Origin of the sequence: Vibrio sp. 10N.261.51.F12 (assembly GCF_041471725.1) — a bacterium.
Classification (GTDB): domain Bacteria; phylum Pseudomonadota; class Gammaproteobacteria; order Enterobacterales; family Vibrionaceae; genus Vibrio.
Genome location: NZ_JBFROV010000016.1, coordinates 271,490 through 329,160, shown reverse-complemented (window position 1 = coordinate 329,160; position 57,671 = coordinate 271,490). Strand labels below are relative to the sequence as shown.

Here is a 57,671-nt window from a genome sequence, read left to right as displayed (position 1 = left end):
AGATTAATTGACCCTGAGTGACGTGTTGAATTTTTAGCCTCAAGATAAAGTAGCGCTCATTGAGTACACCTAGACATTTAAACGACCTCGTGAGGAACGAATATGAAAAATCATGCGCTTTTAGAAGAATCTGTAAAGCAACTGAGCACTATTTTAGAGACGCAGCAGCAGCTTCTAGCCGAACACAAAGCGAACCAAAACTACGCTGAGCGCCTTGAGAATATTCTTACTCCAACTGACGAGCTCACAACGGAAGGCGACGATCTGTTGATCGGCGGCTGCAAAGCATCGGACCTTATCGAGCAATACGGTAGCCCACTATTTGTATTGAGCGAAGATACACTGCGTAACAACCTTCGCCGTGTTAAAAGTGCATTCGGCAACTACTGGCCTAAGCCGGTCAACGTAATGTTTGCTATCAAATCAAACACTAACTTTGCGGTTCGTGCCATTTGTAACGAAGAAGGCGTTGGCGGTGACTGTTTCGGTCCTGGTGAAGTTGAAGCGACGCATTATGCGGGCGCTGACCCAAAAACCATCGCGCTTAACGGCACGGTTAAACCTGAGCTTGCTATTCGTAAAGCGATTGAATACGGCTACGCGGTTCACTTAGATTCTTATGAAGAAATTGAAATCGTTGAGCGCATCGCTCGTGAAGTGAAGCCAACGGAAAAAGTACGCATCGCGGTTCGTCTAAAAGTCATCCCAGAAGATTTCTTTAACGATTTCGAACCTGACGCTTACCCATTCCCTAACTTCATTGGCGCGATGAAGTGGATCAAATTTGGTCTTCTAAAAGAAGAAGCAAAGAAAATCATTAACCGCGTAAAAGAAATTGATGTGTTTGAGTTCTACGGTTTCCACACTCACCTAGGTCGTTTCTCTAAACAGCCTGAAGGTTGGGATGCGCTTTACCGCGAATACGCACGTAATGTTATCGAGATCTCTCGTGAATGTGGTGTTCAACCTTTCCAAGTTGACCTAGGCGGCGGTTGGCCACGTGAGCGTGAGCCAGAATGTCGTAGCAAAGAGCACATGATGAACTCCAACACTATCGAAGACTACGCGAAAATCGTCTGTAACGGTATGCTTGAAGAATTCAACAAAGAAGGTTTCGAAGTCCCACAATTGTGGTTAGAACCAGGTCGCTACATTGCGGGTAACATCGGTACACTTCTAACATCAGTATACGTTGTTAAAGATGACCAAGAGATGGACTACAGCTACACCATGGTTGATGCATCGACTTACCTAGCAACGCTTGTTGAGTCTCAAGAATCCAAGAACCCAGTACTTCCTGCTAACAAGATGACACAACCACTTGTGGCTCGTAAAACTGAGGTTTCAGGCCCAATCTGTATCCCATCAATCTGGGAAAGTGGTGCGGTTATGCCGAAGCTGGTACCAAACGATGTATTGGCCATCATGGATGTGGGTCACTACGCTGAGTCTCAGGCAAGCCAGTTTAACTCACTACCACGCCCAGCAACCGTATTGGTTAAAGATGGCGAAGCTGAGCTAATCAAACGCGCTGAAACAGTTGAAGATGTATTTGCTACGCAAATTCTTCCAGAGCGTTTCAAAAAAGCAAAAGCGGAAATTGAAAAGAAAACAGCAAAGCCAGCTGCAAAAAAAGCAGCTACTAAGCGCCGTGTTGCAAAGACACCGAGCTACGTGAAAGCAGCGAAGTCTGTGAAAGCTAAAGCAACAAAAGCGACGAAGTAAGTCAGCAACCGTTGCTAATATGAGTAATCAAAAGCGCCCATTGGGCGCTTTTTTGCGTGTATCAACTAAAAAGACAGCACGATGGTTTAGCTTGAGGTTTTACAATACACAAGATCGCCACCAGCCAAACCGACATCGTTGCCGCTATGATCACTCGTACGTGAGTAAAGCGGCTTATCTCTGCTAACTATTTTTATCTCTTTCTAACAAAAGCTCTTTGAATCTGCTCCTTCATGAATTGATAATTTTCCTGAACAGATAGTCCCAACTTATCCGATGTGTCAATCTCTACAATGGGAATATCAAACCATGTAAAAATCTTCTTGTATGCAGTATATACGCAATGTTTTTGGGTTAACTCATCACCATACCACTGCAGCTCACCACCTCTACCGTCTATCCTACGATTTATAGTTTCAGCATCAGCCTTAACAAAGACAATAAGATCAGGAAGTAAAATTTCATTTCCAATGTTGACTGCATCAAACATAGCCTTAACTCTGTCTTCACCAAGCATGATTGTCTGGTAAGCCAACGTTGAGAATATATATCTATCCAAAATAAAATGTTCGGACTCAAGCACTGCCGACGCTTCTTCACTTTTCAAAAAATTGTTTAACAAAAAAAACAACAGTGCGCTCTCTTTGGATTCTTTAGAATCAATAATCTTTCTTAGATCCTGAGCCTCGCTAACTATTGCCGAATGTACTACAGAATTATTCTCTTTTGCGTAGAGCGAGCTTAACGTTGTTTTCCCACTAGCATCTAGCCCTTCATATACAATAAATTTATTCATTTGATTCCCATACTCATTAATTTCCTTTCTAAACATAATTAGGTCTTTTTTAACTAATACTGGCTGACCCAATGATCAAACTCTGCATGGCTGAAACAATAATATGGACCTGCATTACAGCGATTTCGCAAGACCAATATTCGATACTTGTGATTTACTCGGTAGCTCAACCATTTTTTCTTCCGTCTAAGGAGCTTTGGCCGCATCCCCCTCGTAATATCTTTCTCCACCAACTTAACAATTAGTCTCTTAGCTTTATTCACAATTCGAACAGGAGCTTTTGCTATCATTACTTCAATATTAACGCCATTTCTTGTAGCTACTTTTTGACAGTTCATTTCACATACTCCCCTTTAATAACGAAGAGCGAATTTACTAGGATCGAAACCTGTCTCTCTTAACGCAACATCTATTGGCGTAGTAAGTAAGGGACGGCTCTTAAAGTAGCCTTGATCTTTATTCCCGTTCTGAAAAAAAGAACCATCAGGGCTAAGCATCAAATAAGAATTCGTCATTGAGTCATTATTCTCGACTGACATTAAATGCGACACCGATTGGTGACGCTCAACAAAGCGCTCAAACTGCTGATTACTAATAGTTTGGATTGAATCAAATACAGGTAGAACACGTAACACTTTCCACTTGCTTGGTTTAAGCTCACTCATTAACTCAGTGAAGTTTTCGTCGGTGTTATATTGATTCACAACAGTGTTTATTTTCAACTGCGTCATTGGAGCGTGTTCCTTAACCTGTTGGAACATCGTTTTTAAGCACCTTTCAGACAGCACCTTTCCAGAAGAGGTGATTCTTCCTATTTGCTGCTGCTTATCAAAATAGCCAGAGTCATAACTAATGCCCAATAAATGAAGTTTATGGCTATGTTCGACGATAAACTGTTCAGTGATTAAATGACCATTAGTTATGAGCGAGGTCGTAAACCCAAGCTCAATAGCATAGTCTATCGCTTCAATAAATCTTTGCTTAAGAAGCAACGGTTCTCCGCCGGCAAAGTTTAACCTGACACTTTGGTAGCCAAGCTGTTTTTGAATAGGATTAGGGGACAAAAAATACTTCGCTAGTTTGTCTAGAACTCGCTTCATTTCATCAACATTGCGATGAAGTTCATTGGGTTTCGCCCATTTGGCATAACAGTAATGGCAATCGTAATTGCACTTTTCAGTGATGTGGTAATTGATGACTAATTGATTAACTGAATTCATAACACTACTCCTTTGATTGATAGGAGTAGTGTTAATTTGTGCACTGCACAAAAAAGCTTTTTTAGTCAGGTAGGCAATTTAATAAGGCATTAAAACTTTGCGCTTCTTGCAACTCTTTGCTGGCCCTGAAAATAATGTCCTTTAACATCGCATCATTTTCCACTAGCACTAAATCGACGTGTTCCGAGAGCCTAACAGCAGTCGACAAATCCTGCTCTAACCAACTGAGTATGATCTCCTCTTTCAGTGACAATGAAAGACGTTGTGACCGGAGCATCTCATAAAGTAAGCCTGTATTTAGTAACTCCATATCCATTTGCGGCAAACGATGGGAAGTGAAAGGACAGACTAAACGGGCCTTCTGCAAATCAAATGACTCATCTTTCAATTGATTAAGAAATTGATGAGCTACTTCCGATAGATGGGTAATCGACGTTACGGACTGGGCATTCAATAATACTTCTTCACACAAAGCGACATTCACCGCTCTGGTTGTTTTGCTTTCAAAGATGGCTTTAACCAATTTAGGATCATCAAAAAAAGCGTCCAAAACTAACGCGTTAAATAAACAAGTAACCGCATTAGATTTGAGTAGCTTTTTCCCACGTTTACCCATACTGTCATCGCTAAATCCTTCAGTGACGACTGAGTTTTTAGGGATCACACCATTGCGCAAATAACTATTTGCTTTAGAGCGTAAAGGCTCACTACCCTCAACCCCAAACAAGTCTTTTACTGCCTGATTCGTGGTAACTAACGGCATACTACTCTATCCAGTAACTTTGCCTCAGAGTAGGCTCGAGCATTACTCACAGACGCAATTCGTTCCGCGGACCAATATACTGAGGTCGAATAACCACAAATGTTACTAGCATTCATGATAGCTCCAAGGCAGTAACCAGCACGAAAGCTCTCTTCTTTGGATGTGGTAACAAAAGCACCAAAACGAGGTTCATCTTTTTTCTTGTACAATTCCGTATATTCATGGCAAGCAGAAATAAGAAACTCTGTACTACCAGGCTTCGCATCCGAATGGGTTAGTGCATAGGCCTGCTGAGTGAACAGTAAAAGAATACTTGCTAAACAATAAATCCGTTTCATTCTGTTACTCCTTCAACGCAGACTGTCTCCATATTGCTTTTGTGCTGGGTAGCAAGTGTTCTAACTCTGTAAAAGCTATACCCTAATGTTGCAGCCATCAAAAAATACCCGAACAAGTTAAGCAAGGGCATTCGATCTAAGTCAATCCACTCCAAATTAAATAACTTCATACTCGCCAAGGTTAGTAAAAACGAGATTAATAACAGGTGGGCTTGATGAACCCATGGTGTTATAACTTTACGCACTAAAGGCGCATCGATTTGACGACAAAGCTTTATATATTGATATATAAAAACCAACAAGAACACGCAAAATAGAGTTTCTATTATATCTAGTTCAGATAGTGAAAATGAGTATTCAAAGATTCCAAATGGCATCGCGACAAAACTAGTAATACCTAACAGAAACATCGTTATTAACCAGAACCACTTAAAGAAAACTTTTACCCCACTCCAAACCTTCGAGGCGACTTTTGATTTTTGCTGTATATTTTTAGCCAACTTAAACATTCCATTTATTTATGATTGTCCAAGTTGGAAATTACTACACAACTAGTTGCACTTACAAGCAATTAGTTACAATTATTAGAGCTTACGGTTGAAATGACGATATTGCTGTTTACTAAGGCATTTCTTAAATTTTGACTTTATATAAACGCCTATAACAATACACAACATCACCACCAGCCCAACAAGCTATACGCAACTTAAAGTATTCGGTAATAAAGAGAGAGGCTAGAACTTAAAAACATCGGCTATCCCATTCTTTGGTACTCAAACTTAGAAGAGGCTGAGTCGCATACCAAGCAGCATGGAGGGAAAGCGATTATGTTTGGTACACAAACCGTGATCGCGCCTAACGCGGATTAAGTGGCATCTTTTAATGATGATTGTTGGTCCCATTCACCAACCAAAAAACCACTGCTGTTGGCGTAGACGTTAATCAAAAAGGCTCCATCTTGCGATGGAGCTTAATAAGTCATAATCGTGAATGATGGCCGAAATGGGTGGATGGCCTTTGGCATTAAGGTTTTCGACTCATCGGCTACCGTCGACAATCTGATCGCCTCAACATTAATCACTCACGATGGATTCAAGAAAGCGATTACGTCTAAATATGTCTCTCGCATCCGCTTCATTCGTTACGGCTAAATACGCTAACGTAAGCGCCTCCATTTCAGCGTAGGATAAGTAACGAATCACCGACTTAAAGCGAGCCCCACTCGATTCATTGATATAAAACCCTCGAATTCCCATACCTACGGCAAGTACAATTAATCGCTTATCTACCTGGCTCGTTATTTTAGCGCTTACCGATTTTCCGCTCTTAATCATCGACTGGACGCATTGATAGAATGTTTGTAGGGATGAAAACTCCCAGTCAAGTAGCTTGTCCATTCCCTCGAGTACGACAAAGTCGACAGTGGGGAGAACAGACGGATCAAATGGCAATGTTTTTGCGTTAACTTGCACACCAACCGATAAATCCTCGGCTCTATTAAAGGTATCCAAATCGCTACAACGTAGGGGTGAAATCGACTTAACTTGTTCGAGATTAAGTATCCCCCTCACCTGACGAACATTAGTTTGGGATTTCAAAAGCGAGGCGGCAACTCTCAATTCTTCAGCAATCTCCATTGGCTCTAACTCTGCTTCGCGGTAATCGATATCGAGACGAATGGCCTTCATATCAATATTATCAAGCGCGCTCAGAGCCTGTTTATCATTAAGGTTAAGTTTCGAACTGCTGATGAGTATGTTCGCAGGAACCATAGATCTTTGCTTGTTTTCCAGTGAAAAGACCAAATCGATTTCAATGTTATCCGTCGTTCGAGCATCTAGGCCGCGATAGTATTCTGCCAATATAGTACTGTTGTTGACTCGTTCTAGTAATTGGGTGACGTCTAGTGTTGAGCTATCCCCAGCGTCACTATTACTGTCTCGGTGTTGTGGGCTGAACTCAGAGCCAAGCAACCTCTTGAGCAGGTCTTTCCTCATACTTTCGAATCGCAACGCCTCGTTTGAATAATCGGCGACGTTGAGCTGCTGTATAACATCAACGAAGGAATGTACGAGTTCATCGACAACGGTGTCAGCACTGTAAACATTGCGTCTGATATTCTCCTTGATAGCCGCTTGATTCTCGGGTTTTAAAAGCGCTGTAGCGTGTCGCTCAAACACTTTAGCTAACTCAGGCTTTGCCTCATACTGAGCCTCACTTCCAAGCAATCCCATTTTCTGAAATAGTGTCCCCATGGCGACGTCATATTTATCAATTTCATCTTTGTAATGGGATTTGATGTGCGTACTCGTGTGCTTCTTGATTGCTTTCGCCAACGCGATGGGGGTAACTATTACGTTCATTGGTTGATCTCCCTGATGAGCCACCTTAATGATGTATCTGTACAATTATTCAGTTACTCGATAATCCGTTCGAGATATAATGTTGAAAGGACATAACTCATTGTTACTGGCATCACGCCCACTCAAGATACACGAACTTATTAATGGTTAATCTTGTGTTATAAAGGTCCTAATTAGAATTTTGGGGTGTTACATGAAAGCAAGCCAACGTGCTTATGAATCCATACTTAATATGATTCAAACGAATGAAATCAAAGATGCTGTCGTCGAAAACGACCTTACTGAGTTATTGGACACCAGTCGTACTCCTGTAAGGGAAGCCATAGCACGATTAATTGTTGAAGGCTGGGTAGAAGTCCTAGAAAACGGCGGTAAGGTTGTTTGTAAAATAACCGTTGATCAAGCACGTGAAATCTTTCAAGTCCGCATGAGCCTCGAGTCATTGTTACTAGAACTCGCTTGGTCTGAAATTGATCGAGAAAAAATCGCTCAGATAAAAGAGCAGTGTGAGCACGTTACCTCAAACGGTGATTATGAGCACATGCCTCAAATAATGAATGACTTCTATCAAGAGCTAAATTCGAAATCAAATAACAAACTCCTGGCTGAACACATTAACGTCTTACATAACAAAGCCAATCTCATTAAAGTTGAGCTTATTGACCAAGTTAAGAAAAAATCAGTCGAAGAAGTGATCGCCCTTCTCGAAGATATTTGCAACGAAGACCAAGAAAAAGCAGCTCACCACCTAAAATTCCATTTGGCAGCATGTTACTACCGACTATTTGGCGAGCTATAAGCGTGAGTCCATACCTGTAATCTGTAATCTGTAATCAATAGTGCACAATCTCCATAACGGGAGGTTGTGCACTCATACTTACTTAAAGTTGCTACTAATCGACTTCACAATTTCACTTACGGCGACATCTTCATCTGCCCCGTCGGCCCAGATTGTTACTTTCCCTCCCCCTTTTACACCCAGCTTCATCAACGCCATAATTGACTTCGCGTTCGCCTTTTTGTTGTCATATTCAAGGAAAACGTCGGCATCGAATTTTTTTGCAGACTTAACCAATAGCGACGCTGGTCTCGCATGCAAACCGGCGACATCTTTCACGATAACTTCGTCAGTCTTCATACACTAACCCCTCCGAAAGTACCTGATACATCTCATCAACGTCGGCGCTCCTTGTTAACGCCTCTAACGCCTCTCGTGATTGCGCATAACCCATGATGGTTTGTAGTGTCTCTATCTGTGCATCATTCGAAGACATCGCTAGCATAAATATGACACTCACCAGGCACACCTCATCTTCTGATCCCATCATTACAAATTCAACGGGGTGAGATAAAACCGCCACCGCAATGGCATCCGTAATCGTGTGTTCACGGTCGGTATGAGGGATAGCTAATCCCCCTAGCCCTGTCGGAAAAATACCTTCTCTAGCGACAATGGCATCCGAGAACGACGCTTTTACGTACCCATGCTCAGTAAGAACGTTGGCTAATTGTCGAAGTGCTTCTTCACTGGTAGAGGCATTTAAAGAAGACACCAACAATTCCTTTTTAAACAAGTTGTTATTGTTCATCTATTGCCCCATCACCATGACATCGAATTTCCGGGTCCGTTCTCTGTTTTGATCGAAGTCGACAAAATAAACGTACCCGACACTCCCTAGGTTCAGCTCATTCCCTTTTAAGATGAATGTCTTACTAGGCCCAAAAAAACTTGCTCGTATATGCGCATCACCGTTTAAAATCGTGCCTGGATCCGCAGGATAGTTCGGATCATCAAGCGACATTAAGAAATCTAAGTGCTTGTCTCCAGGGTAACGATAATTTGTGTTCTCTGTTAATTCTCGAGGTACCACCTTGTCGAGGATCTTATTCAGATCTACCTGCAAAAACTCGTCTCCGTTAAAATCGGTATCATGGACATATTCTTCGAATATCACTGAGCAGGTGGTGTGCGCCGTTTGAATAACACAAATGCCATCAGCGATACCGCTTTCTCGAACAATGCTTTTCACTTCATTCGTGACATTGTGATAAGAAACCCGACCCACAACGGTGTCTAAAGAAACGGTTCTATTGTAGAAATTCATGAGACTAAACTCCTTCCTTTGGCCACAGCTTCGATCATCGAGACCATCGTCTGCATTGGATCTTCGGAAGCAAAAATACCACTTGTTGCGCCAGTACCATGTGCTCCGTTTTTGATGACATATTCCACATCTTGCGGTGAAGATATCCCAGCGGCTTGTAGCCCCAGTGTTTTGGGTGATATCTCTGCGATCGCCCCCTGAGTGGAAAGAATGTACTCTTTGCTCGCCGTTTGTCCCGTTCCAATAAGCTCAGTCGGCTCACACACCATGATATCTGGGTGAAGCATCGCGATTGCTTGTGCATCTTCTAGCGAGTCGGCACAAACGATAGAGAACAGACCTAATTCCTTAGTACGCTTTATGGTTGCGACAAGCTCAGCAAGCGTTAAAGGCCTTTCTGCATGATTCAAAAAGACAGCGCCAACACCCGCGTCGAGTAAAGCATTAGGAAGTATGTGTCCCATCCCTCGACCAACCGCGATAGGATCCATATGTTGAGCGGTGACAATAAGACGGGACGTATTCTCTTTGATCATTCGCAAGTCAACATGTTGAGCTGTAAAAAAAATATCCAGATCGTATTGAATCGCAAGTTCGTCGGCCTTCTTCGCCATAGTAAGAAGTTTGTCACCGTATAAATACGATTTAGGGTTTACCGTAAAAAATGGTGCTCTTATTTCAGTCATGTGTCTTCGTCCCATATACCGAGTAATAATGAGAGAGTGTTTCTCCAACACGCTCGTTAATCGCTCTCTTCATCGACAAATAATCGGGGTAATGTTCTTCATTGGCAGCATTTTGCGCCGCGATGACAAAGTCGGTAAAAATATTGATTTTCGATATACCAAGAGACGCGCAAGTAGAGAGGTTTTCATCACCTGTAGAAGAGCCACCATGCAGCACGAGAGGAATACCTACCGAACCTCGTATTTCCTTTAATCGTTCGAAACTTATTTTCGGTGTACCCGAATAGGTGCCATGAGCGGTCCCAATAGAAATCGCTAACGAATCAGCACCAGTGAGATCAGCGAAACTCACCGCTTCTCGAACATCAGTATAAACTGAGTCGTTGTGTTCATGATCTTCAAAATTCTCTCCCGCGCCCACATGGCCAATTTCTGCCTCTACGGGTACGTTGTGCTGATGCGCGTATTCCACGACTTGCTTTGTCAGCGCCACATTACGGTCAAATTTCTCATCGGATGCGTCGACCATGACGGATGTGAATCCGCATTCGATGGCCTTTTTTATCACATCAAAGTTCATTCCATGATCGAGGTGAAGTGCTATATCGACGCTTGCTTTTGATGCAAGGAATGTTGCGATATTCGCGGCTTCTTCTAATGAGAGGAGGTCCATGTGACACTCAGCAAAAGAAAGAATTAACGGCATCTGTTTCTGTTCAGCAATTTCTACAAATGTTTTGGCCATTTCATAGTCAATGAAGTTTGTGGAGGGGACGGCATAGCCCCCTTCACGTGCATCCATCAACATTTTATTTGTTGATACAAGCATGGTTTTAACTCCTTATCATCTGTTCCAGTTTGCCGTAAAACTCTTCAACACCCATACCTTGCAATAAAGGTAAGCTCATCAAACACCGATCATTGAAGCGGTCGGGTACCGCGGTCGTACTGATGATGATGTCAAATTCTTCGAGTCTGCCGATTTCATCTGCAATTTTGCCCTGATACATATTGACCTGATTAGAAAGATTATTGTCCGACAGCCATTCTTTTACGGTTGTCGTCACTAGAGTTGAAGTCGCGATTCCGGTACCGCACATAACCATTAAATTCTTACTCATGCTTTACTCTCCTTAACAGACGGCGTCTTTCCAGACTTTCCTTTAACTTTATTTACATAAAACAGACCGGCTAAACACACACCACCAATCGCGATGATGCCAGTCCAATTTAGGAGCTTAGTGACTAACACATAAAGGCCAGTAGTCCATAAGCCGCCTTCAGCTAATGCTGTTATGGTCGTATTGCCTTGTAGGTCAAAATTCGATGCGATGGCGGCCTCTGTCACCAATGGAGCAACCCAAGTGGTGATGCACAGAATCGTCGCCATATAGAATGTGCCTGCGATAATGGTTCTAATAATATTGCCATTGAACACAGCGGCCATCAGACATACGACAAAGGGGATGGTTGCCAAATCACCAAACGGTAATGTGTTGTTGAAAGGCAGAACAACCGCCAGTGCAATGGTGATTGGAACCAAGATAAGTGACGATGACAACACCGCTGGGTCACCAACACTCAAGGCTGCATCCATTCCGATATAAAGCTCTCTATCTGGGAATTTTTTCTTAATGAATGCATTGGCTGCTTGAGAAATAGGGGTTAACCCTTCCATCAACAGCGCCACCATTCTTGGCATCAGCATCATTACCGCGCCCGTCGTCACGCTCAACTGAAGCAATTCTTTTATTTCATATTGTGCCAACAGACCAATTCCAAGACCGATTAATACGCCCATGACCGTACTGTCACCAAAAATACCGAGTTTTTCTTGAATCGTTTCAGGGTCTCCTTTCCAATCTTTAACCACTGGAATTCGGTCAAAGAGCCAATTAAATGGCAACGCAAATATATACCCAGGAATAGCGGTACCATGAGGAAAGGTAATATTTGGAAACTTATAGTAGCGATTAATCGTGCCACCGAGTATGTCACCAAACAGAAGTATCATTAATACATAGGAAACGGTTGCCGCAATACTAATAGCAAAGTCACCGGTAATGATATAAACCAAGGAGGAAATAAACGCGGCATGCCATATATTCCACAAATCGACGTTCATCGTTCTCGTTAAACCAAAGAAGATGAGTACGATGTTTATTCCAATGGCGATGGGGATTGATAAGCCCCCGAGAGCAGTACCATAACTAATGGCAGCTGCAGCAGGCCAGCCTACGTCGATGATGTTCAAGTTGAGGCCTAAATGCTCAACCATTTGCTGAGCGGCAGGGCCTAAACTGCTTCCTAATAGTCCGATAACCAAATTCAGACCAATAAAACCGATACCCACGGTTAAGCCTGATTTTATGGCCTTTGATATAGGCGTACCAAGGGCTACGGCAAAGACAAATATAAGTATGGGTAGAACAACAATGGATCCTAAGTCCAAAAAACTTTGTATGAGATCTAGCATAAGATAACGTCCTGATGTTAGTTAATCGTAATCATGCTAAACAACAGTCCCTCTATGTTTTTGCGTTGTATACATGATGTATACATAGTATGACCATCATAAATCCAATGTGGTGATTTACGTCACATTGGATTTATTTCGCAAGGGATAATAAATAACAACTTTGAAGTTAAACAGCTTTAATCTAATTAAAACGAATACCGACGAAATAAAAATACGCTATTTAATTACAACACTAAACAGCGCGCATTATATCAACCTCGGTCTCTTTATAAGATAATAATATAACTATCAGTTTGGTAATTACTGTTCATCATAGGGGCAAGTCACCTCAACAGCTGTAGCTTGTAACTTTTGCTAGTTTGCAGTATCTGATTATTTAACGTGAAGCGGAGTTTAAGAATAAGTGAGTAAGCCGCCAACGATTTAAATTACCGTGATTAGGAGTAGTTAATCATTGAGGCCAAGAACGCAAATTATCGTGCTTCAAACATGCATCTCAAGAACCACGTTGAGGTAGATGAGTGTATTGAGCTCATCGTAAGGTGGCAAAGTAAACTGACTGATCCACTATGAACAACCAGTTATAACAATGAACGATTGAAACCCACTTCCATTTATTTCTATTTCAACACAGAATCAATCACTCTTGCGTTCCAAGTATTGATTTAGCGATAGACAACAACTCTCTATAAATATACAGTATGACATGCTAAATATTTGGTCATTGGCTTAAAATAAGGATTTCAAATGTTCACACAAGGTGACTTATGCCCTCACTGCGGGCTAATTATCATGATGCCAACCGATCTTGACCCTAATTGCTTAGGCTGTGGGAATCGAATAAATGATGATGAAGAAGAAGAGTAAGCATCCATATCTGATGACATCTTGATAGCGATGAATGCCCATTACTCGCATACTCGCACTTTCTCTAAGTAAGGTTTTCCATTCTCATCATGCCCTCGCACGGACACGGTTTTACATTTTGCGGTTGTTTTAGGAACCGTTGTTGTCGTCTTATCATGCCACTTACCTATTTGTGTTGGATGGCAAGTGGTTCGATAAGACTCTCCCAAGTCTACCGTCTTACATTTGGTCCCTGCGTGCACAAGTGGGGTCATCAAAAGCCCAACCATAACGAGCTTATGCCGTTTGTTTTTCATTATGTTTTTTTACATCCAAACTCTCGAACCACAATCTAACTAGCACATTCTTCAGGTGACATGGTTGCAGCCTGTCGATACGTCATGACAGGTAACCTTTCTGTTGCCTTTGCATAAAGCCCTCCCTCATATTCAACCACCTCTTTTGCTACTAAAATCGTTTTCTGATTAAACTCTTTAATGGCTCTTGGTGAGGCATTAACATCTTCAGCATGACAAACGACCAAGATAATACGTTGAGACCCATCAAAGCCTCCCACTTGAAGATCTCGCTCTTTTTGTCCTAAACGATCAGGCTCATCATTTGAGTCCCACACCTGCTCGTTGCCTTCTTCATCCGTCCAACGCAACTTTCCGCTAATGAAATAGCAATGCTTGTTGCCCCCTATTTCTCTGCGCTCATCCGCCCATACTCGTAGAACAATGTCCTTGTTAAAAGGGTTAACCGCGCCCCAAGACCAACGACTGTTATGAAGAGGGGCATTCAAGAAATTAAAGAGTTCGGTCATCGTCATTACTGTTTTTCTCCATCGTGACGTACATTTCATTCGTTATCAGTAAGCAATCCAATCATTAATGATCGACTAACGCGATTAAAATCTAATGGTATGCCGTACTGTATTTGAGTGTATTTTGCACAATAAATCGTTATGGTGCAACGATTATTGGCTCAACGACAACGAGAGAATTGGAAACATTACTGTTAAGGCACTATTTAGTTAGAACGCGTTATCTATTTATCGATGAGCGACGCAGTTCTTCGTTTGGATATTATGGCTAATCCAACGTAAATGCCCATCACTATGCTCACCACCGTCGCTATTCCGGCTGCAGACAATGCCGGTAGCGCCACTAACAACTGCGTATCATTTCCACCGCCAGCCATCACGGCACCAACTCCCATTAAGATCCCTGCGATAAAATGTTTCGATAGCCGCTTTGGCGTTACAAATTTTAGCTCAAATGACTTGGTTACCACCGCAGCTATTACCATTCCTAGCACAAGGAACAAAAACAGATAAAAACGCTCTACTCGCGGCCAACTTGCCTCATGACCGTTCCATACCGATAGTCCCATGGATTTTAATAGCCCGCTGGGGGTCCAGTGCGGCTCATAAATAAACACCAACCCGGCCATCACCCCAATGCCCAGCATCGACAACCACAACTTGCGTATTTTGGCTTCACTCTTAAACGCCACAGCAAGCAGAATGACAGAAAGGCTGAATAGCACTCCCATGTGCAGAGTAAATGAAAGGGTATATTGTTCGCCAACATCACCGCTAAACCACTCGGCGAACAGCAACCATGACACCATCCACCCAATCATGGTGGCAATCATCATTATTTGCCCACGAGCAAAGCGGCTTATTGTTGATACGCCACACCCGCCATTAAAAGCTGCGCCTAAGCCAAAAATAAGTCCTCCAACCGCGGACAGCAAAGTAGGAAAATAACTGTCTAACCGAACAGGCTGCCCAAGTAAGTACGCCGCACCTATTGCCAGCCAAACAAAGGACCCACTCAAGAGGATTGAAATTAAGAATATTGGCTTACCGTTTGTGGCTTCTTTAACGCCTCGCACCATGCAAAGCCCTGTGGTTTGGGCTAAAAAGCCTACAACAGCAATGAACAAAAGCGAGAGAAGGAGCATGATAGAGTCCCTAGCGATATTGAAACACGATATCAATAACTATAGTCAAGACTCGAAAAACTAATGTTCTCGCAGACAAACTTCAGCACACCAAATTAGAAAGGAAGATATGTTTGGTATACGTAAAAAGTTATTGCCATTCGTTGATAAGTAGACGGCTTTTAACTCCGCGAATCTGTAGCCCCATAGCCTCAAAGACTTCCTCAAAATCAAGGCATTGAAGCGGGATATTTGGCAAAGACAGAGAGGCTTCAGTAAAGAAGCGTTGCTTCTCGTGTTCTTGCGCACCCCATGCAAGTTCCCACCAGTTAACGATACGTTGTTTAGATTGCTTCAAGCGCATTTTGCTGGGTAATTTATCGCTTTTATTTAGGTTCTCATTTTTTGTCGTCGGTAAAAGATTCCACATGTCATTATTGGGCCAATAGGTGAATGGCAAGCAATGATCGACATGAAAGGTCTTGTCTAACTGACGAGTACTCCAAACACTAGTCAGGCGCTGTCCATTCATTTGCAGTTGTTTCACTCGCTTTCTCACTTGGGATGTATCGTGATCTTTCTCGAGCCAAATAAGGCAATCGTGATATGTTTGTAGTGAAATGTTATTGGCCTGGTTGAGATCAAAGCTTTGCATAAGCCTCACCCACTGGTTAACAACCAACGGCTCTATCCAGGAGTTGTAGATCCGAAAACACTCCCACAAACTCTCATTTAATACAAAGGAACCAAAGCTGTTGAAGAAATCAGTATCAAGATAGATGCTATCGCTGTTGTGGCGACGCTTCTTTGCAGGAAGAGTTGAAAACTCATGAACTTTTTTAGCCGTCGAGCCTGTATAAATATGCTTTATGGGCCCTGTTTTCATTGTAGTGATTGTTGCTTGGAGCGTTTTCTGTATTGCTAACGCTTCACTTCCAGTAAACCAACTTCCCACCGATAAGTCATCAGCTGAGATATGCTTGATGAGCTGCCAACCGTCATCACTGACAAAGCCCAGTCCCGTGTTGCTATTGGTGTTTTGTTGCAAATGTCCATAATCTAACAACCGCTTGTACGCCTTAACCCAATATAACGCCACCAAACCAAGCGGGATTTCCACTTCACCACCCGATTTATCAGAGACACATCCTGGGTGTGCATCGGCGATTCGCAATAATACTCTGAGTAAACCCAGTTTGTAGGTCGCGCTTTTGTTGTCATTGACGATAATGTGGCGCACTTTATTTAGGTCACCAGAACCATCATCAGGCAACGAGAAAACGGCGGTTTGCCAACTCACGTTTGTCCGTTTCAGTGAATCTTCCGATTCTTGAACCTGTCTGGCTAATAAGGCTGTGTCTTGTGCAAGTTGCTCAAGCTCTGTTACCGACACCGGGTAGCTCACTCGCCCATCATCAAACCCACCATGCCGCAAACTAATGACAAGCTTCCCATTTGGTGCAAGCAAATTCGATAACTTACGAAACGCACGGCTTCGTGCACTTGGCGCAATGTGCATCCAAACCGCGCTCACTAAAATGACATTAAAACGAATCCCGAGGCTCTGTATTTGATTTAAACTTGGTAGCTCATCCTCAATCCAGGTCACTTTTGGGCCACTGAATGCTTTACCGATTGCGAGAAGCTCTTTACATGGCTCAAGAGCAAAGACCTCTGCACCCTGCTCCATCATCCATTTAGCATCTCGTCCAGACCCTGCTCCGACGTCTAGTACAACATCCCCAGCCAAGGGCCAATATGGCTTCCAGGCGCTGTGTACTTTGTCGAAGTCCAATACATTGTATTGTTCAGATAAAGACTGGGCGTTTTTTCTGTAGAAAGAAGAGGTTGTTGTCATAATAGTGCCGTAAATTTGTCTCTCTACAGGTTAACGAGAATTCTGACGAAATGCGAATATACGACAGAGAAATCGGCGAGACTAACGGCAAAAAATAGAGAGAACTACGTCTAAAAGTTACGATTTTCTCCTGTCATATACTTAGTGGGCATTCCCCCCAACAATCCCCTCTATTCCATAATCATCTATAAATTCATTTCTTATATCGAATAATTACTTTATATAGAATGCCATACCCTATAAAGTGTAGGGTATGACACCTTGGTATAAGTGTACCTGCCCAGACTTTAGAAAATAAATCATTTAAAACAGCAGCTTACAACAAAAACATCATCAGTGTGAAATAATTCACATATCAACTTTAGTGTACGAATATAAACAATGAAATTACAAAGCCTAAGCGACATCTGTGAAAGACGCATCTTACGTATCCCCGACTACCAACGTGGCTATGCATGGTCAAATCATCAACTTATCGACTTTTGGGAAGACATTATCCAACTCGATATCGACCGAGTCCACTACACTGGAGTCATAACTCTTGAACCTGTACCATCAAAATTATGGCGTAAATGGGAACAAGATGAGTGGATAATTGATGGAATGGGTTACCGTCCTTTTTACGTTGTAGATGGCCAGCAAAGGCTGACTACTTCAATGATCCTAATCCAGGCGATCATTGAATCCATAGATGGACAGACACAACTAAACTATCAATCAATACCTAATGTTCGCCAACGTTATGTACTTTGTAAGGCGGACGATGGACAACGAGAAAGCTTTGTGTTCGGTTATGAAAAAGATAATCCAAGTGATGAGTTCTTAAAAACGAGTATCTTTGGTGAGCACTCTCATAGCAACCAATTTCAAGAGACCCTTTACACTCAAAACTTATTAAATGCCAAAACATACTTTAAAGAATGTTTAGCAAAGCTAGATCATCAAGAAATCGCGGCTGTTTTCAAAAAATTGACACAATGCTTGAAATTTAATCTATATGAAATTGATGACGAAATTGATGTATTCGTCACCTTCGAAACAATGAATAACCGAGGTAAGCCATTAACTAGCTTAGAGTTACTTAAGAACCGCCTAATATATTTATCAACCCTATTTCATGGGCATGACGGGAGAGAGGTGCTACGAAGCAAAATTAACAGTGCTTGGAAAACAATGTATGAATACCTTGGTAAGAATGCAGACAACCCACTAGATGAAAACATTTTTTTACGGAACCACTGGACGATGTACTTTAAGTATACTCGGAACAAGGGTGATGATTACATCAACTACCTGCTCAATGAAAAATTTACCGCTAAGAATGTTACTCATCCGTCAAAGCCTATACAGCAAATCAGCATTGATGAAATCAGTGATTACGTAGAGAGCTTACAAGAATCTATTAGGCACTGGTTCTATATTCATAATCCTTATTTCTATTTGCCGAATTATAACGACGAAAACAACAAGTGCCTACTTGACCGCCTACAACGTTCTAGTTTTCGTGCGTTTAAACCGCTTCTTCTTGCTGCTTATGTTTCGAGGCAGCCTCTAAATAGTATTAATAAATTACTCTCAGCGGCAGATCGTTACAATTTCACTTTATTTTCATTATGTCATCGCCGTGCAAATACAGGTGACTCCGAGTTCTTTGGTATGGCTAGAGATCTACTTAAAGGAAACACATCCATCGAAATCGTTCTAAACAGTATCAATGAATGGGTTGATTATTACTATGAGCCTAGCCGATTCCATAGCTACATAGCTGAAAAATATGAACTAGGGCAACAAGGGTTCTTCCGCTGGGACGGGCTTCGTTACTTCTTGTATGAATACGATCAATGGCTAACTAAGCGAGGTAAACAATTTGTAAACAAACTCCATTGGTCAGACTTAAAAGCATCAAAAAGAGATACGATTACTATTGAGCATATCTATCCTCAGACAGCAAATGAAGAATACTGGGTAACGCGCTTCCCAGACCTGAATGAACAACAAACCATTATGGTCGCTAATTCATTAGGGAATCTAGTGCCATTAAGTCGTTCTAAAAATTCTAGTTTGCAAAACGATGGCTTTGATTTGAAAAAGAATAATGGCAACGGCGTTGGTTACTATAATGGCTCTGCTTCAGAAAATGAACTTGCTCAATTCAAAGAATGGACACCAGAAGCTATCCTTTCAAGGGGTTTAGAATTACTAAACTTTATGGAAGTAAGGTGGGATATCAAGCTCGGTACGGACCTATTCAAAATGCAGCTACTGCACTTAGATTCAGAGCTAAAAGAGCAATCAAACGCGCCGCTAAATTAATCTATGCTGATGCTGTTCTGGCAACTGCCTAGTTGCCTACTTGATGTTTTATATCTCAAGTAATCAATTACTACATGCTCCTTAGGATAAGGAGCATAACTAAACTCTGAATTTGGCATACTTGTTGAAAAGAGTATGCTATTGTAAATATCCAAATAAAGCAGAGCTAACTCTAGCAGTTAGACTAAAGAGCCACATTACGTGGCTCTTTTATTATGAATCCAAATAGTATCTGTCAACGTCGATAGTTTTTCATTATTGACATAAGCACTAAGTAAAGTTATTGGCGGCTGATAATGGCAATAGATAGCAGAATAGTCCTCTAAACAGTCCTCTTGAGATTCAATCGTAACACCGCTCTTAGCAACATGGGCCGCTTTCAGATTAGGTAGGCTCCCTGGAAAGATAAAGTGATTGGATACAGGCGTGTTTCCTCCTTCGATATCTCGAACTGCTTTTTGGTAAAAAAACTGTTTTACTAAATCTGACCACCCTGGGGCCGTTCTCGCAGAGCGCGCTTCGTAATATTTTGCATCTACCACAGCAAAACGGCGCTCACTTGGGTGCTTTAACACGGTATCGGTTCTTTGTCTTTTTTGAGCGACAGGGATGAAGTCATCATTTGCTGTTTGGTACACAGGGACTGGCAGTTTACTATTTATGGCATATTTACCAATCAAGCATGCATCAAGCATCGACTCCCAAAGGTTATGAAACTTACGAACACCAAAGAGTACGTTATTAGTGTTGATGCCCTTCTTGATACGCAAGTATTGAATCAGGCCTTTAATTAAGAACATATCTCGCTCTGAGTAACTCACTTGTAGCTCTCGTTGTAAATACGCTATTTGTACATTGACACAGCCTGATGGTTTTGGCATTAACTCGAGACGCTCATCAAAAAAGCTAGGCAGACCCAACCATAGCATTCCATAATCGTTGAATAGTTCTTTGATTACTTGAGCATGGATCTTGGCTGTTTCACAATTTGATATATACCGTGAACGAGATGTCGACAAATCGAAATACATAGGGCCACTTTTAGTCGGATAAGCCGTACTGCGAGCAATAGTTCTGGGCCAATTCACCTTGCCATTATTGGTTAAACGCTCTTTGACTCGACGAACATATAAGCTGTTCGCACGATAATCATTAAGCAACGAGACTGCTAACGAGAAAGCTCTACCGCCAATGACTTCCTCACCGCTTTCTTGCGCATAAATGCCACTATCTTTGCTTTGATAGTATTTTAAGAGAGCTTGAAGCAGAAGATGAGCCGCCGAAGCTTGTTCTGCTGTTCCTGCCTCATGATTTCTCGGCAAAAAAACAGCTAGGCCATCACAATAAGAAATAATGCCACAGAAGTGTATCTTCATCATATCCGGAGCAACAAGGCCTAGACTGCGCATTTCTCTGAGCAAAGATTCCGGAATAGTCTGATCATTGACCAATAGTCGATCAGACAAATAAAGAATATTACTCGTCCGCATCTTGCGCTGCCTCTGGCACCTCGGCGGCTACCCCCTTATCTTCAATAACCCTGTCGATTGCGGCACTGAATACTGGCAGACCACTATTGAAAGCCGCTGATAGCCCCCCAAACGTTTTGTAAGAAGAGCTAAATACTTTATGCTGGCCGATATGACGCAACACGTCATCCCAAAGGTACACAAATAGTTTGCCGTTTAGCGCGTCTTTTGCAGCGCTAGAATCACTAAGCTCTTTCGGGTTGAGGAAAAATGGGCCAATGAGCCGATCTTCAGCAATGCCTGTTTCCATCAACACATCGTTAATTGCTTTGGCTAGGTCAGGCCACTTAATAGCATATTTCCCGTTACCTGTAGCAACTTCAATTTCGGTTTGAGGTACTGCTGAGTTGCTGAAATCAATTTCTAAATACTCAAAGCCCCAGCGACGTTTAAACGCGGTATCTAAGGGCATTACGGCCTGATCACTGCTGTTCATTGTTGCTAGGATAGAGAGATTAGATGGTATTTCTAGCTGCTGTAACTCTGTTACTCCTGACGAGCGAAGTTGTTCATTGATATACAGGAGCATATCAGGGTCTGCAGCATCAATTTTGTAGGTGCTTTCCCCTGTGGTATTCCTATCCAGTAATTGAAATAGCTCACCGAACACCGCGGCAGCTGGTGCTCGGTTTATTTCTTCGATAACTAAACAGACGTGCGTACTTGGAGACTTTTTAGCTTTAACAAGCGCATTAGTAAATGGACCAGGACGGAACTGATAAGTAACAGTTGAGTTGCCGGCTGCATCTGTCTTCATCATCGGTTTTAATGCACCGATAAAGTCGTTGTATTGTGTGTCTGGGTGAAAAACAGTTACAACCTTTTTAACTCCTGTGAATTCTACGGTATGGATCTTATGACTCTTGCCAGTACCTGGCGCACCATAAAATATTTTATTAGCTCCGACTTTGAGCGTTGCCTCCCGCTTATCTGAGCGGATAGATGATCTCAATAGAAATACCGAGTTTTCACGGCAAATTTTTGTACGTGGCCAAAGGCCTGAAATCAGTATGGAAACAGCCTCCATATTTTGAGGGAGATCCAGTAACCCCTTTTTGACGAAGACATACTTGCCTAATGCTTCTGAATAATGGATTGGCGTTTCCAAATAGTTGTTATTGCCTACAACATTGGCTGCCTTTAATAGGAAAGCATTACTAATCGTGCCCCAATCAATCGTTTCTTCTGTTGACGCACCTTGAAACAATGAATCCAGCTTACCTTCCCACCCTAATGTAGATAAAATCTTAAATAAGAGTTCATCTCCTAATTCATCTTGAAATAAGTACGGAATACTAGGAAAGTACTTATTAAAGAGCATATCGAATGCTGCTGGTGATTGAGAAAAGCCGTAAATTAGCTGCCCTAGCATATCAGAGCTAACGTCTGGGACAGGCAAAGCCTTTAAAATGATAGACTTTACAAAATCATCGCTACCACGAAGCGTCGTATTTGTCCCAGTACCATTAATAATATCTTTTCCCTTCAGCCTTTTAGTCTTATCTCTAAAAACATCAAAAAAGTTCGCTTTACTATAAGTATCTAGGCTATCAGTTAAAGGGTTAGACGGTGAAGAACTATGAATAAGGTCCCTGATCTGTTGAGGAGATAGAGGCACTCTTAGTGAGTCGAATACCTCGATATACTTATTAACTAACGTCACTAATGGGTGTAACTTCAAAGCATATAGAAAATAGTGCGTAGGAATGTAGGAGTGGTTAGATCTAACATCTACCCGTGCAGAGTGGTCATATATTTTAATGTTTAGATCGATCGTTTCAAAAGCTTGTTTTGCTTCTTCATCAAACTTTATTTCATCAAATTGCCAACCTCTTGCTGGTTCATTGATGTACCAGTTACCAACCATTTCCAGTTTAGATAGCATACTTTTCCTAGCCTTAATAAAAAACACAGCCGCAATTAAGCAGCTGAAAACTGTTAGTCGTGCTTAATCCATAAGCTACGTGAAACTTCTTGGCGCAGATTTTCAATGAGCTTTTTATTCGTTTCTGAAAACTGCCCATTTTCAAACTCACCAAGGAAAAACAAGAACTCAGCCAAAGGTTTTGATTCGCTTCCTGATAAGTTTCTTACTAAAGGATGCTCGCTATTTAGCGTGATGTAGTGATCATCTTCGTAGCCAGGCTCCCAAAGCGAACCATCTGATGTTTTACCAATACGTACATCAATATCTTCAATAAGTGGTGCCATAACACGAATTTTTTGTAAGTGTTCACCACGGCCAGAGCAAAGAATTCGGAACTCTAATAGAGCATTGAATATGAAGGCCAAAGCATCACTGAAACCCGAACGATAGATGTTGTAGCGATCAGCGATGATATTACCGAACATGTCAGTATTATCTTGGCCGACATCAACGCAGCCTGAAATAACGTCAAACTCTCTTCGAACTTCTTTTGGCATGAAAATTCTTGCGTATTTTTTCCCCTGATGTTGCAAAGCCTCAGCAACTTTATCGCTAGAAAATTCAAAACCATCAAGCCCTAAGATATCTGCCATTTCATAGGCCATACGGGTTATCGCAGAACTTGGGGTTAAACGTTCTCGAAGCCAGTCTTTCAAAGCAAATGCCTGCTTTTTTAAGTCCCCTTTGGGTAAATCTTTTATCTCAACACTGAACGTTTCTTCAAAAGATTCACTCTGATTAAACACAATCGCACTTGCTGCGATTTGATACACATAATCCGTCACGACTTGATCAGATTCGTTAAAAATTCGGTTGAACAAGTCAATAGGTAAAGGGATTCTGTTTTGCCAAAAAATCAGTCCATCTACTCGACATTTCGTGTTTTTATCGTTCAAGTAACGTTTAAAATCCGATAAATCATATTGATAACTCACTCGTCTTCCTCCGCATCCGGTAATTCAATACTCAAGTAACGTAATGTCTGGCTTACCTTTTGACGAAACCCTTTTAATGTGTGTTGGTTTGCTTCAGAGAACTCACCATGCTCTGCGTTTGATAAGCTCCACAACAACATGTCCAAAGCCTTCATCGCTTCAACGTTATCTTTGCAAACGTTATACATTTTGTGAAAGTACGGATGAGACTTGCCTAACGTAACGCAAGTATTGCCTTCTTCATCACATGATGGTTCCCACAAATCATCACCAAGCAAGGAGTCTTCTTCATGGACACGAACCGTTTTATCGTCATAAACGCGGATGCCTTCTATCACGGTCGGCTTCATTTGATTCTGATTTCGAATAGTGACCGTGTCACCGTCAACTTTGATCTCTGAGTTTTTAGTGTGTTTCTTGTGCTTATCAATAGCCTTGTCTGCAGGGCCATGTGCACGCTTTGTATTCGCCGCAACCAATCGATTTTGGCCCTTAAGAAGCTCTTGTCTCCATGGTGCAATCAGTCGTTTGAGTTCCTCTCGGACCTCTACGGGGATAATGACTCGGCTTTTTCTAAAGTCGATACTAAATACATCATCTAGTTCATGGGTGAAATTAAGCTCGACTCTAAGGCGAGTGATCTTACTTTCTTTCTTATACATCCGATGAGGCCAGCCATCATGCCAGATAAGTCGGCCCTCACGATAAATATATAAACCTTGATTATCAAGGCTATAGCGAACGTAGTCTCTTTCATCTGCATCAAGGTCATTTTGAGATGGAATAACGCCACCTTTTACCGTAAAGGACAGGTTTTGCCCCTGATGCTCTACAGATACTGCTTTTTCTTTTAACACTCGAGAGCGAGCGCCCTCACCAGAGCGATTTAAATCCGAGCAAAGAGGATCCCATCCGATTAGTTTAACTGCTGGCGCATCACCAACCTTCATGGAAATGGTAACTTCTTCAGCCTTTAAGAATTTAAAAAATACGGCGCTAAGCTCCAAAGATAGCTCTTCACCAAGAGATCTTATTTGCTCTCGCATTTGTTTTTCACTGCCCGCCTTAACTAAACGGTCAATGTTCTCCCAAATGATCATTGTGCCACTGGTTTCTGAAAACTCAGACAGTGCTTCATAGTCGTCGTAATACTCATTGTTATCTGGGGTTTCAAGCTCCCAGCGATCAGAAGCAATAATCTTATCAATGTCCCATGCACGACCAGAACTAGCGCCATTTTGCTGTGATAACACCACCAATCGGCGACAAAATGCGGTTGAAGCTGTCTTTAGTCCCATACCAAACTTACCCAATGACTTAGGATTATTTCGCCTTGGTGAGCCGTACCGCATCGCACTTCTAAGCTGTTCTTCTGACATGCCATCACCGTTATCGGTAATGATCACTCTGAACTCTCCCATCATATATTGAAGTTCAACTTCAACTCGGGTTGCATTCGCTGCAATAGAGTTATCAATGATGTCAGCAAAAGCCGCTTCTTTGCTATAGCCTGTATCTCGTAAGCTCTCGACTAAACGAGCCGCAGACGGACGAAAGTCATCTTCTTCGAGTAAATCTATCTTTTGACTCATAATCCTAATGTTTCCAAGTAAGCAAGCATGATTTGCTTGTCTGTTTCTTTATCATCTGTAACTGAAACAACCCGTTCACTGAGCTGCTGTTTTAGCCGAATCCTTTCATCAATTTTTTCTTCGATAGTATTGGCATAGTACATGTAATACACATTCACGACCTTATCCTGGCCGTTTCTCCAGGCTCGAGCTGTTGCTTGTTCTTCAAGAGCAGGGTTCCATTGTCGGCAGTAGTGAATAACATTCGTTGCGGCCGTAATATTTAAGCCCATCCCCGCCGTTTTTGGGTGCAAAAGTAACACATCAAACCCTTTGGATGTGGAAAAACTATCTATTAATGGCTGTCGTTCCTCATTCGGCGTTCTGCCATCAATCACACCTGGCGTTAACCCAAATCTTTCTTTTACTGCGCCTTGGATGAGATCAATTGCCTTTTGGAAAGTCGCAAAAATAATCACCTTTTCATTTGCGTTGGCTATGTTATCAAGCTGAAGAGTGAGAAGTTCAAATTTCGCACTGTGTGTTCGAAGGCTTCTTACGTCTTTGCCAATCGACGGGTCGATTAGCGCTGGATGCGCCGTAAACTGCTGAAGTCTATTGATCAAAGGAAGAATTCCTCCGCCACCACTTTTAGCATCATTCTTCATATCTTCAATTATTGAGTCATAGCATGCCGCTTCCTTATCGCCCAGCGATACCGCTGTGTGGATATCTAATTTTTCAGGCAGTTGCTTCAATACGTCTTTTTTCAGTCGGCGTAACGTAATTTGGCGAAGACTACTTTCTAACTCTTCGAGATTTTTGTTTAACGTCTCTGATATGTCAGTGTGAACGTAAGTCTTTTTGAAGTTGCTTTGAGAGCCAAGGAAACTAGGAAAAACGAGATCACTTAAAGACCATGCATCCATTAGACTGTTCTCTACAGGGGTACCTGACATGGCGACTGTAACACCAACATCTAAACGCCTAGCAGAGAGAGAGCGACCTGAGTTTGGGTTCTTCAACATACTAGCTTCATCAAATAGCGCTAGGTCAAAGTGCACATCTTCAAACATAGTGATATCCGATGACATCGTCGTATAAGGGGTAATAATCACATTACTACCATCGAATGCCGACGCAATCCCTCTGCGCTGGTTTCCATAATGGAGATAAGGGGTAATGCTAGGAGCAAAAAAACCAAACTCACGTACCCAGTTATCTAATAACGGGTTGGGAACAACGATGAGAATTTTACTATTCGGTGCCTTTTCTAATACATCACAACATAAAGCGATAACTTGTGCCGTTTTCCCAAGTCCCATATCATCGGCCAAAATTGTGCCAAGTGAGTTTTCAACGCAAAAGCTTAGCCAGTTCACGCCAGCTTCTTGGTATGGGTACAGTGTGCGAACAAATAGTTTCTCGTGATGAGACTGCTCAGCTCGGTTTACTCTCAACCGCTCTATTAAATCGGTAGGTACTTCGGCAATCAGCCCCTCTTGAAAGAGAGCACGAAGCAGCTTTATCAGTTTAGGCAATGATGATGGACCAAAAGCCACATCCAAATGTTCAGCCACTCTTGAGCTAACAAAACACACTCGTGAGTTCTCTAAGATAAAGTAGCCACAACTAACTAACGCGGCAGTCTGTTGGGCATCTAGAGGCTGCCCTCTATACCTCAAAGTAAAAGTGGGCTCAGGTGAAAGTTCAAAGATAAATTGTATTTGAGCAGGACGTTTGGAAACAACGAAGTCGGTATTGTTACCGTCGGCTAAGGCCGTAAATTTCCCTAGCTTAAACACCAACTCTGGCGCGACTTTATTACCGTGTTGTTCGACAACACCATCGTTAATTGAGTAGTTCATTTACATATCCCATATATACCAGGTCAAAAACCGGATAACTCTTGCTTTTTACTATGTCTATATATACAGTTACGCCATTACCGGGGCAAAAACCGGATACTAAAATAAGTAATATGGTGCACAAATTGAATACATCAAACTATATCAAAGAGTTACGACAAAAACATGGACTAGGTCAACGTGAACTAGCAAATTTGATTGGTTTAGGGAAAGATGGCGAACGAACAATCCGAGGCTGGGAGGCTGGCGAACACACGCCTTCACCATTGAAGTGGGCAAAAATCGTAAACCTAGAAAGTGACTTGAAAGACTTTTATGCTAAAGCTCCCTTAAAGCAAGACAAGATAGAACACTCAAACTTTCGATTCATCGATCTTTTTGCTGGCATAGGTGGTATTCGGTATCCTTTCCAACAATTAGGTGGCCATTGTGTATTTACCTCAGAGTGGGACAAGTTTGCTCAAAGAACCTATTTGGCCAATTATGGTGAAATGCCAAAAGGCGATATTACAAAAATTTCAGCAAAAGACATCCCAGATCATGAGATTCTTCTAGGTGGTTTTCCATGCCAAGCCTTTTCTCAAGCTGGTTTAGGGCAGGGGTTTAGTGATACCCGCGGTACCATGTTCTTTGAAGTACAACGCATTCTTACCGAGAAGCGACCAAAAGCTTTTCTGCTTGAAAATGTAAAGCAGTTAAGAGGGCATGACAAAGGCCGCACACTTAAAATGATCTTGGATATCTTGCAAGGTAAGAATGAGCAGTTGCTCCCTGATGACATCCCGATGAGTGAGGAAGCTCGCCACGCTTTAGCTGTAAAACTAAATTATTGGGTTAATGTTCGCGTGTTGAGAGCTGGTGATTTTGGGGCCCCGCAAAATAGGGAACGAATTTTTATCATCGGTTTTGACAAAGACCAATACCCAGATGTTGACTTTGATAAGGCATTCGCTTGGCCAACACCACCAAAAACGCCGACACGAGTAGGGACTATCCTTCAAAAGGAACATGAGCTTAAAGCCGACTTTGAGGAACACAAGAAAGACCGTTTTACTATTTCAGATAGACTTTGGGAAGGACACCAAAAAAGGAAAGAAGGACACAAAACTAAAGGCAACGGATTTGGTTATTCATTGTTTAACGAAGACAGCGAGTACACCAATACCATTAGTGCCAGATACTATAAAGATGGTTCTGAGATCCTAATTGACCAAAGCCATTTGAATAAAAACCCTCGCAAGCTAACTCCTCGAGAGTGCGCTAGGTTACAAGGGTTCCCAAAAGAATTTAACGTAAATGCAGTATCTCAAAACCAAGTTTACCAGCAATTTGGTAACTCTGTCTGTATGAATGTGATCCATGCTGTTGCTGAGCAAATGGTGACAACGTTGAACAACGCAAAAGCGCTTCAACTCGCAGAAAAAAAGCAAACTAGCTAAGTAAAATAAGCCCCAATTGTTTGGGGCTTATTTTTTAGAACTTTAAAGTGCTTCTTCGTTGCAATTCAACATCAAGTAACTTTCGAATATCATCCCCTAGCCTAGACAGCGGTCGGAAAAATTCGGTACCGTTAATATTAAGCGGTGCCACATTACCTACTCGCCCGTAAAAGCTCATAACTTCGCGATATGTTGAAGTATCTCGATTATGCTGCCTTTCAGTCACAGCAACATCAGGAAGGTAAATAGCCAAGAAGCCGGCTTTTTTAAAGTTCCTGACTTTATGCTGAGAAATGAACTCTGCTGGCTCTTCAAAAAAGCCTACACCGACAAGATCGTTGGAAAAACCAGAAGCAAGCAACCTTTCTCGAGAGAATCCCGACTTAACAGAAAACCACAGATTATTAGGAAGCGACATAAGAACAAAGTCGCCATAGGATTTAGTATCATCTTGATTTGTCTGAAAGATATCTTCACTCTGAGATACAGTCCTTATTGCTCGCTTTAATAGCTCCTCTGATACCGAACCCAAAACAGAAACGCCACCTTGGGTTTCATTATTACGCGAAACCTCACGTAGATCTCTAGTCCATCGCTCCTCATGACGAGTTCGTAAATCGCGCTTAAAATCAGAGATATTACCAAAATCAACTTTCTCATCACGAAGAACGCTTAAAGCTTCTACTTGATGTGCTGCACCAGGGTGGATGTTTTTTAAAAACAGTGCTAACTGAGGAACTCTACTTAGGATCTTAAGCTTTATTCTTTTTCTAGACTCATTCGGGCTTATATGGTTATCACAAGAGTCACAATCATAATAAGAATGGCTGTGCAGATCAGACATTATTTGCTCATAAAGGGCTGAGACTTCTGCCCTGTCACCCAGCTGATTAACTGATGCTTCCAGCTCTGCTTGAGTTGGAAATGGACGGAGGCTATTAATCTCATCGAATTGCTGTTGATTCATACCATGTAAAACTCTTAGATAACAAGCATCTACATTCGCATATAAAACCACACCAATCCAACCCATTTAGTGATATAGACCACACAACTCAATACTTATCTCATACCATCACAAGAGCACTACCGAAGCCACTCCTTAAACTCCCCAACATTCATAAAAGTACTCACACTCTGCCCATTCATACTAAGCAGTACCAACCTATTAGCGGTGTTGACCTCTAGGAAATAACTCAAGTCATCAACCATGGTGCCGTATACCGCGAAGCGAAATTGAAAATGCTCTGGAAACACCTTTTTTACTGAGTACGCAAAGTCGTCGGGTTCATGTTGGGTCACTACATCGATGCATGCCTCAAACAGGGCTTGCCGAGGGCAATCGAGCGGTGGCGTCGGATACTGGGTTTGGATGGCCGCAGAAGAGGTTTGCGTTAATGACTCGTTTAGGGCACTTTCCAGCATTACGATGCGCTTATTTTGCCGGTGTGCGAGGTAGCCAAATAGCATACATAGGATCGCGATGGTGCCTAAGAGTAATGTTTCTAGCTCACTCATATTGGCGCAATCTCACTAAACCACTCATCGACACTCCAATTGTTGGTGTTTTGGCTGGTTCGTATAGTTACGCTCTGCCCTAATAGGTTTTGTGCTTTTTCATACACAACATCGGCAGTGTCTTTATAGCGTTTCACGCTCATTTTACGCACGTTCCCTGCACTATTTTCAATAAACACCATGGTGTCTGTTTTCTCTACTCGAGTTAACACACCAAATGCATTCCACTTAAAATTATTCACAGGCTACCTCTTAATACTTCACTAAACCTAACTGCGGGGGATTTAACTATACCGGCCGCGATAGCGCAAATGATGAGATGCTACAGATGGTTACTGGATGTAAATAAACAGAATTTTCTTACAGGCATAAAAAAAGACGCCCAAAGGCGTCTCTTTTTAAGAATGTGGCGGTGAGTGAGAGATTCGAACTCTCGGTACGTTGCCGTACACACACTTTCCAGGCGTGCTCCTTCAGCCACTCGGACAACTCACCGTTTTGTTGTCAGCCTTGCGTGCTGACGAGGCGCTAATTTAATGATTATCCGTGTATTGGTCAACCCTAAACTTGGAAAAAAGCGCTCTTTTTTAATTGTTTGCTTACTTTATGATTAATTCGATCAAATGTTCGTCGATTAGATGCTTTGATGGTAACCGGGAACTCGGAACCAGCGACGGCAAGAATCTAAGAAGTAGCCATAAAGTACACCCATCCCACACGATACAACGGCATTGCTCGACACGGCGGTGATGATTTGGTCCGTCGACGCGCCAACCGTGAGCAAGATAGCGGCATACACGGGTGATTGAAAGGCAACGTAGGCAATAAGGTCGGCGACCGCTTTCATAAAGCCTGAACCAGACACTTTTGCACCTTGCTTTAATGCCCAATCACGAAAAAGTCCGTAAGGCATGGCAATAGCAATGTTAACTGGAATAGACAGTAGACGTGAGGCAAGTGACTGCTCAAATGTCATACCGGACACCAGCACTTCGATCAACATGCCAGAAACAAAACAAAATACTACCATCGCGAACGTATCTGCTGCTGCGTTGCGAATGCAAAAAGGGGCTTTAGGTTTCACCGCTCAATTCCTACAGAATAAAAAACTAATGTAATAGACAAATATCAAACCAATAAACCAGATCAAACTAACCATCCAGTTATGTGCGCTATTAAATCACCATATTAGTAGTTTTACATACCGTATTTTTACCTAGCAGGTAAATTAATCACCATTTTTCAGTACTAAGTTAGAGATAATCACTAGATTCCGTAATATTCCTACATTACTTGCAAATACCGCCCGCATTCAGTGAGTTATCGACTTGAATAAGTAATTTAATGACGAGGTAGGGATAGCTGGTTCAGTCCAAGCCTGAGGGATGAGACGGAGGCGATAGCGGAGCGTACGAGTGAATGAAAAGACGCGCTGCCTACCTTCCGAACAAAGGTAGACAAGATGGATACATTAATGGATGAAAGTTGTTGTTTTGGGCAACAACATATTAGGCGTTGCTCGACGCTTTAACGGGCAATGCACCTTGGAACTGAAACAGCTTCTTGGCATGCTGGTACAAGGCGTCATCAAGGACGAGCTCATCAATCGGCTTAGCGATGATAACGTCTGCCCCTGCCCCTAACATGCGCTCTCGAGTCTCTTTAAACACGTCTGCGGTACAACCGAATATCAGCGTGTCTTTTTCGCTACTATCCATGGCTCGAATACCAGCGATAGCGTCAACGCCGTCCATGACTGGCATGTGATTATCCATGAGCACGAGGTCATATCGCTGCTCGGTAATGGCCGAAAGGGCCAATTCACCATTAACGACGCTGAACGTGCTAAACCCTTTCCTGCGCATGAAAGCCTCAATAATGATGGTATTCGTGCGGTTGTCTTCCACGATAAGGACCTTCAATCCACTGTAATCCATTTTGCGTTCAACGTGGATAGCATCACTTTGAGGTTCGCAACAGTCAAGTTGTAAAGAGATATCAAACCAAGAGCCCTGCCCTTCTTCGCTCTTGAGTACAATGTCACCATCCATACCCAGCACAATCTCGCGAACAATGGCGAGTCCCAGACCAGTGCCTCCAAATCGGCGTGTCGTACTGGATTCAGCTTGCTCAAAGGGTTTGAATATCCGTTGTTGTGCTTGAGGAGAGATACCAATGCCAGTATCCACTACCGTGATCTTCAAGATGTTTTTATTTTGCTGCGGTTCTTGCTGCAATTGTTCAGAAAAATAGACGTCGACCTTCCCTTCAGGGGTGAACTTGATGGCGTTGTTGAGCAAGTTAAACAAGACTTGGCGCAGGCGAGCCTTGTCACCCTCATACCAGCGAGAATCGTCTACATCGGAATGGACATTAAAGGTCAGCCCTTTCTCGTTACACAGCGTATGGTAGACGCTGTGTATACTACCGATGATGGAGCTCAGCGGGAAAGGAATACGTTCTAGCTCTAGATGGCCTTGCTCAATCTTCGAATAATCTAGGATTTCGTTAAGCAGCACCATCATATGGTCGCCAGAGTCGTAGAGTGTTTTTAGATGCTTGCGCTGCTCTATCGATAACTCTGATTTGAGCAATAGCTGCGCGGTGCCTAACACGCCATTCATTGGCGTACGAATCTCATGGGAAAGCGTGGCAAGAAAGGCGGTTTTCGCTTGTGTCGACGCTTGGGCCTTAATCCGTTCCTGTTCTAGGTACACCGTCTTTTGGTTAAACGAATCAATAAGGTAACGAATCTCATCGGGGCTTTCGTAGCGCATATCAATATTGCCGCCCTGACGAGAAGCATCGGCTTTCTTTGCGATGATAGTGATCGGCTTGATCAAATACTGATTGATCAAGTAATACCCAAACATCACACACGCAAGCAAGACCGGCAGAATGCCTAATTCAACACTCATGACGATATCAAAAACCTGATCGGCAACGAGGTGACGAGCATTGACGACTTCTAGATGCCAATCAAAGTCACCGAAGGTACGCTTGCTGGTGTAGATGTCTCGACTGACACGAAAGTTGTATTCGGTGATGACTTGTTTGTTGGCGTCTCTGACGACAATGCCTAAGTCACGTTCTTGCGCCTTACGTTTTACAAAGCGAATGAGGTTATCTAAGGACAAGTCAACGGTTGCAACACCAGCAAACTTATCATCGATGTAATAAGGCGATGAAGCGGTGATCATTTGTACGTGGGTATAAGGGTCGATATACACTTCGGACCAAGCAATTGTATTGGCCGGTTGTCCTATGACCGATGTGTACCACGGCTCAACATTGTAGCCGTCGGCCTCTGGGTTATTCCACAGGTTTATTTTATCCACCTCCCCTTGTGCGGTTCGGTTGTAAAATAGGCTCGATAGCCTCACATGGTCGTCAATAGAGTAGGGTTCTGGCCACAATCCGCCACTCACCACAATGCCTTCATTTAGCTTAAAGATTTGACGTAACGCGACATCGAGTGAATGTGTGTCTTCAATTGCTTGCCCAATACCGACAATACTTTTCAGTACGCCAGCTGAGCTATGTAAAGGCGCTGAAATCTCGGACGCTAAAAACTCATTTTTGATATCTAGGTTTTCTTCGAGCTTTTCTCTTACTGGCGATTCCACCGCCCAATAAGCAATACTGCCAAACACAGCAAGAAAGATCGCGAGGTAGATCGTCAACGCAACGATACTTTTTTTCTTTAAAGACTTTCGAATCAACATAGCGTGAGAAGCAATCCTTTCTTCTATTAATATCTAGAGAGTATCAGGTATCTAGAGGGTATCAGGCATCTAGAGGGAATCCGGTATCTAATAGGCATCGAGCGATTTATTAATAGATAGTTCGACGAAGCGATAGATCTACTCAGCGATAGCTTGATACTATTGGCTATCATTTGCGTCTTAACGGTAAATCATTTTGGAATTAAAAGACATACTTTCCCTTCCTGAACTTGACGGAAAACTCTTGAACGAAGCGCAAACTCAAGGTTTTATTACTTCAATGGCTTCAGCTCCTCATACGCTACCACCAGAAGAGTGGTTACCTTTCCTATGGGGAGGCAACGAGGTGGCACCGTTTACGTCCGGTGAACAGCTTGAGACTTATGCTCACGCGGTCATCGAGCTATGGAATCAATACCGTCCGGCACTTTTAGACGGTGAATGGCAGTGGCCTGAAGCATGTCAGCTCGATGAAGAAGAGATCGTGACGCAACAGACCAAAGATTTCTGCGAAGGCGTTCTCCAAGGCTGGCAGCTCGCTCGTGACGATTGGGAAGTGCTGATGCCAGAAGACAGTGAAGATAATGCGCTGCTTGGGGGTGTTTTGCTGTCTCTGAGTATGTTGTTTGACCCTGAAACGTCGATTGCGACACTTCAGGCGCAAGGAATCGAAGGGTTAGAGCAGTTCGAAGAGATATACAACGCTATGCCTGTCATGCTTTGTGGCATTACACAAAAAGGCGCGATGTTGGCTGAGCAGCAATAGAGGCCTAACGGCGCTTGACTCGCTTTCACAGCTTTAATATCTTTAATCGCTTGCCTAAGCATTGAAAAGTCATCGTCGCGACGACAAAAAAGCCTCGGCAATTCACCGAGGCTTTTTTACAGCCGTTGTCACCTAATCAGTCTTTGGTTTACCTTCGGTTTAACCACTAAAAAACTCTGAGCGTACTCAGCACGACCGGTACGTTCCACCGACCTTTCGCGGATAGCGTTAAAAGGCTTCGGTAAAGTTAAAGTAAAACGCCGAACCGTGTTTTCCCATACCTAAGTCGAGTCGTATGTTCATTCTAGGCTGCAGTTCGTATCGGTAACCCATCCCGTAAGACAAAATGGCATGGCCTGATAAATCCTCAACGGCCTCACCCACCGCACCAACACCCGTCCACACTGTCATGCCGTGCGCGGAGAGCGCGCCATTATCACGACGGAAGGTATGACGATACTCTGCCGTCACCTCAGCCGTGGTTCGGTCGCGATATTGCCCTTGATAGTAGCCTCGCATCGAGTTAGCGCCGCCCAACTCTGGCATATCATAATAGGGAACGTCCCCAAACGCCTGTTGATACTGGCTGAGAACCGCAATCACTCGCCCCTCTTCAATACTGTAGTAATGACGAAAGTCGACGTTCAGCTTTTGGTACTCAGCTTGGCTGCCTAACGCTTCGCTAAATGCTAATGCCTCAGCTCGAAATAGTGAGCCACTCCACGCATTCACCACGACATCGCGGCTATCGTATTGCAGTGTCGCGCCCAAGCCCCAAGTAAATGGCTTGTCTTTAAATTCATTGTAATTACTGTCTAGAATGGCGGAATCTGGATCCGTTGTCGGCTTAAAATAGTTCACTCGGATTGACGGACCAACAAACCAATTGTCGACCATTCTGAAGATCAACGCGCCATCGTAGTTATTAACCGTGGCTTTATATTGAGTGGTTTCTCCAAACTCAAAATCTTGCGCGTCATCGTAGCCCACACCCCAATAGTGTTTGCCTTGAGATCCGGCTTCCCATGCACCACGAAACTGAATATCGTTATTGTTCCAAAACAAATTGTGATTGGCTCGTAGCCCATAACCCGTTTCAGAGTCCACGTAGTTCCCGATAAGGAACATTGATAAGCCGGAACGTTGCAAATCTTCTTGGTCACGATCGGTTTTAAAGGAATACAGTCCACCCGCCGCCAGAACAAGCCCTTGCTCTGGCGTATAAGCTGGGCCGCCAAGAAAGCTAAACATCGGCATACCATTAATTTCTTGGTAGTTCCGTTTGCCATACTTTAGGTCGGTAATGGTGTCTGCGTAGCGATCGCTATCGGGTTCTTTTTTTAAACGATTGACCGCCGTGTCATAAGATTGAACCACTTCTTGAGCTTTATTCACATCCGACTCAAACTCGATGGCGTCTTTATCCACCTCAAGTTGTGCATAAGACGGGATCACGAGTGCATCACCAGCAGCCTGAGCAGACAAGGCAGTCGTGAGCAAAGATAAACAAAACGTAAGTGAAAGTGCGCGCATAACCTAAAGCATTCCTAGACTCAATGAATGAACGTTCATTCATTAGAAAAACGCGCGCATAATAAACAGAATATCTTATTGTATCAAGCTATATTTTAAGCCTAAATATTACTTGCCGCTATCGGTCCGGAACCAACACCAATGCAGGCGTCGCGGTCGGTGGTTAAATGAGCATCTAAGCAAGCTTCTAAGCAAGTACTAGGGCTACTGGATGGTATGCCAAGAAAAGCTATCAATACGCTCATCGGCAATATAAAACAGCTTACAACCCGCTTGAATCGGCTGTTCTAAATCCGGATTCAATGTAATGCCTGTACCTGAATCAATCGCAATGAGCGTGGCTTGATAGTCTTTTTTCATCCAGTGGAATAAGGTATCAACCGTTGTCTCCGTGGCATCATTCGGATAACGGGTTGAATATTGCGTCATACCTCGCGTAGAGCTTAATAGCTCTTGGTGCAAAGCACTTGATCCAGGATCAACAGCCGCTTTAGCAAGCATCTCAGCCCCCACGGCTGGGATACATTCCGAGTTAGGACAGTGTTGGCTCAATAACTCACTCAGTGCTTCATCTTTGAAATAGACCAGCAGATGAGCGGTCGGATTTCGGTTCGCGCAATACAATGCGGCAGATAAGGTGATGTCATCTTCTGGGTTATCAATCAAGATACAGCTGGCTTGTTCGATGTTCGTTTTTTCCATTTCCCTTCCGTCGGTGTAGCTGTTCACTTTGACGAAATCAATTTCTCCAGGTAATGGGTTTTCAATATCAGAACGGCTGCATAATACGATTGGCCGACGCCCAGTTTCTTCATGTTGCAGCATTCGAATTAAATGCATGGTTCTTTGGCCATTCCAGCCTAATATCAAAATGTGTTGGTCCACTTTTACTGTCCTTCTGCCTAACTGTCCTGAACGCCAATAATCTAACCCTAACGCCGCCAACCTTCCGAGGAGTGCGGCAAAAAGGCTCAAGCCTCCCGGTATAACAAAGAGTACCGTCACCCACCGTCCAGCCTCGGTCGTCGGTGACAGATCGCCATAACCAACCGTGGATGCCGTGACAATCATAAAATAGATAAACTGAGAAAAAGGAACGGTAAGATCCGCTTCTCCACTGCCCCAAAGCAGTATCCAAGATAAGGCAACATAAAGCCCAAGTATGAGCGCAAGGCTTTTTAACCTGAGCTCGAACAAGTGAGAATGAAACCACTTTCTTAGCTGTAACCAAATGACCACAACATTCCTTTCTATTCGTGGGTATTGCTATTAAGCATATATGAAAAAACCAGCCAAAAGGCTGGTTTTTAATAAAATTAACGATTCTATGTGATTAGCGCGCTAAGCGTTGCCTTTCACTTGAATCTGCAGCTGCTCAGCAAAATCTAGCATGCGGTTTAACGGTATCAGTGACTTCACTCGAACGGCTTCGTCAACGAAGACTTCATGTTCTTTTCCGCCATCAACCAAGGCGCTCTCGATCGCTTTCAAACCATTCATCGCCATCCAAGGACAGTGCGCGCAGCTACGACAGGTCGCGCCAGCGCCAGCAGTCGGCGCTTCGATAAGTTCTTTCTCTGGGACCAACTGCTGCATCTTAAAGAAGATGCCTTTGTCGGTGGCCACAATAAGCTGCTTATTCGGCAGTGCTTTGGCGGATTTAATCAACTGACTCGTCGAGCCCACACAATCCGCTAACTCAACCACACTGGCTGGCGATTCTGGGTGAACAAGAATTGCCGCTTCAGGGTACACCGACTTCATGTCTTTCAGTGCTTTTGCAGAAAACTCGTCGTGGACGATACATTCACCCTGCCAAAGCAGCATATCTGCACCCGTTTGATTCGCGATATACGAGCCAAGGTGACGATCTGGACCCCAGATGATCGGCTTGTCTTCCGCATCTAGATGCTCAACGATCTCGAGTGCGATACTCGAGGTCACCACCCAATCGGCGCGCGCTTTAACTGCCGCTGACGTGTTGGCGTAAACCACTACCGTATGGTCAGGGTGAGCGTCACAAAATTCTGAAAACTTGTCTTCAGGACAGCCTAAGTCTAGTGAGCATTCCGCCTCAAGCGTTGGCATCAAGATACGTTTTTCAGGGGTTAGGATCTTTGCAGATTCTCCCATAAAACGCACACCAGCAATAATAAGGGTTGATGCAGAGTGACGGTTACCAAACTTGGCCATCTCAAGCGAATCACCAACAAAACCACCGGTTTCTTCGGCTAATGCTTGAATTTCAGGATCGGTATAATAGTGGGCAATAAGCACAGCGTCTTTTTCTATCAACAATGCTTTGATTGCTGATATGTGCTGCTGCTTTTCCTGGTCCGTTAATAGAACGGGCTTAGGAGGGAATGGGTATATTGTATCAATCGAATCTAAGATGTGGCTCATAGCGGGCTCTATGCTACTTCCAAATAATCCGAGTATTGTACACGGAACTGAGCCCAAGGACAAAATTAAGGCATGCTTATCTATTGATTCGCCAATAGATGACAAACAAACCAGACGCATTCAAAGGTAGATCAAAAAAGGCAGATGAAAAAAGAGAGCTCAATCGAGCTCTCTTTTTCTGGAAGTAATGAAGTGGCAAGCGTGTGGGATAAAAAAATCTCCTCACGAACTCGCGTCACTATGCCTTACTGCAGGTTAGTCTGGGCGACTTTAGCAGAAGAGCTAGCTGGGTATTCATCCACGACTTGCTGATAATACTTTTTAGCTTCCGCCGCTTTATTACCACGTTTTGCGAGATCGCCTAGTTTTACCAGCGCATCGGCGCGCTTATTAGACTCTTTAAACGACAGTACCGCTTTGAAGCTGGCTTCTGCTTCGCTGTCTTGACGCTTAGCAAAATACAATTGGCCTAGCCAGTAATGCGTATTAGGTGCGAAGGTCGAATCAGGGTAATCGGTTTGAAACTGCTTAAATGCGGCAATCGCACCAGCGTAATCACGCTTCTTAAGGATCAAATCAACCGCGTTTTGGTAGGCGGTTTGCTCATCAACATCGGTACTAAACTTCCCTGTTGATTCTGCGGCTTTGCCCGCAGGTGCAACCACGGCGGCAGTGCTGCCTTGTGAGCGAAGTTTATCAATTTCGATAAAGAGCTCTCTCTGGCGCTGCAACATTTGATCCATGTTATAGCTGTTTCGCTCTAGCTCACCACGAAGCGTTGCGATTTCTTGTGTCATTTCATCGAGTTGCTGCTGCATCTGCGCTTGCACTCGATTACGGTTTTGAAGCAAACGCTCCAAACGTTGAATATCGGTCTCGTTGGTCGCAGCGTGTGCGGATGCAAGAGAAGCCACCGTCGCCGAAGATGATGTTGCAGTGCTCAAGTCGGTAACCGGTGCTTTCGCAGCGAGCACTGAGCTCGCTGCGCCGGCTAGTAACGTAAGCGTAACTGCGCGCTTAATGTTACTTGTCATAAAGGTTAAACCCTCAGTGGCCGTTTTTAAATTAGTATACTAGAACTGCGCGACGATTTTTTGCATATGCATCGTCAGACTGACCTAGAACTAATGGTTTCTCTTCGCCGTAGCTAACGATAGAGATTTGGTCTGCTTGAACACCCAGTGCTTGGATGTACTTAGCAACAGCTTGTGCACGACGCTCGCCTAGTGCGATGTTGTACTCAGGCGTGCCACGTTCGTCGGCATGACCTTCGATAGTCACTTTAAGCGCTGCATCTTTGCTTAGGTACATCGCGTGAGCCGCAAGCATGTCTTCGTAGTCACCAGCAATCGTTGAGTTATCAAACGCAAAGTAGATAGTTTGATTTTCACGAAGTGCTTTCTCTTTCATTTCTTGCTCAGAAAGCTGTGCACTTTGGTCAATAGGCGTTACAACGGTTGTTTCTTGTTGTTGATTTGTTGTTTCTGAACCTGTTGTTGATGCGGCGTCGTCACTTGAGCTACAAGCCGTCATAGCAAGAACTGGTAGTGCGATTAGCAAACCCTTAAAAACTTTGTTTAGTTGCATTGTTTTTTCCTTAACCTAAAATTTATTTGCTATAAAAACGGTGACCATGCAGGCGCTCGAACACGCCCATTTGTTGCCGGTAGTCTAGCTTTAAATCGTCCATCAATTGAAACCATTGAAAGAACGTTAGTCTTGTTATAAATGGAGCTATATATCACCATGCCGCCATTTGGCGCGATACTTGGTGACTCATCCAGCAGTGTTTTCGTGAGGATTTGTACTGAACCCGTTTCTAAGTCTTGTTTAGCAAGATTAAAGCCCGTGTTCGAGCGATTGACCATCACGAGGTAACGACCATCGGGGGTGATCTGCCCACCAAGGTTTTGGCTACCCTGCCATGTGATTCGTTTTGTTTTACCGTCGGACAAATTTACTTCATAAATCTGAGGGTTACCACCCCTATCCGACGTAAAAATAAGGGAATTTCCACCTGGTTTCCAATACGGTTCTGTATTATTTGACCGACCGCTAGTTATTTGACGAAGTTTTCTCGTTTCTAGGTTGAGCGTATATACATGCAGTTGCCCAGTCTTTGATAACGTAATCGCCAGCGACTTGCCGTCAGGAGAGAATCTTGGCGCACCATTATGACGAGGGAATGACGTTATCTTTTCACGCTTACCGGTATAGATATTCATGATAAAGATTTCAGCTTGACCATTTTGGAAGCTCACATACGCCAACTTCTTGCCGTCTGGTGACCATGCTGGAGACATTAATGGCTGCTTTGAACGAAGCACGAGCTTTTCGTTGTAACCATCGTAATCGGCAATACGCATTTGGTACGGGTACTGGTCTTTATCGTTGACAACAACATAGGCAATACGTGTTAAAAAGGCACCACGCTCACCCGTCAGCTCTTCGTAGACCAAATCGGCAATACGGTGCGCATATTCACGTAAACGGTTGGCCGGAACGGTCGCTTTCTTTTTAAATAATACATGGTCATTAGACAGGACCAACTGGCCATCGTCGCTTAACGCTTTAGACTGACCACCAGTTAATTGACCACGAACGACATCAACCAGTTGATAGCTAATTTCATAGTTACCATCGGCTTTTTTGACTATGGTGCCGGTCAGCAATGAATCGACACCGATCGGTGTCCACGACTCAAAGTTGATGTCAGCCGCATCGTAAGGCGTTTGCGGCATTTTACTGGTCGCAACCGGACTAAATTTACCACTACGCTGTAAATCGGATGAAATAACACCCGACACATCTTGCGGTAACTCACCCTCGCCTGCCCATTTGAATGGCACAATAGCGATAGGACGTGCGGAATCAATACCATCGGTAATGACAAGTTCTAAAGCGGCATTGGCTGTTTGCGTGGTAACGCTAAACAACAATACCATTCCCATTAATATTCGCTTAATCACGAGCTCTTCCTTATTACTCTGGAACGACGGTCAGATTGATGTTCTTAAGTTGTGCATTTACATCGGCTTCTTTCGCAAGCGGGAAGGTTCCTACTTGCGTAATCGCCCTTCTTGTTGCAGCGCATAATCGGTTGTCCCCATCGAGTACCTTTACCTCACCAGCAATAGCGCCATTACCAGCAGGAATCAACTTCAAATTAACTCGACATTGCTTTCCCCGAAAACTGTCCTCAAGCAACAGTTTTTGTTGAATAAGCTGGGTGTAAATCGCCCCCATTCTCTGCAACTCAGATGTCACATGCTGTGAGCGCGCTGATGTATTTAACTCAGATTCGCTTTCAAGCCCTGCAAAAATATCATTCATTGCGGCTTCTTGTTCTTGCCTCTCACGTTCAAGTTGCTTCAAACGTTCTTGCTCTTGACGTGCTTTCTCTGCCGCGGCTTTGGCTGCCTTTTCTTTTTCGATGCGTTGTTGCTCAGCTTTCTCTGCCGCTTCTTTTTCACGACGAGCTTTTTCTTGCGCCTCTTGTGCGGCTTTTTCTCGCTCAACACGTTCTTGCTCAGCCTTAACAATCGCGGCTTCTTTGACAAGACGTTCTTGTTCGGCCTTGCGGACTGCCGCTTCCTGAGTTTTTCTTTCTGCTTCGGCTTTGGCTGCACGTTCGTTTTCTTGCTTAGCGCGTTTTTCAGCTTCACGTGTCGCTTGTGCTTGCTTAGCTTGTTGCGCTTTCAAGGTGCGAATGCGCTCCTCTTCCGCTTTACGATTTCTTTCAAGCTGCTCACTTTCTCTGCGCAGTTTATCTAAGCGATCTTGCTCTTTCTTTGAGGCCGTTTCGCGCTGCTTGCGAATTTCTTGAGCTTGCTGCCGAACTCGCGCAGGGTCAATGACAACAGCCTGAACCATGCCCGCAGGCTCAGGTTCTTCCATTGTAAAATCCGTACCCAAAAGCAGTGCCGCAATCAAAATCACATGCGCCAATAAAGAAATGGCAATCGGCTTTCCGTAACGGGTGGCGTTGTTTTTATTATTTTTCTTCATACTGCTGCGATGACTATTCCCTGATATCGGTCAACAGGCCTACTTTAGGTATCCCTGCTTGACTCAACTCATCTAATAACAAAACCACTTCGGCGTAGGGTGTTGCGGCATCGCCGCCCACAGCCACTGGCGAATTAGGATTAATGGACAATTCTGCACGCACCCTGACGATTATGTCTTGCAGGCTTAAACCACGTTGTACGTCTTCGTTGTTGACACTAAGGCCAAAATTTCCATCACGATCCACTTCAACAATAATAAAGCTCGCGTCGGTATCGCCGGCAAGATCAGACGCAGGCTTCGCCGTTGACGTTTTTGGCAATTCCACATCCACCCCTTGAGTAACAAAAGGTGATGTCACCATAAAGATAATCAGCAGCACCAACATCACATCGATGTAGGGGACAACGTTTATCTCTGCGGTCAGTTTTCTTTTCTTACGTTGGTAACCTGCCATTACTGTTCCTTACCGGCCATCGCTTGACGGTGCAGGATTGAGTAAAACTCTTCTGAGAACGTTGCGTAGTTATGCTCTAGCTTACCTACTTTTGTGCTCAGACGGTTATAGGCCATGACGGCTGGAATAGCGGCAAACAGTCCCATCGCGGTAGCAATCAATGCTTCAGCGATACCCGGTGCCACCATTGCGAGCGTTGCTTGCTTAACTTCACCAAGGGCAATGAAGGCATGCATGATGCCCCAAACAGTACCAAATAAGCCGATATACGGGCTGATAGAACCCACGGTGGCTAAGAATGGTAGGTTTGCCTCAAGATCATCCACCTCACGAGCCACCGCAACACGCATAGAACGGCCAGTCCCTTCCATGATGTAAGCTGGCGAATCTGAATTAGATTGTCTTAATCTTAAAAATTCAGTGAAGCCGCTGTAAAAGATCTCTTCGCTTCCTGAGAGTTCATCTTTACGTTTCTTCACGTCTTGGTAGATCACCGACAAATCGGCACCCGACCAGAATCGGTCTTCAAAGACATCCGAGGCTTTGGTCGCTTGCGTTAAAACCTTACTACGCTTGATGATCATAGCCCAAGACACGACCGACATTCCCAGCAAGATCATCATGACAAGCTTTACAAGCAAACTGGCTTGTAGAAAAAGATCCAAAAACGAAATTTCAGCGTTCACGTTTTAACTCCAATAAGATTGACGAAGGTATTGCCTTCGGCTTCATTTTAACATTATCAATACATGCCACTTTAACCAGTGCCTTCGCGAATGTCACACCCTCTGCATCGACTATTTCTTGTTGAAACGTTAATGAGGCGCGTTTAAATTCTGAAACAACGGTTTTGACGGTGAGATGAGCATCTAATCGAGCACCTCGAACAAAGTCGATATCCATGTGGCGAACGACAAAACCAATATGCTCTTCTAGTAAGACATTTTGACTCACGCCGATACTACGCAGTAGCTCGGTACGTGCGCGCTCAAAAAACTTCAAATAATTGGAATGGTAGACCACGCCTCCCGCGTCGGTATCTTCGTAATACACGGTGACCGGGAATTCAAAATACGATGGTAAGTCAATCAAATTGATAATTTCCTATAAACAACAACGCCCTAATATAGCCTAAGTGGATATGATTGTTATTACTGCTGACAAGAAATTTGGGATAAAGTGCGAAAATTTACACTCAACTGATTAAGTTGTTACCAAAAGTGTCCGTTTGGTGTGGTTTATCAATAAAAACGGTATGCCAAAAAACAAAAAGCCCGAGCGAATGCTCGAGCTTTTTCCTAACTGACGGCTTTAGTCACTAACGTATGTTTTTTAACTAACGTACAGTATCGTCAAGTAACTCAATACAGTGAGCGGTATATAGGGGCTAAAGACGATCTGCCAAAGCCAGAATCTTGGTTTAAAACCAACGCCATATACCATGCTGGAACATAGGGCAAAGACAAAAACCAGCCCTAAGCCCGATGGAAAGCCACCGATTTGCTCTGCGTACGCATCCGGTCGCCACATGAATATTCCAACATGACCAAAACCGAGTACCAATGATATAACGCGTAACCACGTTTTATCGAGCCACTGGTGAAGGTTCGCAACCTGCTCGTTGAGACTACTCACTGTCCTTGTCCATCATTTCACTGTGTTCTAGCCACAATGCGTTAATGATGCCGAACGCACACGCTAGAAGAACACCTAAAATCCAAGCAAAATACCACATTCTATGTGCTCCTTAATAAAGTGAGTTTTTGTTTTCTTCGATGAACTTGTCATCAAGACGACCAAACATTTTGTAGTAGGTCCAAGCGGTGTAGCTAAGAATCACCGGTACCATGACAAACGCAACCCCAGTCATCAAGTTCAACGTCAGTTCACTTGAGGTTGAATCCCACATTGTCAAACTGTTGCTTGGATTCAGGCTGCTTGGCATCACAAACGGGAACATAGCAAACCCTGCGGTAAAGATGATACCGCCATTCGCTAGACTTGAAGCGATGAACGAAAACGCACATTTTTCAAAACGAGAAGCAATCGCCGCGAGTAATGGCATGAACACGCCTAGTGCAGGTGCAATCCAAAGCAATGGATACTTCTCGAAGTTCGCCATCCATGCACCTGCTTCACGTACTACTTCTTTATTGAGAGGATTCGACGCTGCGCCTGTATCAAGGCTACTTACAATTACGTAACCATCAATGTTTTGAATCCAGAAGCCTGCTGCAACAAAGGCACCGACAACGAGTAGACCCATAACCTGAGCGATACTGCGAGCTCGGTCATGTACCTCACCAGTGGTTTTCATCTGCAACCAAGTAGAGCCTTGCAAAATGATCATGAACAAGCTAACAAAACCACATAGCAATGCAAACGGGTTGAGCAAGCCGAAGAATGAACCGTGGTATGTCGACATCATGAATTCATTCAGCTGGAACGGTACGCCTTGTAACAGGTTTCCGAATGCCACACCAAAGATAATCGGCGGGACAATGCCACTGATTGAAATGGCGATATCCCAAGTATTACGCCATCTTGGATCTTCGATTTTAGAGCGGTAATCTAAGCCCAAAGGACGTAGCCAAAGTGCTGCCAACGTCAAGATCATGGCTAAGTAGAAACCAGAGAACGACGTTGCATAGACCAATGGCCAAGCGGCAAACAGTGCACCACCCGCGGTGATCAACCATACTTGGTTGCCATCCCAGTGCGGAGCGATGGAATTAATCATGACACGACGCTGCGTATCCGTTTTTCCTACGAATGGGACAAGTGCGCCCACACCCATATCAAAACCGTCGGTGATAGCGAAACCAGCCAGTAGTACGCCGATTAGTATCCACCAGATAAATCGTAAGACTTCGTAATCAAACATTCTATTTCTCCCTGCTTACGCTTCGACTTGTCGATTAACTTTATCTTCAGCCGAGTCGCCATTTTGTTCAAAATGATAACGGCCTGTCTTCAAGCTACTTGGTCCTTTACGTGCGAATTTCACCATGAGGTAAACTTCAGCAACAAGGAATACGGTATAGAGCGCTATGATGGCGAACAACGAGGTCCATAATTGACTCATTGTTAATGCGGACGCCGCTACGTGGGTAGGAAGGATTTCACCCACCGCCCATGGTTGACGACCGTACTCTGCGACAAACCAACCGGCTTCAATTGCAATCCAAGGTAGTGGCATACCAAATAGCGCGGCTTTTAGAAGCCATGGCTTTTGGGTGATCTTTTGACGACACGTTTGAACAAATGCCGCACCAAAGATGAATAACATGATAAAGCCACACGCTACCATCACACGGAACGACCAGAATAACGGCCAAACGGTCGGGATTGAGTCATCCGCTGCTGCTTGAATTTGGTCTTCCGTCGCATCAACCACTTGATCGGTATAACGCTTCAGTAGGAGACCATAGCCGAGGTCTTCTTTTACTTCATCAAACGCAACAAGGTTCTCGTCACTGCGGTCACCGGCGCGAAGTTTTTCAAGCAACTCATAGGCGTACATACCGGTACGAATACGGTCAACGTGTTCTTCACGTAGGTCGCGTAGGCCCGTCACTTCTGTATCAAGAGAACGCGTGGCGATGATGCCCATCACGTATGGGATCTTGACGGCAAAGTCCGTATGCATTTCGTCTTGATTTGGCAGGCCAAACAGGGTGAATGCGGCTGGAGCAGGTTCGGTGTGCCATTCAGCTTCGATTGCCGCCAGTTTCACTTTTTGAACGTCGCCTAACTCATAGCCAGACTCATCACCTAGGATGATAACAGACAGGATAGCCGCCATCCCAAAAGAAGCAGCGATAGCAAATGAACGACGAGCGAATGCTAGATCGCGGCCTTTCAAAATATAGTATGAGCTGATACCTAGAACGAACATCGCACCTGCGGTGTAACCAGATGCCACGGTGTGAACAAATTTCACCTGAGCAACCGGATTCAATACCACATCAGCGAAGCTCACCATTTCCATACGCATGGTTTCGTAGTTGAACTCAGCACCTACAGGGTGTTGCATCCAACCGTTCGCAACCAGGATCCATAAAGCAGAAAAGCTTGAACCCAGTGCAACTAGCCATGTTACGGCTAAATGCTGACGCTTACTTAGCCTATCCCAGCCAAAGAAGAAAAGACCGACAAAAGTGGACTCTAGGAAGAAGGCAACAAGGGCCTCGATGGCGAGTGGCGCACCAAAAATATCACCCACATAATGTGAATAGTACGACCAGTTGGTACCAAATTGGAACTCCATGGTCAAACCGGTGGCAACACCAAGTGCAAAGTTAATCCCGAACAGCTTACCCCAGAACTTTGTCATGTCCTTGTAGATTTGCTTATCGGTCATTACGTACAGAGACTCCATTATAGCGAGAAGAAACGCCATACCGAGTGTCAATGGAACGAACAAGAAGTGATACATCGCCGTGAGTGCAAATTGCAATCGCGACAGCTCCACTACGTCTATCATGGTAACTCCTTTTGTGTCGGCTGAACGACACGTTCTATATTAAGCGACAAGGATGACTGTTTAATTTACATTAAACTTGTTGAGACTTAGCATCATCCTTGTTGCGAATATGTACCCTAATGGTTAGTTATTTGTTAAGCTTGCGCTAATATAGCTGCGGCTAATATTACTGGTAAATTGAATCAGTTTCAAAAGGTTTATTTGCTGGCGTGCTTTGATTTACATCAATAAAGACAAAGAGTTGATTGTACGATCTTTGCTCACAATGACACAGATCAAATTTAGCGTGGATTTGTAACGAGATTGGGGAATGGGCCAGTACGGCAGTAAAGCGTAAGCAACCCTTTAGTGGTAAGGGTTATAGCCAACAACATGCTCAGATCGAATGAGTCACTGTTTACTATTCAGCAACATCAGCATGCCGCGCCATATCAACGGCATGCCGATTAGTAGGTGTAAAATTGAAAAGTAATTTTTTATTTATCGTCGATGGGCACGGTTAACATTGCGGAGCGTTTACCATAATCGCTGACGTTTATTGCCCAATCCGTTTACATTGATTACTTATCAACACCAAAATGCAAATAGGCACGGTCAGAAGCAATTCTTCCCCGCGGCGTTCTTTGCAAATAGCCTTGTTGAATCAAATACGGTTCGATCACATCCTCAATGGTGTCTTTTTCTTCACCAATGGCTGCGGCTAAGTTGTCCAAACCAACTGGGCCGCCTGAAAACTTCTCCATAATGGCCAAAAGAAGTTTACGGTCCATATAATCAAATCCTTGATGATCGACATCGAGCATATTCAAGGCTTTATCGGCAATATCAGAACAAATATGGCCATCACCTTTTACTTCGGCGTAATCACGTACGCGGCGCAATAAGCGGTTGGCAATTCGAGGCGTTCCTCGGGCACGACGCGCAATCTCTAATGCTCCCTCAGGCTCCATAGACAGGTTTAGGCAGGCTGCACTTCGCTGAACAATACGTTGTAAGTCAGCAATTTTATAATATTCGAGGCGTTGTACAATACCGAAGCGATCACGTAACGGAGACGTTAACGAGCCCGCTCTTGTGGTCGCGCCGATCAAGGTAAATGGGGGTAAATCGATCTTGATTGAACGTGCTGCTGGGCCTTCGCCAATCATGATGTCCAACTGATAATCTTCCATAGCAGGATACAAGATCTCTTCAACCATAGGGCTCAGTCGGTGTATCTCATCAATAAACAGGACATCGTTTTCTTCAAGGTTAGTGAGCAATGCCGCCAAATCTCCTGCCTTTTCCAATACAGGTCCAGACGTTGTTCGGATACTCACTTCCATTTCATTGGCAACAATATTGGCGAGCGTTGTTTTACCTAGGCCTGGAGGGCCAAAGATCAACAAATGATCAAGCGGTTCATTTCGCAACTGCGCGGCCTTAATGAAAATTTCCATTTGGTCGCTAACATGCTGTTGTCCTTCGTAGTCGGCTAATTTTTTTGGCCGAATTGCTCTATCAATCACGTCTTCGTCTTTGAAAACTGGATTTTCTGGAGCAATTAAGCGATCAGCTTCAATCATATATTCGTCTCTATAGAACCGTTATCAAGCTTAAACCATGGTACGCAATGCTTCGCGGATAAGTGCTTCGCTGCTCATTCCAGGCTTTGCTACTTGTGACACCACTTTGGATGCTTGCGCAGATTTATAGCCTAGCGCAAGCAGCGCACTCACCGCTTCATCTTCTGCGTTATTCGACGATGACATGCCATCAATTGGCGCTGCATCGGTTGCCGGAGTAAATAGGTCACCGGCCCCCCACCCTTTCAGGCGGTCTTTCATTTCAACAACAAGGCGTTCAGCGGTTTTCTTACCGACACCAGGAAGCTTCACTAATGTGGAGATGTCTTCACGCTCAACACAAGAAACAAACTGACTCGCCGACATACCGGAAAGGATACCTAGGCCCAGTTTTGGTCCGACACCGTTGGCCTTAATGACCTCTCTGAACAGCGCTCGCTCGCTCACCGAGTTAAAGCCATACAAAAGTTGCGCATCTTCTCGCACGACAAAGTGTGTATAAATAATGGCTTCTTGACCGACTTCTGGCAATTCATAGAAACAGCTCATTGGCATTTGGACTTCATAGCCAACACCCCCTACCTCAATCAATAATTCAGGGGGCTGCTTCTCGACTAGAATTCCGCGTAATCGTCCTATCACAGTGTAATTTCTCATGCTTATTGTAATAGGGCTTAGGATATAGAATAACTGGATGGGTATCCAGTTATTTAGGTGAGACCGTTCGAAGCGGCAGCTACCGCGTAATTAAGCTAATACGGTACGAAGACGCTCAGACAACTCTGTTCCCTCATTGATCTGTTGGTTCAGTTTTAGGGTAATCGATTGAATGTCTTCCGCGACCGTTTTACTGTCCGCGACAGAATGTGCGACCTCACTACTGGCTTGATCTAGCTCGCTAATTGCTTGGTTCTGTTGGCTGACAAGTTGGCTTAGGTCGCTAATCTCAGTCGAAATCACCTGAACTTGCTCAATCATCTGACTTAATTCCGTCACCGTCGTCTGAATCGTTTGCTGGCCAGAGGTAATCTCTCTTTGACTATCCCCAATGAGTGCACGGATCTCTTCAACCGAGTTACTGGTTTTGGATGACAACTCTCGTACCTGCTCTGCCACCACAGCAAAACCTCGGCCGTGCTCACCAGCGCGTGCCGCTTCAATGGCAGCGTTAAGTGCGAGTAAATTGGTTTGGTCAGCCACGGTCGTGATCAACGCCATCACCGAGACCACTTTTTGGTTACTTTGGTCTATGTTAGCGATCGCTTGGGTTGACGCGCTTAGCATGTCACTGCTGCTTTCTGCCTGGGATTTTATGGCTTCCGTTTGCTGCGTCACTTGTGACATGAAGGCCACCGAATCTTGAGTAAACGCGGAAAGCTGCTCTAGCTGTTGACTCATTTCTTCCGCAGCGCTCGCTTGAGAGGCGCTATTTAACCCTAAGGATTGCACATTGTCGGTGAGTTGCGACGACTGCGTATTCACATGGTGGATGACCTCATCCAGCTCTTCCACACTCTCATTCACCACCACAAATGTCGCATCGAGTTTCGATTGCCCCTCCGCCGATTTCTGCGCTTCACGCTCACTTTGCTGTAACGATTTTTCTGCGCGGGTAATGGCGCTCTCTTTTTGTTTTGAGGTAAAGCTTTGCGCAAAGCAGATCACCAACAGCGGCAATATCATCCCAGACCATATCTCGATAGTCTGCTTACTTGCGGACAACTCAATCTGGGGATAAGCATAACCCGTCGTGTGAAGATACGTCATCGCACAGGCGACGAGCACGATAGTCAGGCTCCAGGTTAACGCCATCACGCGTGATGCAGACAGGTAAAAAGCCACAATAAGTAACGGCGCCCAAAATGATTGAGTGGAATCAACAATACCGCCACTTTGGTAAATGATATTCAGTGCATGCGTGGTCATGCCAAGAAAGCCAACATTTAGCGCTAGGGTAATACCGCGTGTCCAGCGTAACAGTGCAACAGAGATACACTCCAACACGATTAGAATGAGAGACGTCATGAACAAAGCCGCATGACCATTGCCATGCCACTTAATTGCGCTATATAAACCCACAATAAAAGCCACAACAGCAAAAACAGCCGTAATCTCAGCCCTTCTTAATACCGTATGGGACAAGCGAGAAGCATCAAATATAAAGGTGTGCCAGATGACATTGTTTTTCATTATAATTGGTCCGTTGACATGACTCATCGGACCAATTATAGATATTAACAATAATTTAACAACGCATTCACTCGAGTTTGCTACAAAAGTGTGGGGCGCTTATCGTTAAAAATATCATCGGCAACAAGGGCGACGCTTTCTAGAGGGCTAACCACCAGCTTAGCTAGATAAGCCACTATGTATAACATCATGTATAACATCTGAGAAGGCGCCGAATCAGGGGAATACGGGGGATCAAGCAATAAATAGTTGGTTAGGACAACATATAATCAGATAGATCAATAAGTAATTGATAGGGCAATACGCCCTATCGATAGCGTCCACGCTTAGCACCAGTGGCTTTACCCGCCAATGCAATAAGCGTTTTATTGGTGTTCGCATGGCAAATCGCGACACCCAGCGCATCCGCTGCGTCCGCTTGTGGTTTTGCCGCAAGCTTTAGCATACTCATCACCATATGTTGCACTTGCGCTTTATCTGCCCCACCCGTACCTGTCACGGCTTGTTTGATTAAACGCGCCGCGTATTCATGGACCGGAAGGTCGTGATTAACCGCCGCAACAATAGCACTGCCACGAGCTTGCCCAAGTTTAAGTGCTGAGTCGGCGTTTTTAGACATAAACACCTGCTCAATGGCAAAAACATCAGGTTGGAACTGAGTGATAATTTCACTCACACCTGCGTAGATCTGTTTGAGGCGTCCAGGCAGCTCTTTTTCAGACATACGAATACAGCCACTGCCAAGGTAGTACAAATGCCTGCCTTGCTGACGGATGACACCGTAACCTGTAATTCGAGATCCGGGATCAATACCAAGAATAATCGACATGGTTATAACGCAGCCGCGACATCGTCAGAGATGTCACCATTGTGATAGACCTCTTGGACATCATCTAAGTCTTCTAACGCATCGATAAGGCGCAAGAGTTTCGGGGCGGATTCTATATCCAGATCCGCTTTCGTTGACGGTACCAACGTTACTTCAGCGTTCGCTGCTTCTAACCCCGCTGAATCGAGTGCATCTTTTACCTGACCAAATTCAGCAGGTGCCGTATAGACATCAATGGCCCCATCATCCCCTGTTTCAATATCATCGGCACCGCTTTCAAGCGCGACTTCCATGACATCATCTTCATTTAGGCCCGGGGCGTAGGAGATCACACCTTTCTTTTCAAATAGATAGCTGACGCTGCCGTCCGTTCCCAGGTTACCACCTGACTTTGAAAAGGCGTGGCGCACACCTGAAACGGTTCGGTTTCGGTTGTCGGTCATGCATTCAACCATGACTGCGGTACCCGCGGGTCCATAGCCCTCATAGATCACGGTTTCCATATTGTCATCGCCTTCGCCACCCGCTCCACGACTGACGGCACGATTCACTGTGTCTCGCGTCATGTTGTTGGATAATGCCTTATCAATTGCCGCTCTTAAACGCGGGTTGTTCTCAGGCTCTGCGCCGCCTTCTTTTGCTGCAACCACAATTTCACGAATCAGCTTGGTGAAAATCTTGCCACGCTTTGAGTCTTGCGCCGCTTTACGATGACGTATGTTCGCCCATTTACTATGACCAGCCATAAGGAATCCTTTGAATTCTATTTAATTGGATAAGATTGAGAAGGTGATTGTCATTACTATACCTAAATTAGGTATAAAAAATCCCGCCGGAGCGGGATTATTTGTTTGATTTCATTGTATCTATATATTCATAGCCTTACAGGCGCTTGGATCGATATATGCGCGTATGGTTAATCTGTACACCAGAAATCATCGGTACAAGAAAACGTCTTATGCGTCTTTTTCTTTGGCAACTTTCACCGCAATCGCAAGCTCATCAAGTGAAGCAGGGTTTGCAAGGCTAGGCGCATCTGTCAGTAGACATGCTGCTGCCGTCGTTTTAGGGAACGCAATAACGTCACGGATATTGTCAGTTCCACACAGTAGCATCACCAAACGGTCAAGGCCGAACGCAAGACCAGCATGAGGTGGTGTACCGTACTTCAATGCATCCAGTAGGAAGCCAAACTTCTCGCGTTGCTCAGTTTCTTCAATACCTAAGATGCCAAATACCGCAGACTGCATTTCTGCATTATGAATACGTACAGAACCGCCCCCCACTTCGTAGCCGTTAATAACCATATCGTACGCATTTGAAATAGCGGCCGCAGGGTTTGCTTTAAGCGTTTCTGCATCCATGCCTAAAGGTGATGTGAACGGGTGGTGCATCGCGTGCAAGTTACCTTCACCATCTTCTTCAAACATTGGGAAATCGATAACCCAAAGTGGTTTCCATGCTGATGTATCTGTTAGCTCTAGGTCTTTACCCAGTTTTAGACGCAACGCGCCAAGTGCTTCAGAGACGACATTCTGAGTATCGGCACCAAACAAGATAATATCGCCAGATTCTGCTTGAGTGCGCTCAAGAATACCGTTGATCACTTCTTCGTTTAGGAACTTAGCCACTGGAGACTGAACACCATCAATGCCAGCGGCACGATCGTTGACTTTCATCCATGCCAAGCCTTTCGCTCCGTAGATACCAACAAACTCACCGTAGCCATCAATTTGCTTACGAGTCAGCTTCGCGCCACCAGGAACACGAATAACCGCTACGCGGCCTTTTTCGTTGTTCGCAGGGCCAGAGAACACTTTGAATTCGACATCTTTAACAAGGTCAGCAATATCAACAAGCTCTAATGGGTTACGTAGATCAGGCTTATCAGAACCAAAACGACGAATCGCTTCAGAGAACGGCATGATAGGGAAATCACCTAGATCGACTGTCAGCAATTCCTGCCACATGTCACGAACCATTTTCTCTGTCGTTGCACGCACTTGCTCTGCTGACATGAATGAGGTTTCGATATCGATTTGAGTAAATTCAGGCTGACGGTCAGCACGCAAATCTTCATCACGGAAACATTTAACGATCTGGTAGTAACGGTCAAAACCAGACATCATCAGAAGCTGCTTAAATAGCTGCGGTGATTGCGGCAATGCGTAGAATGACCCTTTGTGTACGCGGCTTGGCACCAAGTAATCACGCGCACCTTCTGGCGTTGCTTTCGTCAGTACTGGTGTCTCAATGTCGAGGAAGCCATTGTCATCTAGGAAACGACGAACAAAGCTTGACGCTTTAGCGCGCAATTTAATGCGGTCGCTCATCTCTGGACGACGAAGATCGATATAACGATACTTCAGGCGCTGCTCTTCTGAGTTAGTTTGGTTGAAATCAAGAGGCAGTACATCTGAACGGTTAATGATTTCTAGGCCTGATGCCAGAATTTCCACTTCACCCGTTGCCATGTCTTTGTTCACTTGGCTTTCTGGACGAACGCGAACTTCACCCGTCAGCTTAATGCAGAATTCGTTACGAAGTTGGCTTGCCACTTCGAACACATCCGCCATATCTGGATCGACAACTACCTGAACGATACCTTCGCGATCTCGCATATCAATAAAGATAAGACCGCCTAAATCACGGCGACGATTAACCCAGCCGCACAAATCTACAGTTTGTCCTGCAAGGGACTTGTTCAGGTGACCACAGTAATGGCTACGCATAGTGAATTTCCCAATTTCCAATTATTAAAAGAATCAAATTGCCCGTGAACTGCTTATTGAATAACCACAATTACCACGCACAAAATTAAAGGTTCATTTATACTCGGAAAATCGTCTAAAATCGACCTAAATTGACAGTTTTGTTGTGTTTAATTACCGTCAGACTTCGTCTATTTGACCAAATGGACAAAATATCAACAATCCAGCAGCGGACGCCAGAATGAACGAACTGAGTTTACGATTAGGTCTAACCATGTGGTCCCACAGTGACTGGCTTCATTCCTTATATGGCTCTGGCACTAAGCCAAATGAACGCCTAGAGCGCTATGCCTCGGTGTTCCATACCGTGGAAGGGAATACGACGTTTTACGCCACACCCAGCGCCAACACGGTGAATAATTGGCATGCTGCCACGCCTAACAACTTTCGTTTTACTTTCAAGCTTCCGAAAGCCATTACTCACGATCAGCAACTTAAACACTGTAAAGCGCCACTTAAAGCATTCTTAGATACCATGCAACCGCTACAAGAAAAACTGGGTATGTTGACGATTCAGTTACCACGTAGCTTCGGTCCCGATGCATTTTCTGCATTGCAGACCTTTCGACAACAACTCCCTTTCGACATGCCGTTGGGCGTAGAGGTTCGTCACCCTGCTTTTTTCGATAAAAGCAACCATGAGAAACGCTTGAATCAATGGCTTGTTGAACAAGAGATAGATCGAATCATTATGGACAGTCGGCCTGTTTTTTCTGCCAAACCAGATACGCCGGCGGTCATCGACGCCCACAGCAACAAGCCTAAGGTACCCGTACACGCCATTGCGACGGCTCAGCGTCCAATGATTCGATTCATCGGTCACCCTGATCTTGCGGAAAACGATGCTTTCTTTAAACCTTGGCTATCCAAACTGCCTCAATGGATAGCAGAAGGAAAACAGCCGTATTTAATGATCCACACCCCCGATAATCAGTTCGCACCAGAGCTGGCTAAGCGACTTTATTCGCAGCTCAACGATCATGTCGAACTGGCGCGCCTTGCACCATTTCCGCCAAAGAAAAATGAACAACAAATATCGATGTTTTAGGCGTATTCACTTGAGTCATATCCACACGTAACATCGCTATAAAACAGACGTTATCATCATGTCGACATAAAGCCTTACGTCACATGAGTCAAACAGAGCATTACGTCTGAAAAAGCGCCTAATTCCTGCAGCCATACAATGAGCTTTATTGACCTTCTGTTACCCCACTCTTTCTCCTCATCGTCCGCGCTTAATTTGCCCATTCTTTTCTTCTAATGACAAGCTATAGTGAATAGCGTAAAATGCGCGCCTTTTTATTACGTCTACAGAATGAGAGAGACGACATGGAAAACAAAGATACGATATTCTCTGCGCCTATCAATAAAATTGGTGATTTCACGTTTGATGAAAGGGTTGCAGAAGTCTTCCCAGACATGATTCAGCGATCGGTACCAGGCTACAGTAATATCATTTCAGCGATCGGTATGTTGGCTGAACGCTTTGCCAAACCTCATTCTGTTGTGTACGACCTTGGGTGTTCATTAGGGGCGGCAACCTTGTCTATGCGTCGCCATATTCATCAAGAAGGTTGCAAGATCATTGCCGTCGATAACTCTTCAGCTATGGTCGAACGATGCAAGCTGCATATCAATGCTTACCGTTCGGATACACCGGTTGATGTCATTGAGGCCGATATCCGCCACATCGAAATCGACAATGCGTCCGTCGTGGTACTTAATTTTACCTTACAGTTCCTATCGCCAGAAGACCGCCTAACGCTACTTGAAAAAATCTACCGTGGCTTGCGTCCTGGAGGCATTTTGATCCTCTCTGAAAAGTACATCTTTGAAGATGAGGCTGCTCACGAGTTATTGATCGATTTGCACCATGATTTTAAACGAGCCAATGGCTATAGCGAATTAGAGATCAGTCAAAAGCGAAGCGCCATTGAGCACGTCATGCGTCCAGATTCGATCGCCACTCATAAACAACGTTTTAATGATATCGGATTCAGCAGTTCTGAAGTCTGGTTCCAATGTTTCAATTTTGGTTCTATGTTCGCCATTAAATAAGTCAACCCTATCGAGATTCCCATGTTTAACTTTGCAAATTTTTACCAACTTATTGCCCAAGATACACGCTTACAGCCATGGTTGACCGTACTGCCACAACAATTGACTGATTGGCAAAACGCACAACATGGTGACTTCGACCGTTGGTTACGAGCACTGGCAAAAATCCAAGACGGCACGCCAGATCAAATCGATCTTAAAAACAGTGTGAGCTTATCCAATAATGACGCGCTGCCGGTTGGAGAAATGAAAAAACTCGAAAGCCTGCTTCGAACATTCCACCCATGGCGCAAAGGTCCGTATACTGTCCATGACATCCATATTGATACCGAATGGCGCTCAGACTGGAAGTGGGACCGAGTACTTCCTCATATTACCCCTCTAAAAGACCGCTCTGTTCTCGATGTCGGTTGCGGTAATGGTTACCACATGTGGCGCATGCTAGGCGAAGGCGCACGCTTGTGTGTGGGCATCGACCCTTCTCATCTATTTTTGGTGCAGTTTGAGGCAATTCGTAAACTCATGGGAGATGACCAGAGAGCCCATTTGTTGCCGCTCGGTATCGAGCAATTACCAGAGCTTGAGGCCTTCGATACCGTCTTTAGTATGGGTGTCTTGTATCACCGCCGTTCTCCGCTCGACCATTTG

The 57,671-nt window shown here is 44.1% G+C and carries 54 protein-coding genes and 1 tRNA gene (1 of these 55 cut by a window edge); 8 read left to right on the top strand and 47 right to left on the bottom strand.

Translation table 11 applies throughout. The features are described from left to right. The first annotated feature begins 102 nt into the window (after positions 1 to 102). Positions 103 to 1,725, top strand: a complete 1,623-nt coding sequence (locus AB4405_RS11755; protein WP_372060908.1) for a diaminopimelate decarboxylase — start codon at positions 103 to 105, stop codon at positions 1,723 to 1,725. A 193-nt stretch (positions 1,726 to 1,918) separates the two neighbouring features. Here AB4405_RS11755 and AB4405_RS11750 read toward each other — a convergent pair whose 3' ends face one another. The 5 genes from AB4405_RS11750 to AB4405_RS11730 form a co-directional block, all read right to left on the bottom strand. Then, the gene (locus AB4405_RS11750) at positions 1,919 to 2,557 is read right to left on the bottom strand and encodes a deoxynucleoside kinase (protein WP_372060906.1); all 639 of its coding nucleotides are present in this window, start codon (positions 2,555 to 2,557) and stop codon (positions 1,919 to 1,921) included. Positions 2,558 to 2,874: 317 nt separating this feature from the next. After that, positions 2,875 to 3,741 carry a viperin family antiviral radical SAM protein gene (locus AB4405_RS11745; protein WP_372060905.1) on the bottom strand — a complete coding sequence of 289 codons (867 nt, stop codon included), beginning with the start codon at positions 3,739 to 3,741 and terminating at the stop codon, positions 2,875 to 2,877. Positions 3,742 to 3,802: 61 nt separating this feature from the next. After that, complete coding sequence (locus AB4405_RS11740) at positions 3,803 to 4,504, bottom strand: hypothetical protein (RefSeq protein ID WP_372060904.1); 702 nt, start codon at positions 4,502 to 4,504, stop codon at positions 3,803 to 3,805. Further along, positions 4,495 to 4,842 carry a hypothetical protein gene (locus AB4405_RS11735; RefSeq protein WP_372060902.1) on the bottom strand — a complete coding sequence of 116 codons (348 nt, stop codon included), beginning with the start codon at positions 4,840 to 4,842 and terminating at the stop codon, positions 4,495 to 4,497. The genes AB4405_RS11740 and AB4405_RS11735 overlap by 10 nt, the downstream gene beginning before the upstream one ends. Positions 4,843 to 5,915: 1,073 nt before the next feature. Beyond that, positions 5,916 to 7,205, bottom strand: a complete 1,290-nt coding sequence (locus tag AB4405_RS11730; protein ID WP_372060901.1) for a phosphoenolpyruvate-utilizing N-terminal domain-containing protein — start codon at positions 7,203 to 7,205, stop codon at positions 5,916 to 5,918. A gap of 193 nt (positions 7,206 to 7,398) precedes the next feature. Here AB4405_RS11730 and AB4405_RS11725 point away from each other — a divergent pair, with 193 nt between their 5' ends. Continuing rightward, entirely contained in the window at positions 7,399 to 8,004 is a 606-nt protein-coding gene (locus tag AB4405_RS11725; protein WP_372060900.1) for a GntR family transcriptional regulator, read from the top strand. A 78-nt stretch (positions 8,005 to 8,082) separates the two neighbouring features. Here AB4405_RS11725 and AB4405_RS11720 read toward each other — a convergent pair whose 3' ends face one another. From AB4405_RS11720 to AB4405_RS11670, 11 genes are all read right to left on the bottom strand, one after another. Then, the gene (locus AB4405_RS11720) at positions 8,083 to 8,343 is read right to left on the bottom strand and encodes an HPr family phosphocarrier protein (RefSeq protein ID WP_102471446.1); all 261 of its coding nucleotides are present in this window, start codon (positions 8,341 to 8,343) and stop codon (positions 8,083 to 8,085) included. After that, a complete protein-coding gene (locus tag AB4405_RS11715) occupies positions 8,333 to 8,794 on the bottom strand; it encodes a PTS sugar transporter subunit IIA (protein ID WP_372060899.1) in 462 nt (153 codons plus the stop codon). The genes AB4405_RS11720 and AB4405_RS11715 overlap by 11 nt, the downstream gene beginning before the upstream one ends. Continuing rightward, entirely contained in the window at positions 8,795 to 9,310 is a 516-nt protein-coding gene (locus AB4405_RS11710; protein WP_372060898.1) for a YjbQ family protein, read from the bottom strand. Next, positions 9,307 to 9,996 (bottom strand): triose-phosphate isomerase, encoded by a 690-nt coding sequence (locus AB4405_RS11705; RefSeq protein ID WP_372060897.1) that lies wholly within the window; start codon positions 9,994 to 9,996, stop codon positions 9,307 to 9,309. The genes AB4405_RS11710 and AB4405_RS11705 overlap by 4 nt, the downstream gene beginning before the upstream one ends. Beyond that, positions 9,989 to 10,825 carry a ketose-bisphosphate aldolase gene (locus AB4405_RS11700; protein WP_372060895.1) on the bottom strand — a complete coding sequence of 279 codons (837 nt, stop codon included), beginning with the start codon at positions 10,823 to 10,825 and terminating at the stop codon, positions 9,989 to 9,991. The genes AB4405_RS11705 and AB4405_RS11700 overlap by 8 nt, the downstream gene beginning before the upstream one ends. A 4-nt stretch (positions 10,826 to 10,829) precedes the next feature. Continuing rightward, a complete protein-coding gene (locus AB4405_RS11695) occupies positions 10,830 to 11,117 on the bottom strand; it encodes a PTS sugar transporter subunit IIB (protein WP_102471441.1) in 288 nt (95 codons plus the stop codon). Further along, complete coding sequence (locus AB4405_RS11690) at positions 11,114 to 12,472, bottom strand: PTS galactitol transporter subunit IIC (RefSeq protein WP_372060894.1); 1,359 nt, start codon at positions 12,470 to 12,472, stop codon at positions 11,114 to 11,116. The genes AB4405_RS11695 and AB4405_RS11690 overlap by 4 nt, the downstream gene beginning before the upstream one ends. Before the next feature lie 911 nt (positions 12,473 to 13,383). Further along, positions 13,384 to 13,638 (bottom strand): hypothetical protein, encoded by a 255-nt coding sequence (locus AB4405_RS11685; RefSeq protein ID WP_372060892.1) that lies wholly within the window; start codon positions 13,636 to 13,638, stop codon positions 13,384 to 13,386. A 35-nt stretch (positions 13,639 to 13,673) separates the two neighbouring features. After that, positions 13,674 to 14,153, bottom strand: a complete 480-nt coding sequence (locus AB4405_RS11680; protein WP_372060891.1) for a hypothetical protein — start codon at positions 14,151 to 14,153, stop codon at positions 13,674 to 13,676. Between the two features lie 218 nt (positions 14,154 to 14,371). Beyond that, entirely contained in the window at positions 14,372 to 15,292 is a 921-nt protein-coding gene (locus AB4405_RS11675; protein WP_372060890.1) for a YeeE/YedE thiosulfate transporter family protein, read from the bottom strand. 130 nt (positions 15,293 to 15,422) lie between these two features. Further along, positions 15,423 to 17,129: a methyltransferase domain-containing protein gene (locus AB4405_RS11670; RefSeq protein ID WP_372060889.1), complete on the bottom strand. Its 1,707-nt coding sequence runs from the start codon at positions 17,127 to 17,129 to the stop codon at positions 15,423 to 15,425. A 381-nt stretch (positions 17,130 to 17,510) separates the two neighbouring features. Between AB4405_RS11670 and AB4405_RS11665 the strand changes: the two genes are divergently transcribed. After that, the gene (locus AB4405_RS11665) at positions 17,511 to 19,442 is read left to right on the top strand and encodes a DUF262 domain-containing protein (protein WP_372060887.1); all 1,932 of its coding nucleotides are present in this window, start codon (positions 17,511 to 17,513) and stop codon (positions 19,440 to 19,442) included. A 197-nt stretch (positions 19,443 to 19,639) separates the two neighbouring features. Here the strand turns inward: AB4405_RS11665 and AB4405_RS11660 are convergent, their stop codons facing one another. Genes AB4405_RS11660 through AB4405_RS11640 form a run of 5 tightly spaced genes read right to left on the bottom strand, consistent with a single transcriptional unit; the run spans position 19,640 to position 27,272 of the window. Beyond that, positions 19,640 to 20,932 carry an LlaJI family restriction endonuclease gene (locus AB4405_RS11660; protein WP_372060886.1) on the bottom strand — a complete coding sequence of 431 codons (1,293 nt, stop codon included), beginning with the start codon at positions 20,930 to 20,932 and terminating at the stop codon, positions 19,640 to 19,642. Further along, a complete protein-coding gene (locus tag AB4405_RS11655) occupies positions 20,919 to 22,856 on the bottom strand; it encodes an McrB family protein (RefSeq protein ID WP_372060885.1) in 1,938 nt (645 codons plus the stop codon). The genes AB4405_RS11660 and AB4405_RS11655 overlap by 14 nt, the downstream gene beginning before the upstream one ends. Before the next feature lie 53 nt (positions 22,857 to 22,909). Continuing rightward, a complete protein-coding gene (locus AB4405_RS11650; protein ID WP_372060884.1) occupies positions 22,910 to 23,833 on the bottom strand; it encodes a hypothetical protein in 924 nt (307 codons plus the stop codon). Next, on the bottom strand, positions 23,830 to 25,425 hold the full coding sequence (locus AB4405_RS11645) for an ATP-binding protein (RefSeq protein WP_372060883.1): 1,596 nt from the start codon (positions 25,423 to 25,425) through the stop codon (positions 23,830 to 23,832). The genes AB4405_RS11650 and AB4405_RS11645 overlap by 4 nt, the downstream gene beginning before the upstream one ends. Continuing rightward, positions 25,422 to 27,272, bottom strand: coding sequence for a DEAD/DEAH box helicase (locus AB4405_RS11640; protein ID WP_372060882.1), 1,851 nt, complete (start codon positions 27,270 to 27,272; stop codon positions 25,422 to 25,424). The genes AB4405_RS11645 and AB4405_RS11640 overlap by 4 nt, the downstream gene beginning before the upstream one ends. 116 nt (positions 27,273 to 27,388) lie before the next feature. Here AB4405_RS11640 and dcm point away from each other — a divergent pair, with 116 nt between their 5' ends. After that, complete coding sequence (gene dcm, locus AB4405_RS11635; RefSeq protein ID WP_372060979.1) at positions 27,389 to 28,711, top strand: DNA (cytosine-5-)-methyltransferase; 1,323 nt, start codon at positions 27,389 to 27,391, stop codon at positions 28,709 to 28,711. Positions 28,712 to 28,745: 34 nt separating this feature from the next. Here the strand turns inward: dcm and AB4405_RS11630 are convergent, their stop codons facing one another. The 6 genes from AB4405_RS11630 to AB4405_RS11605 all read right to left on the bottom strand — a co-directional run bounded on the left by AB4405_RS11630 (position 28,746) and on the right by AB4405_RS11605 (position 33,954). After that, positions 28,746 to 29,678 (bottom strand): hypothetical protein, encoded by a 933-nt coding sequence (locus AB4405_RS11630; protein ID WP_372060881.1) that lies wholly within the window; start codon positions 29,676 to 29,678, stop codon positions 28,746 to 28,748. A 119-nt stretch (positions 29,679 to 29,797) separates the two neighbouring features. Then, entirely contained in the window at positions 29,798 to 30,229 is a 432-nt protein-coding gene (locus AB4405_RS11625) for a hypothetical protein (protein WP_372060880.1), read from the bottom strand. After that, positions 30,226 to 30,471 (bottom strand): hypothetical protein, encoded by a 246-nt coding sequence (locus AB4405_RS11620; RefSeq protein ID WP_372060879.1) that lies wholly within the window; start codon positions 30,469 to 30,471, stop codon positions 30,226 to 30,228. The genes AB4405_RS11625 and AB4405_RS11620 overlap by 4 nt, the downstream gene beginning before the upstream one ends. A 165-nt stretch (positions 30,472 to 30,636) precedes the next feature. Then, positions 30,637 to 30,724 (bottom strand) — tRNA-Ser (locus tag AB4405_RS11615). A 139-nt stretch (positions 30,725 to 30,863) separates the two neighbouring features. Next, complete coding sequence (locus tag AB4405_RS11610) at positions 30,864 to 31,313, bottom strand: L-alanine exporter AlaE (protein ID WP_102471436.1); 450 nt, start codon at positions 31,311 to 31,313, stop codon at positions 30,864 to 30,866. Between the two features lie 424 nt (positions 31,314 to 31,737). After that, the gene (locus tag AB4405_RS11605) at positions 31,738 to 33,954 is read right to left on the bottom strand and encodes an ATP-binding protein (protein WP_372060878.1); all 2,217 of its coding nucleotides are present in this window, start codon (positions 33,952 to 33,954) and stop codon (positions 31,738 to 31,740) included. A gap of 196 nt (positions 33,955 to 34,150) precedes the next feature. Between AB4405_RS11605 and AB4405_RS11600 the strand changes: the two genes are divergently transcribed. After that, on the top strand, positions 34,151 to 34,720 hold the full coding sequence (locus AB4405_RS11600) for a UPF0149 family protein (protein ID WP_372060877.1): 570 nt from the start codon (positions 34,151 to 34,153) through the stop codon (positions 34,718 to 34,720). Between the two features lie 228 nt (positions 34,721 to 34,948). On the opposite strand, the gene AB4405_RS11595 is transcribed toward AB4405_RS11600, so the two are convergent. From AB4405_RS11595 to aspS, 20 genes are all read right to left on the bottom strand, one after another. Beyond that, positions 34,949 to 36,253, bottom strand: a complete 1,305-nt coding sequence (locus AB4405_RS11595; RefSeq protein ID WP_372060876.1) for a BamA/TamA family outer membrane protein — start codon at positions 36,251 to 36,253, stop codon at positions 34,949 to 34,951. 204 nt (positions 36,254 to 36,457) lie between these two features. Beyond that, entirely contained in the window at positions 36,458 to 37,492 is a 1,035-nt protein-coding gene (locus tag AB4405_RS11590) for a potassium channel family protein (RefSeq protein ID WP_372060875.1), read from the bottom strand. Positions 37,493 to 37,594: 102 nt separating this feature from the next. Then, complete coding sequence (gene nadA, locus AB4405_RS11585; RefSeq protein WP_372060874.1) at positions 37,595 to 38,656, bottom strand: quinolinate synthase NadA; 1,062 nt, start codon at positions 38,654 to 38,656, stop codon at positions 37,595 to 37,597. A 245-nt stretch (positions 38,657 to 38,901) separates the two neighbouring features. Continuing rightward, positions 38,902 to 39,690: a tol-pal system protein YbgF gene (ybgF, locus tag AB4405_RS11580; protein WP_372060873.1), complete on the bottom strand. Its 789-nt coding sequence runs from the start codon at positions 39,688 to 39,690 to the stop codon at positions 38,902 to 38,904. A 31-nt stretch (positions 39,691 to 39,721) separates the two neighbouring features. Further along, complete coding sequence (gene pal / locus AB4405_RS11575) at positions 39,722 to 40,243, bottom strand: peptidoglycan-associated lipoprotein Pal (RefSeq protein ID WP_102471429.1); 522 nt, start codon at positions 40,241 to 40,243, stop codon at positions 39,722 to 39,724. Positions 40,244 to 40,272: 29 nt separating this feature from the next. After that, positions 40,273 to 41,607 (bottom strand): Tol-Pal system beta propeller repeat protein TolB, encoded by a 1,335-nt coding sequence (gene tolB / locus AB4405_RS11570; protein WP_372060978.1) that lies wholly within the window; start codon positions 41,605 to 41,607, stop codon positions 40,273 to 40,275. 31 nt (positions 41,608 to 41,638) lie between these two features. Then, positions 41,639 to 42,664: a cell envelope integrity protein TolA gene (gene tolA / locus AB4405_RS11565; protein ID WP_372060872.1), complete on the bottom strand. Its 1,026-nt coding sequence runs from the start codon at positions 42,662 to 42,664 to the stop codon at positions 41,639 to 41,641. 13 nt (positions 42,665 to 42,677) lie between these two features. Beyond that, positions 42,678 to 43,121, bottom strand: a complete 444-nt coding sequence (gene tolR, locus AB4405_RS11560; protein ID WP_372060871.1) for a protein TolR — start codon at positions 43,119 to 43,121, stop codon at positions 42,678 to 42,680. Beyond that, positions 43,121 to 43,807, bottom strand: coding sequence for a protein TolQ (tolQ, locus tag AB4405_RS11555; RefSeq protein ID WP_102471425.1), 687 nt, complete (start codon positions 43,805 to 43,807; stop codon positions 43,121 to 43,123). Before tolQ ends, tolR begins: the two co-directional genes overlap by 1 nt. Next, positions 43,797 to 44,219 carry a tol-pal system-associated acyl-CoA thioesterase gene (gene ybgC / locus AB4405_RS11550; RefSeq protein ID WP_372060976.1) on the bottom strand — a complete coding sequence of 141 codons (423 nt, stop codon included), beginning with the start codon at positions 44,217 to 44,219 and terminating at the stop codon, positions 43,797 to 43,799. The genes tolQ and ybgC overlap by 11 nt, the downstream gene beginning before the upstream one ends. Positions 44,220 to 44,453: 234 nt before the next feature. Next, positions 44,454 to 44,756 (bottom strand): cyd operon protein YbgE, encoded by a 303-nt coding sequence (ybgE, locus tag AB4405_RS11545; protein WP_372060870.1) that lies wholly within the window; start codon positions 44,754 to 44,756, stop codon positions 44,454 to 44,456. Next, complete coding sequence (cydX, locus tag AB4405_RS11540; protein ID WP_000270284.1) at positions 44,749 to 44,856, bottom strand: cytochrome bd-I oxidase subunit CydX; 108 nt, start codon at positions 44,854 to 44,856, stop codon at positions 44,749 to 44,751. The genes ybgE and cydX overlap by 8 nt, the downstream gene beginning before the upstream one ends. A 12-nt stretch (positions 44,857 to 44,868) precedes the next feature. Continuing rightward, positions 44,869 to 46,005, bottom strand: a complete 1,137-nt coding sequence (cydB, locus tag AB4405_RS11535) for a cytochrome d ubiquinol oxidase subunit II (protein WP_372060869.1) — start codon at positions 46,003 to 46,005, stop codon at positions 44,869 to 44,871. 15 nt (positions 46,006 to 46,020) lie between these two features. Then, positions 46,021 to 47,607: a cytochrome ubiquinol oxidase subunit I gene (gene cydA, locus AB4405_RS11530; RefSeq protein WP_102471421.1), complete on the bottom strand. Its 1,587-nt coding sequence runs from the start codon at positions 47,605 to 47,607 to the stop codon at positions 46,021 to 46,023. A 560-nt stretch (positions 47,608 to 48,167) separates the two neighbouring features. After that, positions 48,168 to 49,172, bottom strand: coding sequence for a Holliday junction branch migration DNA helicase RuvB (ruvB, locus tag AB4405_RS11525; RefSeq protein WP_102471420.1), 1,005 nt, complete (start codon positions 49,170 to 49,172; stop codon positions 48,168 to 48,170). 30 nt (positions 49,173 to 49,202) lie between these two features. After that, positions 49,203 to 49,814 (bottom strand): Holliday junction branch migration protein RuvA, encoded by a 612-nt coding sequence (ruvA, locus tag AB4405_RS11520; RefSeq protein WP_102471419.1) that lies wholly within the window; start codon positions 49,812 to 49,814, stop codon positions 49,203 to 49,205. Between the two features lie 105 nt (positions 49,815 to 49,919). Next, positions 49,920 to 51,362, bottom strand: a complete 1,443-nt coding sequence (locus AB4405_RS11515) for a methyl-accepting chemotaxis protein (RefSeq protein ID WP_372060868.1) — start codon at positions 51,360 to 51,362, stop codon at positions 49,920 to 49,922. A 307-nt stretch (positions 51,363 to 51,669) separates the two neighbouring features. Then, positions 51,670 to 52,191: a crossover junction endodeoxyribonuclease RuvC gene (ruvC, locus tag AB4405_RS11510; protein WP_102471418.1), complete on the bottom strand. Its 522-nt coding sequence runs from the start codon at positions 52,189 to 52,191 to the stop codon at positions 51,670 to 51,672. 2 nt (positions 52,192 to 52,193) lie between these two features. Further along, a complete protein-coding gene (locus tag AB4405_RS11505) occupies positions 52,194 to 52,937 on the bottom strand; it encodes a YebC/PmpR family DNA-binding transcriptional regulator (RefSeq protein ID WP_102471417.1) in 744 nt (247 codons plus the stop codon). 210 nt (positions 52,938 to 53,147) lie between these two features. Continuing rightward, positions 53,148 to 54,923 carry an aspartate--tRNA ligase gene (aspS, locus tag AB4405_RS11500; protein ID WP_102471416.1) on the bottom strand — a complete coding sequence of 592 codons (1,776 nt, stop codon included), beginning with the start codon at positions 54,921 to 54,923 and terminating at the stop codon, positions 53,148 to 53,150. A gap of 220 nt (positions 54,924 to 55,143) precedes the next feature. Here aspS and AB4405_RS11495 point away from each other — a divergent pair, with 220 nt between their 5' ends. The 3 genes from AB4405_RS11495 to cmoB form a co-directional block, all read left to right on the top strand. Continuing rightward, positions 55,144 to 56,010, top strand: a complete 867-nt coding sequence (locus tag AB4405_RS11495) for a DUF72 domain-containing protein (RefSeq protein ID WP_372060867.1) — start codon at positions 55,144 to 55,146, stop codon at positions 56,008 to 56,010. Positions 56,011 to 56,294: 284 nt separating this feature from the next. Continuing rightward, a complete protein-coding gene (gene cmoA, locus AB4405_RS11490; RefSeq protein WP_372060866.1) occupies positions 56,295 to 57,023 on the top strand; it encodes a carboxy-S-adenosyl-L-methionine synthase CmoA in 729 nt (242 codons plus the stop codon). A 21-nt stretch (positions 57,024 to 57,044) separates the two neighbouring features. Further along, positions 57,045 to 57,671: the 5' portion of a tRNA 5-methoxyuridine(34)/uridine 5-oxyacetic acid(34) synthase CmoB gene (cmoB, locus tag AB4405_RS11485; RefSeq protein WP_372060865.1), read on the top strand. It continues 351 nt past the right edge of the window; only the first 627 of its 978 coding nucleotides appear in the window; it begins with the start codon at positions 57,045 to 57,047; its stop codon lies beyond the right edge, outside the window.

Bases quoted from the DNA above. Each gene is read 5' to 3' on its own strand.
- AB4405_RS11755 (WP_372060908.1), top strand. From the start codon at position 103: ATGAAAAATCATGCGCTTTTAGAAGAATCTGTAAAGCAACTGAGCACT.
- AB4405_RS11750 (WP_372060906.1), bottom strand. From the start codon at position 2,557: ATGTTTAGAAAGGAAATTAATGAGTATGGGAATCAAATGAATAAATTT.
- AB4405_RS11745 (WP_372060905.1), bottom strand. From the start codon at position 3,741: ATGAATTCAGTTAATCAATTAGTCATCAATTACCACATCACTGAAAAG.
- AB4405_RS11740 (WP_372060904.1), bottom strand. From the start codon at position 4,504: ATGCCGTTAGTTACCACGAATCAGGCAGTAAAAGACTTGTTTGGGGTT.
- AB4405_RS11735 (WP_372060902.1), bottom strand. From the start codon at position 4,842: ATGAAACGGATTTATTGTTTAGCAAGTATTCTTTTACTGTTCACTCAG.
- AB4405_RS11730 (WP_372060901.1), bottom strand. From the start codon at position 7,205: ATGAACGTAATAGTTACCCCCATCGCGTTGGCGAAAGCAATCAAGAAG.
- AB4405_RS11725 (WP_372060900.1), top strand. From the start codon at position 7,399: ATGAAAGCAAGCCAACGTGCTTATGAATCCATACTTAATATGATTCAA.
- AB4405_RS11720 (WP_102471446.1), bottom strand. From the start codon at position 8,343: ATGAAGACTGACGAAGTTATCGTGAAAGATGTCGCCGGTTTGCATGCG.
- AB4405_RS11715 (WP_372060899.1), bottom strand. From the start codon at position 8,794: ATGAACAATAACAACTTGTTTAAAAAGGAATTGTTGGTGTCTTCTTTA.
- AB4405_RS11710 (WP_372060898.1), bottom strand. From the start codon at position 9,310: ATGAATTTCTACAATAGAACCGTTTCTTTAGACACCGTTGTGGGTCGG.
- AB4405_RS11705 (WP_372060897.1), bottom strand. From the start codon at position 9,996: ATGACTGAAATAAGAGCACCATTTTTTACGGTAAACCCTAAATCGTAT.
- AB4405_RS11700 (WP_372060895.1), bottom strand. From the start codon at position 10,825: ATGCTTGTATCAACAAATAAAATGTTGATGGATGCACGTGAAGGGGGC.
- AB4405_RS11695 (WP_102471441.1), bottom strand. From the start codon at position 11,117: ATGAGTAAGAATTTAATGGTTATGTGCGGTACCGGAATCGCGACTTCA.
- AB4405_RS11690 (WP_372060894.1), bottom strand. From the start codon at position 12,472: ATGCTAGATCTCATACAAAGTTTTTTGGACTTAGGATCCATTGTTGTT.
- AB4405_RS11685 (WP_372060892.1), bottom strand. From the start codon at position 13,638: ATGAAAAACAAACGGCATAAGCTCGTTATGGTTGGGCTTTTGATGACC.
- AB4405_RS11680 (WP_372060891.1), bottom strand. From the start codon at position 14,153: ATGACGATGACCGAACTCTTTAATTTCTTGAATGCCCCTCTTCATAAC.
- AB4405_RS11675 (WP_372060890.1), bottom strand. From the start codon at position 15,292: ATGCTCCTTCTCTCGCTTTTGTTCATTGCTGTTGTAGGCTTTTTAGCC.
- AB4405_RS11670 (WP_372060889.1), bottom strand. From the start codon at position 17,129: ATGACAACAACCTCTTCTTTCTACAGAAAAAACGCCCAGTCTTTATCT.
- AB4405_RS11665 (WP_372060887.1), top strand. From the start codon at position 17,511: ATGAAATTACAAAGCCTAAGCGACATCTGTGAAAGACGCATCTTACGT.
- AB4405_RS11660 (WP_372060886.1), bottom strand. From the start codon at position 20,932: ATGCGGACGAGTAATATTCTTTATTTGTCTGATCGACTATTGGTCAAT.
- AB4405_RS11655 (WP_372060885.1), bottom strand. From the start codon at position 22,856: ATGCTATCTAAACTGGAAATGGTTGGTAACTGGTACATCAATGAACCA.
- AB4405_RS11645 (WP_372060883.1), bottom strand. From the start codon at position 25,425: ATGAGTCAAAAGATAGATTTACTCGAAGAAGATGACTTTCGTCCGTCT.
- AB4405_RS11640 (WP_372060882.1), bottom strand. From the start codon at position 27,272: ATGAACTACTCAATTAACGATGGTGTTGTCGAACAACACGGTAATAAA.
- AB4405_RS11630 (WP_372060881.1), bottom strand. From the start codon at position 29,678: ATGAATCAACAGCAATTCGATGAGATTAATAGCCTCCGTCCATTTCCA.
- AB4405_RS11625 (WP_372060880.1), bottom strand. From the start codon at position 30,229: ATGAGTGAGCTAGAAACATTACTCTTAGGCACCATCGCGATCCTATGT.
- AB4405_RS11605 (WP_372060878.1), bottom strand. From the start codon at position 33,954: ATGTTGATTCGAAAGTCTTTAAAGAAAAAAAGTATCGTTGCGTTGACG.
- AB4405_RS11595 (WP_372060876.1), bottom strand. From the start codon at position 36,253: ATGCGCGCACTTTCACTTACGTTTTGTTTATCTTTGCTCACGACTGCC.
- nadA (WP_372060874.1), bottom strand. From the start codon at position 38,656: ATGAGCCACATCTTAGATTCGATTGATACAATATACCCATTCCCTCCT.
- ybgF (WP_372060873.1), bottom strand. From the start codon at position 39,690: ATGACAAGTAACATTAAGCGCGCAGTTACGCTTACGTTACTAGCCGGC.
- pal (WP_102471429.1), bottom strand. From the start codon at position 40,243: ATGCAACTAAACAAAGTTTTTAAGGGTTTGCTAATCGCACTACCAGTT.
- tolB (WP_372060978.1), bottom strand. From the start codon at position 41,607: ATGGGAATGGTATTGTTGTTTAGCGTTACCACGCAAACAGCCAATGCC.
- tolA (WP_372060872.1), bottom strand. From the start codon at position 42,664: ATGAAGAAAAATAATAAAAACAACGCCACCCGTTACGGAAAGCCGATT.
- tolR (WP_372060871.1), bottom strand. From the start codon at position 43,121: ATGGCAGGTTACCAACGTAAGAAAAGAAAACTGACCGCAGAGATAAAC.
- cydX (WP_000270284.1), bottom strand. From the start codon at position 44,856: ATGTGGTATTTTGCTTGGATTTTAGGTGTTCTTCTAGCGTGTGCGTTC.
- cydB (WP_372060869.1), bottom strand. From the start codon at position 46,005: ATGTTTGATTACGAAGTCTTACGATTTATCTGGTGGATACTAATCGGC.
- cydA (WP_102471421.1), bottom strand. From the start codon at position 47,607: ATGATAGACGTAGTGGAGCTGTCGCGATTGCAATTTGCACTCACGGCG.
- ruvB (WP_102471420.1), bottom strand. From the start codon at position 49,172: ATGATTGAAGCTGATCGCTTAATTGCTCCAGAAAATCCAGTTTTCAAA.
- AB4405_RS11515 (WP_372060868.1), bottom strand. From the start codon at position 51,362: ATGAAAAACAATGTCATCTGGCACACCTTTATATTTGATGCTTCTCGC.
- ruvC (WP_102471418.1), bottom strand. From the start codon at position 52,191: ATGTCGATTATTCTTGGTATTGATCCCGGATCTCGAATTACAGGTTAC.
- AB4405_RS11505 (WP_102471417.1), bottom strand. From the start codon at position 52,937: ATGGCTGGTCATAGTAAATGGGCGAACATACGTCATCGTAAAGCGGCG.
- aspS (WP_102471416.1), bottom strand. From the start codon at position 54,923: ATGCGTAGCCATTACTGTGGTCACCTGAACAAGTCCCTTGCAGGACAA.
- AB4405_RS11495 (WP_372060867.1), top strand. From the start codon at position 55,144: ATGAACGAACTGAGTTTACGATTAGGTCTAACCATGTGGTCCCACAGT.
- cmoA (WP_372060866.1), top strand. From the start codon at position 56,295: ATGGAAAACAAAGATACGATATTCTCTGCGCCTATCAATAAAATTGGT.